49 protein-coding genes and 2 pseudogenes (2 of these 51 running past the window's edge) are annotated in these 57,671 nt (G+C 68.5%); 16 read left to right on the top strand and 35 right to left on the bottom strand.

All coding sequences use genetic code 11. From position 1 onward, the window contains the following. Positions 1–326 carry the 3' portion of a GntR family transcriptional regulator gene (locus tag ACGFI6_RS14525; protein WP_393118529.1) on the top strand. The gene continues 325 nt to the left of window position 1, outside the view, so the window shows 326 of its 651 coding nt (coding positions 326–651); its start codon lies off the left edge, out of view; it ends in the stop codon at positions 324–326. A 101-nt stretch (positions 327–427) separates the two neighbouring features. On the opposite strand, the gene ACGFI6_RS14520 is transcribed toward ACGFI6_RS14525, so the two are convergent. Continuing rightward, positions 428–1,900 (bottom strand): NAD-dependent succinate-semialdehyde dehydrogenase, encoded by a 1,473-nt coding sequence (locus ACGFI6_RS14520; RefSeq protein ID WP_393118527.1) that lies wholly within the window; start codon positions 1,898–1,900, stop codon positions 428–430. Between the two features lie 65 nt (positions 1,901–1,965). Between ACGFI6_RS14520 and ACGFI6_RS14515 the strand changes: the two genes are divergently transcribed. Beyond that, complete coding sequence (locus ACGFI6_RS14515) at positions 1,966–3,234, top strand: aspartate aminotransferase family protein (RefSeq protein ID WP_393118525.1); 1,269 nt, start codon at positions 1,966–1,968, stop codon at positions 3,232–3,234. Between the two features lie 96 nt (positions 3,235–3,330). Here ACGFI6_RS14515 and ACGFI6_RS14510 read toward each other — a convergent pair whose 3' ends face one another. Both ACGFI6_RS14510 and ACGFI6_RS14505 read right to left on the bottom strand, forming a co-directional pair. After that, entirely contained in the window at positions 3,331–4,797 is a 1,467-nt protein-coding gene (locus tag ACGFI6_RS14510; RefSeq protein WP_393118523.1) for an MFS transporter, read from the bottom strand. 197 nt (positions 4,798–4,994) lie between these two features. Further along, positions 4,995–5,705 (bottom strand): TetR/AcrR family transcriptional regulator, encoded by a 711-nt coding sequence (locus ACGFI6_RS14505; protein ID WP_393118521.1) that lies wholly within the window; start codon positions 5,703–5,705, stop codon positions 4,995–4,997. Between the two features lie 539 nt (positions 5,706–6,244). Between ACGFI6_RS14505 and ACGFI6_RS14500 the strand changes: the two genes are divergently transcribed. Continuing rightward, positions 6,245–7,696, top strand: coding sequence for a DHA2 family efflux MFS transporter permease subunit (locus tag ACGFI6_RS14500; protein WP_393118519.1), 1,452 nt, complete (start codon positions 6,245–6,247; stop codon positions 7,694–7,696). On the opposite strand, the gene ACGFI6_RS14495 is transcribed toward ACGFI6_RS14500, so the two are convergent. The 6 genes from ACGFI6_RS14495 to ACGFI6_RS14470 form a co-directional block, all read right to left on the bottom strand. Continuing rightward, the gene (locus ACGFI6_RS14495; RefSeq protein WP_393118517.1) at positions 7,683–8,654 is read right to left on the bottom strand and encodes a glycine betaine ABC transporter substrate-binding protein; all 972 of its coding nucleotides are present in this window, start codon (positions 8,652–8,654) and stop codon (positions 7,683–7,685) included. The two genes, ACGFI6_RS14500 and ACGFI6_RS14495, sit on opposite strands and share 14 nt — an antisense overlap. Further along, on the bottom strand, positions 8,651–9,475 hold the full coding sequence (locus ACGFI6_RS14490) for an ABC transporter permease (RefSeq protein ID WP_393118515.1): 825 nt from the start codon (positions 9,473–9,475) through the stop codon (positions 8,651–8,653). Before ACGFI6_RS14490 ends, ACGFI6_RS14495 begins: the two co-directional genes overlap by 4 nt. Next, a complete protein-coding gene (locus ACGFI6_RS14485) occupies positions 9,472–10,644 on the bottom strand; it encodes a betaine/proline/choline family ABC transporter ATP-binding protein (RefSeq protein ID WP_393118513.1) in 1,173 nt (390 codons plus the stop codon). The genes ACGFI6_RS14490 and ACGFI6_RS14485 overlap by 4 nt, the downstream gene beginning before the upstream one ends. Then, positions 10,637–11,200, bottom strand: a complete 564-nt coding sequence (locus tag ACGFI6_RS14480) for an ABC transporter permease (protein ID WP_393118511.1) — start codon at positions 11,198–11,200, stop codon at positions 10,637–10,639. The genes ACGFI6_RS14485 and ACGFI6_RS14480 overlap by 8 nt, the downstream gene beginning before the upstream one ends. Before the next feature lie 191 nt (positions 11,201–11,391). Next, the gene (locus tag ACGFI6_RS14475; RefSeq protein WP_393118509.1) at positions 11,392–11,757 is read right to left on the bottom strand and encodes a HesB/IscA family protein; all 366 of its coding nucleotides are present in this window, start codon (positions 11,755–11,757) and stop codon (positions 11,392–11,394) included. 185 nt (positions 11,758–11,942) lie between these two features. Beyond that, positions 11,943–13,103 (bottom strand): glycerate kinase, encoded by a 1,161-nt coding sequence (locus tag ACGFI6_RS14470; RefSeq protein WP_393118507.1) that lies wholly within the window; start codon positions 13,101–13,103, stop codon positions 11,943–11,945. Between the two features lie 168 nt (positions 13,104–13,271). Here ACGFI6_RS14470 and ACGFI6_RS14465 point away from each other — a divergent pair, with 168 nt between their 5' ends. From ACGFI6_RS14465 to ACGFI6_RS14455, 3 genes are read left to right on the top strand one after another with little or no spacing between them, the layout of a single operon-like run. Beyond that, positions 13,272–13,658 carry a VOC family protein gene (locus tag ACGFI6_RS14465; protein ID WP_393118505.1) on the top strand — a complete coding sequence of 129 codons (387 nt, stop codon included), beginning with the start codon at positions 13,272–13,274 and terminating at the stop codon, positions 13,656–13,658. Further along, positions 13,655–14,308, top strand: a complete 654-nt coding sequence (gene nfi, locus ACGFI6_RS14460) for a deoxyribonuclease V (RefSeq protein ID WP_393118503.1) — start codon at positions 13,655–13,657, stop codon at positions 14,306–14,308. The genes ACGFI6_RS14465 and nfi overlap by 4 nt, the downstream gene beginning before the upstream one ends. Next, entirely contained in the window at positions 14,301–14,822 is a 522-nt protein-coding gene (locus tag ACGFI6_RS14455; RefSeq protein ID WP_393118501.1) for an NUDIX domain-containing protein, read from the top strand. The genes nfi and ACGFI6_RS14455 overlap by 8 nt, the downstream gene beginning before the upstream one ends. Here ACGFI6_RS14455 and ACGFI6_RS14450 read toward each other — a convergent pair. The 8 genes and pseudogenes from ACGFI6_RS14450 to ACGFI6_RS14415 all read right to left on the bottom strand — a co-directional run bounded on the left by ACGFI6_RS14450 (position 14,787) and on the right by ACGFI6_RS14415 (position 23,714). Beyond that, positions 14,787–15,629, bottom strand: coding sequence for an SRPBCC family protein (locus ACGFI6_RS14450; RefSeq protein WP_393118499.1), 843 nt, complete (start codon positions 15,627–15,629; stop codon positions 14,787–14,789). The two genes, ACGFI6_RS14455 and ACGFI6_RS14450, sit on opposite strands and share 36 nt — an antisense overlap. Further along, positions 15,626–16,480, bottom strand: coding sequence for an FAD binding domain-containing protein (locus ACGFI6_RS14445; RefSeq protein WP_393118497.1), 855 nt, complete (start codon positions 16,478–16,480; stop codon positions 15,626–15,628). Before ACGFI6_RS14445 ends, ACGFI6_RS14450 begins: the two co-directional genes overlap by 4 nt. Beyond that, positions 16,477–18,894 (bottom strand): xanthine dehydrogenase family protein molybdopterin-binding subunit, encoded by a 2,418-nt coding sequence (locus ACGFI6_RS14440; protein WP_393118495.1) that lies wholly within the window; start codon positions 18,892–18,894, stop codon positions 16,477–16,479. Before ACGFI6_RS14440 ends, ACGFI6_RS14445 begins: the two co-directional genes overlap by 4 nt. Before the next feature lie 275 nt (positions 18,895–19,169). After that, positions 19,170–19,631, bottom strand: a pseudogene (locus tag ACGFI6_RS14435) ((2Fe-2S)-binding protein); the annotation flags it as partial. Positions 19,632–19,726: 95 nt separating this feature from the next. Next, positions 19,727–20,842, bottom strand: a complete 1,116-nt coding sequence (locus tag ACGFI6_RS14430) for an XdhC family protein (RefSeq protein WP_393118493.1) — start codon at positions 20,840–20,842, stop codon at positions 19,727–19,729. Next, entirely contained in the window at positions 20,835–21,866 is a 1,032-nt protein-coding gene (locus tag ACGFI6_RS14425; protein ID WP_393118491.1) for a VWA domain-containing protein, read from the bottom strand. Before ACGFI6_RS14425 ends, ACGFI6_RS14430 begins: the two co-directional genes overlap by 8 nt. 277 nt (positions 21,867–22,143) lie before the next feature. Further along, positions 22,144–23,019, bottom strand: coding sequence for an AAA family ATPase (locus ACGFI6_RS14420; protein WP_393118489.1), 876 nt, complete (start codon positions 23,017–23,019; stop codon positions 22,144–22,146). A gap of 83 nt (positions 23,020–23,102) precedes the next feature. Further along, the gene (locus ACGFI6_RS14415) at positions 23,103–23,714 is read right to left on the bottom strand and encodes an NTP transferase domain-containing protein (RefSeq protein ID WP_393118487.1); all 612 of its coding nucleotides are present in this window, start codon (positions 23,712–23,714) and stop codon (positions 23,103–23,105) included. A gap of 193 nt (positions 23,715–23,907) precedes the next feature. Between ACGFI6_RS14415 and nadA the strand changes: the two genes are divergently transcribed. Then, positions 23,908–25,089, top strand: coding sequence for a quinolinate synthase NadA (gene nadA, locus ACGFI6_RS14410; RefSeq protein ID WP_393118485.1), 1,182 nt, complete (start codon positions 23,908–23,910; stop codon positions 25,087–25,089). Here nadA and ACGFI6_RS14405 read toward each other — a convergent pair whose 3' ends face one another. Genes ACGFI6_RS14405 through ACGFI6_RS14375 form a run of 7 tightly spaced genes read right to left on the bottom strand, consistent with a single transcriptional unit; the run spans position 25,090 to position 30,468 of the window. Further along, positions 25,090–25,959, bottom strand: coding sequence for an alpha/beta fold hydrolase (locus ACGFI6_RS14405; RefSeq protein ID WP_393118483.1), 870 nt, complete (start codon positions 25,957–25,959; stop codon positions 25,090–25,092). Between the two features lie 27 nt (positions 25,960–25,986). Next, entirely contained in the window at positions 25,987–26,364 is a 378-nt protein-coding gene (locus ACGFI6_RS14400) for a VOC family protein (protein WP_393118481.1), read from the bottom strand. A 56-nt stretch (positions 26,365–26,420) separates the two neighbouring features. Continuing rightward, positions 26,421–27,611, bottom strand: coding sequence for a glycosyltransferase family 4 protein (locus ACGFI6_RS14395; RefSeq protein ID WP_393118479.1), 1,191 nt, complete (start codon positions 27,609–27,611; stop codon positions 26,421–26,423). After that, entirely contained in the window at positions 27,611–28,027 is a 417-nt protein-coding gene (locus tag ACGFI6_RS14390; RefSeq protein WP_393118477.1) for an adenylyltransferase/cytidyltransferase family protein, read from the bottom strand. The genes ACGFI6_RS14395 and ACGFI6_RS14390 overlap by 1 nt, the downstream gene beginning before the upstream one ends. Then, positions 28,024–28,749: a CDP-alcohol phosphatidyltransferase family protein gene (locus ACGFI6_RS14385; RefSeq protein ID WP_393118475.1), complete on the bottom strand. Its 726-nt coding sequence runs from the start codon at positions 28,747–28,749 to the stop codon at positions 28,024–28,026. Before ACGFI6_RS14385 ends, ACGFI6_RS14390 begins: the two co-directional genes overlap by 4 nt. Next, on the bottom strand, positions 28,746–29,189 hold the full coding sequence (locus tag ACGFI6_RS14380) for an adenylyltransferase/cytidyltransferase family protein (RefSeq protein WP_393118473.1): 444 nt from the start codon (positions 29,187–29,189) through the stop codon (positions 28,746–28,748). Before ACGFI6_RS14380 ends, ACGFI6_RS14385 begins: the two co-directional genes overlap by 4 nt. A gap of 55 nt (positions 29,190–29,244) precedes the next feature. Next, positions 29,245–30,468 carry a glycosyltransferase family 4 protein gene (locus ACGFI6_RS14375; protein ID WP_393118471.1) on the bottom strand — a complete coding sequence of 408 codons (1,224 nt, stop codon included), beginning with the start codon at positions 30,466–30,468 and terminating at the stop codon, positions 29,245–29,247. Positions 30,469–30,541: 73 nt separating this feature from the next. Here ACGFI6_RS14375 and ACGFI6_RS14370 point away from each other — a divergent pair, with 73 nt between their 5' ends. The 3 genes from ACGFI6_RS14370 (at position 30,542) to ACGFI6_RS14360 (ending at position 36,577) form a co-directional block, all read left to right on the top strand. After that, the gene (locus tag ACGFI6_RS14370; protein ID WP_393118469.1) at positions 30,542–32,257 is read left to right on the top strand and encodes a right-handed parallel beta-helix repeat-containing protein; all 1,716 of its coding nucleotides are present in this window, start codon (positions 30,542–30,544) and stop codon (positions 32,255–32,257) included. A 1,133-nt stretch (positions 32,258–33,390) separates the two neighbouring features. After that, complete coding sequence (locus tag ACGFI6_RS14365; protein ID WP_393118467.1) at positions 33,391–35,241, top strand: right-handed parallel beta-helix repeat-containing protein; 1,851 nt, start codon at positions 33,391–33,393, stop codon at positions 35,239–35,241. Positions 35,242–35,707: 466 nt separating this feature from the next. Beyond that, on the top strand, positions 35,708–36,577 hold the full coding sequence (locus ACGFI6_RS14360; RefSeq protein ID WP_393118466.1) for a phosphotransferase: 870 nt from the start codon (positions 35,708–35,710) through the stop codon (positions 36,575–36,577). 477 nt (positions 36,578–37,054) lie between these two features. Here ACGFI6_RS14360 and ACGFI6_RS14355 read toward each other — a convergent pair whose 3' ends face one another. The 6 genes from ACGFI6_RS14355 to ACGFI6_RS14330 form a co-directional block, all read right to left on the bottom strand. Continuing rightward, the gene (locus ACGFI6_RS14355; protein WP_393118464.1) at positions 37,055–38,431 is read right to left on the bottom strand and encodes a mannitol dehydrogenase family protein; all 1,377 of its coding nucleotides are present in this window, start codon (positions 38,429–38,431) and stop codon (positions 37,055–37,057) included. Positions 38,432–38,557: 126 nt separating this feature from the next. Further along, positions 38,558–39,391, bottom strand: a complete 834-nt coding sequence (locus tag ACGFI6_RS14350; RefSeq protein WP_393118462.1) for an ABC transporter permease — start codon at positions 39,389–39,391, stop codon at positions 38,558–38,560. An 8-nt stretch (positions 39,392–39,399) separates the two neighbouring features. Then, a complete protein-coding gene (locus ACGFI6_RS14345) occupies positions 39,400–40,377 on the bottom strand; it encodes an ABC transporter permease (RefSeq protein WP_393118460.1) in 978 nt (325 codons plus the stop codon). Further along, positions 40,374–41,420 (bottom strand): ABC transporter ATP-binding protein, encoded by a 1,047-nt coding sequence (locus tag ACGFI6_RS14340; RefSeq protein WP_393118458.1) that lies wholly within the window; start codon positions 41,418–41,420, stop codon positions 40,374–40,376. The genes ACGFI6_RS14345 and ACGFI6_RS14340 overlap by 4 nt, the downstream gene beginning before the upstream one ends. Before the next feature lie 235 nt (positions 41,421–41,655). Beyond that, positions 41,656–42,864, bottom strand: coding sequence for an ABC transporter substrate-binding protein (locus tag ACGFI6_RS14335; RefSeq protein WP_393118456.1), 1,209 nt, complete (start codon positions 42,862–42,864; stop codon positions 41,656–41,658). A 58-nt stretch (positions 42,865–42,922) separates the two neighbouring features. Then, on the bottom strand, positions 42,923–43,978 hold the full coding sequence (locus ACGFI6_RS14330; protein ID WP_393118455.1) for a LacI family DNA-binding transcriptional regulator: 1,056 nt from the start codon (positions 43,976–43,978) through the stop codon (positions 42,923–42,925). Positions 43,979–44,140: 162 nt separating this feature from the next. Between ACGFI6_RS14330 and uxaC the strand changes: the two genes are divergently transcribed. Together uxaC and ACGFI6_RS14320 are read left to right on the top strand one after the other, a co-directional pair. Continuing rightward, positions 44,141–45,553, top strand: a complete 1,413-nt coding sequence (gene uxaC / locus ACGFI6_RS14325) for a glucuronate isomerase (RefSeq protein ID WP_393118453.1) — start codon at positions 44,141–44,143, stop codon at positions 45,551–45,553. 43 nt (positions 45,554–45,596) lie between these two features. Then, on the top strand, positions 45,597–47,126 hold the full coding sequence (locus ACGFI6_RS14320; protein WP_393118451.1) for a right-handed parallel beta-helix repeat-containing protein: 1,530 nt from the start codon (positions 45,597–45,599) through the stop codon (positions 47,124–47,126). Here ACGFI6_RS14320 and ACGFI6_RS14315 read toward each other — a convergent pair. Next, positions 47,112–48,386, bottom strand: a complete 1,275-nt coding sequence (locus ACGFI6_RS14315; protein ID WP_393118450.1) for an O-antigen ligase family protein — start codon at positions 48,384–48,386, stop codon at positions 47,112–47,114. The two genes, ACGFI6_RS14320 and ACGFI6_RS14315, sit on opposite strands and share 15 nt — an antisense overlap. A gap of 3 nt (positions 48,387–48,389) precedes the next feature. Further along, positions 48,390–49,994 carry a Wzz/FepE/Etk N-terminal domain-containing protein gene (locus ACGFI6_RS14310; protein WP_393118448.1) on the bottom strand — a complete coding sequence of 535 codons (1,605 nt, stop codon included), beginning with the start codon at positions 49,992–49,994 and terminating at the stop codon, positions 48,390–48,392. 168 nt (positions 49,995–50,162) lie between these two features. On the opposite strand from ACGFI6_RS14310, the gene ACGFI6_RS14305 reads away from it, so the two are divergent. The 4 genes and pseudogenes from ACGFI6_RS14305 (at position 50,163) to ACGFI6_RS14290 (ending at position 55,098) form a co-directional block, all read left to right on the top strand. Further along, entirely contained in the window at positions 50,163–52,382 is a 2,220-nt protein-coding gene (locus ACGFI6_RS14305) for a LamG-like jellyroll fold domain-containing protein (RefSeq protein WP_393118446.1), read from the top strand. A 143-nt stretch (positions 52,383–52,525) separates the two neighbouring features. Beyond that, a complete protein-coding gene (locus ACGFI6_RS14300; protein ID WP_393118444.1) occupies positions 52,526–54,055 on the top strand; it encodes a fibronectin type III domain-containing protein in 1,530 nt (509 codons plus the stop codon). Between the two features lie 216 nt (positions 54,056–54,271). After that, a pseudogene (locus ACGFI6_RS14295) lies at positions 54,272–54,421 on the top strand (type IV toxin-antitoxin system AbiEi family antitoxin domain-containing protein); the annotation flags it as partial. Between the two features lie 368 nt (positions 54,422–54,789). After that, positions 54,790–55,098 carry a hypothetical protein gene (locus tag ACGFI6_RS14290; RefSeq protein WP_393119766.1) on the top strand — a complete coding sequence of 103 codons (309 nt, stop codon included), beginning with the start codon at positions 54,790–54,792 and terminating at the stop codon, positions 55,096–55,098. Between the two features lie 256 nt (positions 55,099–55,354). On the opposite strand, the gene ACGFI6_RS14285 is transcribed toward ACGFI6_RS14290, so the two are convergent. The 3 genes in view from ACGFI6_RS14285 to gmd are tightly spaced (at most 23 nt apart) and all read right to left on the bottom strand, a layout consistent with a single transcriptional unit that may run on beyond the window. Beyond that, complete coding sequence (locus tag ACGFI6_RS14285; protein WP_393118442.1) at positions 55,355–56,617, bottom strand: hypothetical protein; 1,263 nt, start codon at positions 56,615–56,617, stop codon at positions 55,355–55,357. 23 nt (positions 56,618–56,640) lie between these two features. Further along, the gene (locus ACGFI6_RS14280; protein WP_393118440.1) at positions 56,641–57,387 is read right to left on the bottom strand and encodes a WecB/TagA/CpsF family glycosyltransferase; all 747 of its coding nucleotides are present in this window, start codon (positions 57,385–57,387) and stop codon (positions 56,641–56,643) included. After that, a protein-coding gene (gene gmd / locus ACGFI6_RS14275; RefSeq protein ID WP_393118438.1) for a GDP-mannose 4,6-dehydratase crosses the window boundary here: on the bottom strand, positions 57,384–57,671 show its end. 699 nt of this gene lie beyond the right edge of the window; only the last 288 of its 987 coding nucleotides appear in the window; its start codon lies off the right edge, out of view; the stop codon is at positions 57,384–57,386. The genes ACGFI6_RS14280 and gmd overlap by 4 nt, the downstream gene beginning before the upstream one ends.

The raw sequence follows: 57,671 nt of genomic DNA, 5'->3' as shown, positions 1-57,671 counted from the left end.
CGGTCGGCGGCAAGTTGCTCAAGATCAGCGAGCGGATGCTGGAGGCCGACGGCAATCCGGCTGCGGTCGGCGAGCTCGACATCGAGTTCCACGAGACCCTCGTCCGGCTGGCCGGCAGCCCGCGGCTGTCGCGGATGCATCAGACGTACATCACCGAGACCCGGATGTGCATCCACGCTCTCGAGGAGACGTACGCAGCCACCGACGCACGCGCTCTCGAACACAATCGGCTCGCCGAGGCGATCCAGACCGGCGACGTCGAGCGCACCGACAGCCTCCTGATCGAGCACATGGACGACGCCGTCCAACGCCTCGTCAACCGCTGAACACCGCCCCACTCCTCCCATCAACCCACAGTCGGGCTCCAGCCGGCGTCTCTGCCGGCTGGTTGGTCGTTGGTTGCGATGGGGCCGCGTGTGTCGCGAGGTCAGTCGTTGACGGCTATGCCGATGTACTTGGTTTCGAGGAATTCTTCGATGCCGACGGCGCCGCCTTCGCGGCCGAGGCCGGACTGTTTGACGCCGCCGAACGGGGCGGCGGGGTTCGAGACGACGCCCTGGTTGAGGCCGACCATGCCGGTCTCGATCGACTCGGCCACACGCAGTGCCCGCCGCAGGTCGTTGGTGAACACATAGGCGACCAGACCGTACTCCGTATCGTTGGCCGCCCCCACCACCTCGTCCTCGGTACTGAACGGTGTCAGCGGCGCCACCGGCCCGAAGATCTCCTGGTCCGCCATCGCCGCATCACGCGGTACGCCCGTGAGCACCGTCGGCGGGTAGAAGTAGCCGTTGCCCGAAGCAACCTCTCCCCCGGTGAGTACGGTCGCGCCCCGGCCGACCGCGTCCGCCACCAGCGACCGCACCTTCTCCCGTCCGGCCTCGTCGATCAGCGGCCCGACCTGCACGTCCCGCGCCGTACCTCGGCCGACCTTGAGCGAGCTCATCCGCTCCGCGAGCCGCCGCCCGAACTCGTCGATTACCGCCTCGTGCACAAAGATCCGGTTGGCCGCCGTGCAGGCCTCGCCCATGTTCCGCATCTTCGCCGCGATCGCGCCGGTCACCGCCTCGTCCAGGTCGGCGTCCTCGAACACGATGAACGGCGCATTGCCGCCGAGCTCGAGCGACGTCCGCAGCACCTTCTCGGCGCACTGCTCGAGCAGGACCCGGCCCACGCGCGTCGACCCGGTGAACGACAGCTTTCGCGCCTGTCCGGACCGGATGAGCGGTTCCATCACACCGCCGGCATCCATTGCGGTGACGCAGTTGACGACTCCAGCCGGCACGCCGGCCTCGGCCAGGATGCCCATCAGGGCGAGCATCGACAGCGGCGTCTGGTGCGCGGGCTTGATGACGCTCGTACAGCCCGCCGCGATCGCCGGGCCGAGCTTGCGGGTGCCCATCGCCATCGGGAAGTTCCACGGCGTGATCAGCAGGCACGGGCCGACGGGCTGCTTGGTGATCAGGAACCGTGCGTTCCCGGCCGGGGCGGTCTGGTAGCCGCCGTCGATCCGCAGCGCCTCGCCGGAGAAGTGCCGGAAGAACTCGGCCGCGTACGCGATCTCGCCGCGGGCCTCCGGCAACGGCTTGCCCATCTCCAGCGTCATCAGCAACGCGAGCTCGTCGACCCGCTCCATCAACAGCCGGTACGCCGCCATCAGCATGTCGGATCGTTCGCGCGGCGACGTACGGGCGAAGTCTGCCTGTGCGGCGACGGCGGCCTCGAGCGCGGCGCGACCGTCCGCGGGTGAGGCGTCGGCGACCGCGCACAGCACCTCGCCGGTCGACGGATCCACGACGTCGAACGTCGAGCCTCGGGTCGCATCGACCCACTTCCCGTCGATGAACAGCCGCTTCTCGACGGCTTCGACCACCGCGGACTCCAGTGTGGACTTGTCCATCTGCACCCCTTCACCGGCCTCGACTGCTGAGATACGCTGATTGTCGACAATCTACCATTTCAAGTGTGGAGGGGAAGTCCGTGGCCGAGCTCTCGCAGATCCTCAAGCAGGCGACCGGTGTGGTCGCCGCCCGCGGTGAGGGCGTCCAACTGTTCGACGAGGACGACCGCCGGTACCTGGACTTCACGGCCGGCATCGGCGTGACGTCGACCGGGCACTGTCATCCGCGCGTCGTGGCGGCCGCACAGGAGCAGGTCGGCCGGATCATCCACGCGCAGTACACGACGGTCATGCACCGGCCGCTGCTGACGCTGGTCGACCGGCTCGGCGAGGTCCTCCCCGACAACCTCGACCGGATGTTCTTCGCGAACTCCGGCAGCGAGGCGATCGAGGCCGCGCTCCGGCTGACCCGCCAGGCGACTGGCCGGCCGAACGTGATCGTGTTCCACGGCGGCTTCCACGGCCGGACCGTGGCGGCTGCGTCGATGACCACCTCGGGGACCAAGTTCCGGTCCGGTTTCAGCCCGCTGATGGCCGGCGTACACGTGTCGCCGTTCCCGGACCCGGGCCACTTCGGCTGGCCGGTCGAGCAGGCGACCGACTTCGCGCTCAGCCAGCTCGACTACGTACTCCAGACACTGAGTACGCCGGCCGACACCGCCGCGTTCTTCGTCGAGCCGGTGCTCGGCGAGGGCGGGTACGTCCCCGCGAACGAACGGTTCTTCGCCGGACTGCGGGAGCGCGCCGACCAGCACGGGATCCTGCTCGTCGTGGACGAGGTACAGACCGGCTTCGGGCGGACCGGGAAGTTCTGGGGTGGCGACCACTTCGGTTCGCGGCCTGACGTCCTGGTCACCGCGAAGGGGCTGGCGTCCGGGTTCCCGCTGTCCGCGATCGCCGCGTCGTCGGAGCTGATGGAGAAGGCGTGGCCCGGTTCGCAAGGCGGCACGTACGGCGCGAACGCCGTCGCCTGCGCGGCCGCGCTCGCGACCCTCGACGTGATCAAGGACGAGGGACTCGTCCAGAACTCTGCCGACCGCGGTACGCAGCTCAAGCAGGCCCTGCAACTGGTCGCCGACAAGCACGACCAGATCACAGACGTCCGCGGGCTCGGGCTGATGATCGGCAACGAGTTCCGGGACGCGGACGGCAAGCCCGACCCCGCGACCGCCACCGCGGCCCAGCAGGAGGCGGCGCGCCGCGGTCTGCTGCTGCTCACCTGTGGCGCGTGGGGCCAGGTGGTCCGGTTCATCCCGGCCCTGGTCGTCTCCCCCGACGAGATCGACGAGGCCGCAGGCATCTGGTCCGAAGCCGTAGCCACCGTCCTGACCTGAGCCCCGGACCCCGGCCGACAAGCAACAGCCCGCCTTTTCGGAAACTATCTCGCGCTGGGTGGCGAAATGTTTCCGGAAAGGCGGGCCGTTCTGCTGTCAGGCCTTCGCGTGCGCCGGTTCGAGTGCCACCGGCGGCGGCGCCTCGTCGGTACCCGGGATCTCGGTGCCGTTGATCGGGCACCGCGACGTCTCGGGAACCTTGGCGAGCGCGATCGCACCCACCACACAGGCCGCCATCATGTAGTACGCCGGGACGAGTGAGTCACCCGTCTTCGCCGTCAGCCAGTCGTTGACCGCAGGCGCCGTACCGCCGAACAGCGACGTCGACACGTTGTACGCAATCGCGAAGCCGGCGTACCGCACATGGGTCGGGAACATCGCCGGGAACGTCGCGGAGATCGTCGCGAGCTGCGGCACGTACAGCAGGCCGAGCACCGCGAAGCCGACGATCGCGCCGAACAGGTTGGTCCCCATCAGCAGGAACATCGGTACGCCGAACACGAACAGCCCGGCCAGCGAGATCCACCACAGCGGTTTTCGCCCGACCCGATCCGACGCACGGCCGGCGAACGGGACGAAGATCATCATTGTCAACATTCCGATGATCGGCACGATCAGCGACTGGTCCGAACTCAGGCCGATCTGCTTCTCCAGGTACGTCGGCATGTACGTGAGCAGCGTGTAGTTCACGACGTTCAGCGCGATCACCATGCCGCCGAGCCGGAGGATCGGAGCCCAGTAGTGGGACAGCAGGTCCTTGAACTGGGTCGAGGTCTGCTCCTCCTTCTGGCCCTTCGCCTCGAGCTCCCGGAAGACCGGAGTGTCCTCGAGCCGGGATCGCAGGTAGACACCCACCAGGCCGAGGGGCGCAGCGACCAGGAACGGGAGGCGCCAGCCCCACGCATGCATCTGGTCGTCACCGAGCACCAGCGAGAAGAACAGCATCAGCAGCGCACCGAGCGAGAAGCCCGCCAGCGTGCCGAACTCCAGGAAGCTGCCCAGCATGCCGCGCTTGCGGCTCGGTGCGTACTCGGCCATGAAGGTCGCAGCACCGCCGTACTCACCACCGGTCGAGAAGCCCTGGATCATCCGCAGCAGCACCAGCAGCACCGGTGCCCAGTACCCGATCGTGTCGAACGACGGGACCAGTCCGGCGAACAGGGTCGCGCCGGACATCATCAGGATCGTGATCGCGAGGACGTGCTTGCGACCGAGCCGGTCGCCGAGCGGGCCCCAGACCAGACCGCCGAGCGGCCGGACCAGGAACGAGACGGCGAACGTCATCAGCGCCAGCAGCGTCTGGCTCTCGGTGTCGCCCGGGAAGATCGCGGCCGAGATGTAGGTGACGCCGTACGCGTAGATGCCGTAGTCGAACCACTCCGTGGCATTTCCGATCGCCGAGGCGGCGATCGCCTTCTTCAATACGTCGGGGGGCTGCTCCTGTTCGGTCGTCGGGGCGTTGGGGGTACCGGAGGTACCAGAGCTGTTGCCGGGCGTGCTCACGGGCGGACGGTCCTGGGGCCGCTGTTGCGGGTCTCCTGGCGGCGGGATCTCGGCGTCCACGATTTCCTCCTGTCGTCATACGGCCTCACCCGGGTGCCCACCCGCACGTAATTCACACGCGCCACGAGTCAGTTCGTAGTTTTGTTGACAATCCGAAGGTTAACCATGTGCATTCGTGAACTACAAGCGGTCGGACCCGGTTCGCTCGGGCAGGCGTAAGCGGGAGCACTCGGTAAGTGACCCGTACCCGACAGTGACTACTTCGTGGCGAGCGCCGCAAGCCCTGCCGTGATGACTGCCACACCGAACTCGAAGCGCTCGTCGAGGTCAGCGCCCGACGTCAGGGCTCCCGCGAGGGCGACAGTGAAGGGGAACCGGTCAGCTGGCAGCGCCGCGAAGAAGTCCCGCAACTCGCCGACGAACCGCTCGAGATCCTCGGGCGTCCACTGTGCGGACGCACTCTGCACGGTCTCCTCGAACGCCACCGCGGTCACATAGAGCGGAATCAGGTCGACCGCCCAGGCCGCCGCCTTGTCGGAGAGGCCGCCGGCTTTCAGAATTCCGAGCAGACATTCGGTGGTACGAAGCGCAGCGTCGCCCAGCGGGATCTCGCCGATCGCCGCGCGCGCCACACCGGGCATCGCCCGCATCGCCCGCAGGATCTCGCGCATCGCGTCCTTCAGCTGCTCCTGCCAGCGCTCCGGATCCGGAGGCGAGGGCAGCTTCATCGTCTCTGCGGCCCGGTCGACCAGGAGCTGGTCGAGCTCCTTCTTGTTCGCGACGTGGGCGTAGAGCGAGGCCGGGCCGGTCTCCAGTTCCTGGGCGACCTTGCGCATCGAGACCGCGTCGTACCCCTGCTCGATCATCATCCGCAGCGCGACGTCGACGATCCGCTCCCGGTTCAGCGGCTCCTTCGGAGTCCGCGCGGGCTTGGCGGGGCTGATCGGCTGCCACGGGGATTGGCTCATGCGAACCACTGTAGCGAACACCGTACTTGACGGAAACACCGTTCGAGCGTAGAACAGTGTTCGTGAACGAACACCGTTCGCATCAAGCAGGACGCCACCACCCACCGCCCAGCAGCACACCAACCGACATCCCACATCAACACGTCCCGTCACGTCGCGCCGACCAACCACGTCAACCAGCACGCAACACCGCAAATCAGCCAGCACCCCACGTCAGCCAGCACGACACGTCAGCTGCCGCGCGACGCCGGCCCGCACGTCCCGGCAGCCAGCACCGCACACCATCAGCACCCCAGGTCGGCCAGCACGTCCCGTCCATCAACACGCCACGTCGACCAGGACGTCGCGTCAGCCACCACTGCACATCAGCCAGCACCCCACGTCACCCAGCGCGACAGGTCGGCCAGCACCCGACGGCAGCTAGCACTGCACGTCGGCAGCACGTCCTGTCGGCCAGCACGTCCGGTCGGCCAGCACGTCCTGTCAAACAGCACTTCACGTCAGTACGTCATCACTCGCCCACACGCAAGGAGACTCCGATGAGCGCCACAGCCGTAGCGAACCAACCCGAAACCACGCCCACGCCCCGCGGCACCCCGTACCGCTGGCGCTGGATCGTGCTCGCGACGATCCTGATCGCCGAGATCATGGATCTTGTCGACGCGACGATTGTCAACATTGCGGCACCGTCGATCCGTGCCGAGCTCGGTGGGTCCGAGTCCGCGATGCAGTGGATGCTGGCCGGTTACACGCTGGCGTTCGCGATCGGCCTGATCACCTTCGGCCGGCTCGGTGACCTGGTCGGCCGCCGGCGGCTGTTCGTGATCGGCGCGGTCGGCTTCACGGTCGCGTCCGCGGTCTGTGGGCTCGCGACGAGCCCCGAACTGCTGATCGGCAGCCGGTTCGCACAGGGCCTGCTCGGCGCCGTGATGATCCCGCAGGGCTTCGCGATCCTGAAGTCGATCTTCCCGTCCGACGAGCTCGGCAAGGCGTTCGCGATGTTCGGCCCGGTGATGGGGCTGTCCGCGGTGGCCGGCCCGATCCTGGCCGGCGTACTCATCGACGCCAACTGGTTCGACGCCGGCTGGCGGACGATCTTCTTCATCAACGTCCCGATCGGGATCGCCGCGCTCGTCGGCGCCCTGCGGTTCATGCCCGAGGTCAAGACGCCCGGTGCCGTACGGCTCGATGCCGCCGGCGTACTCCTGGTCAGCCTCGCGTCCGGACTGCTGATCTACCCGCTCGTCCAGGGCCGCGAGCTCGACTGGCCGTTGTGGACAATCCTCATGTTGACCAGTTCGATTGTCGTCTTTGCACTCTTCGGCTGGCGCGAGCGCCGCTCCGGCAACCCGGTCATCGACCCGTCGCTGTTCCGCAACCGCGGCTACGTCGCCGGACTCGGCGTGATCACCACGTTCTTCCTCGGGATGAACGGCTTCATGCTGGTGTTCAACCTGTTCACCCAGCTCGGGCTGCACTACAGCCCACTGAAAGCCGGCCTCGCGATGGTCCCGTTCTCACTAGGGATCGCGATCGGCGCCCCACTGTCGGCCGGCCTGCTCGCCCCGAAGCTCGGTCGCACCGCATTGCAACTCGGCGTCGCCGTGATGACGGTCGCGATGGCCGGCGTCTGGTTCACCCTGCACACGCAGGGCGACGCGACCACCATCTGGAACCTGGTCCCGGCGACCTTGGCCACCGGGATCGGCGCCGGCATGGTGTTCGCGCCGCTGTTCGACATCATTCTGGCCTCGATCGACGACCAGGCCGCGGGGTCGGCGTCCGGCGTACTGACCGCGATGCAGCAGTACGGCGGGGCGATCGGCGTCGCGGTGATCGGGACGATCTTCTTCCAGCTGCTGCCGGCCCACGCGTTCCTGGGCGCGACCAAGACCTCGGTCCTGGTCGCGATCGGGTTATTCGTCGTCAGCCTCGCGGTGACGTTCCTCCTCCCGAAACGGGCCCGGGAGGAGAGCGTCAGTCACGGCTGACGAAACCCTCCTTCACCAACCAGTCCATGGCGACGTCGGCGGGCTCACGGCCGTCGACGTCGACCTGGGCGTTCAGGTCGATCAGCACCGGGTCGGTCAGCTTGTCCGACACCGGCTGCAGCAGGTCCCGCAGCTGCGGGTACTTGTCCAGCACCTTCTTGCTGATCACCGGCGCCACGTTGTAGGCCGGGAAGTACTTCTTGTCGTCCTCCAGCACCTGCAGGTCCAGCGACTTGATCCGGCCGTCGGTGGTGAAGATCTCGCCGAACCGGCAGTCCCCGTGACTGGTCGCGGCGTACACCGCACCGGTGTCCAGGGTCCGGATGTTGTCCCGCGGTACGCCGGAACCCAGCGGGATCCCGTAGTGCTTGAGCATCGGCTCGAAACCGTCGTTGCGGTTCGCGAACTCCGACTCGACGCAGAACGTCCGCTCCTTCACCGGCAACGATGCGACCTGAGACAGCTTGGTGATGTGCGTCTTCTCGGACTCCTTGCGCGTCATCGCGAAGCCGTAGCTGTTGTTCATCGGCGCAGGCTTCAGCCAGATCAGTCCGTACTTCTCCGCGTCCTCCTTGGCCACCGCGTCGTACTGCTTCTGCTTGTCCGGGATGCCGGTGTCGTGCCCGAGGTACGAGATCCACGCCGTGCCGGTGTACTCCCAGGCCATCTGGATCTGGCCCCCGATCATCGCCTGCCGGGACGTGTCACTGCCCGGCATATTGGTCAGGTCCTTGACATGCGCGCCGGCCGCGCTCATCAGGATCGCCGCGATCTTGCCGAGGATCAGTTGCTCCTGGAAGCTCTTCGACCCGATCCCGATCGTCAGGCCGTCGAGGCTCTTCACCGAACGCAACTCGCCCTGGAGCGCTCCGGACGGCACGAAGCCGCCGCTGGTGCCGAGGCCGCAACCGGACAGTACGAGGAGGAGTGCGGCGCCCGCCGCTACCAGCCGCTTCATCCGAGTCCTCTCGGTCGGGTGACTTCTTCCAGCACACGGCCCGCCCAGTCGATCAGCAGCGCGAGCGCGCCGACCAGGATCGCGCCGCTGATCAGCACCGGGTACCGCAGCAGGCGGATGCCGGTCGTGATCAGGCTGCCCAGTCCGCCGGCGTCGATGAACGTCGCGAGCGTCGCCGTACCGACGACGAGGACCAGCGCCGTACGGATGCCGGCCATGATCACCGGCACCGCGAGGGGCAGTTCGATGCGCCCCAGTACGGAGACGCTCGACATCCCCATGCCCCGCCCGGCCTCGACGAGCGTGCGGTCGACGCCCTGGAGGCCGACGATCGTGTTCCGCAGGACGGGCAGGATCGCGTACAGGCACAGGGCCACGATCGCGGTCCAGAAGCCGAAGCCGAGCCAGATCGCGAGCAGCACGATCAGGCCGATCACCGGCGCGGCCTGGCCGGCGTTGGCCACCGCGACAACAAGCGGCGCGGCCCGGCGGGCACGAGGCCGGGTCAGCATGATGCCGAGCGGTACGGCAATCAGCAGCACGATGATCGTTGCGACGGCGGTCAGCTTCAGGTGCTCGATCGTCAATTGGCCGACGAGCTTCCAGTCCAGCTGACGCTGCTCGATCGAGTCGAGCTCGGCCTGCGAACGCCAGATCGCCCAGGCGCCGACGACGATCGCAACGAACAGCGGCTGGCCGATCAGCGTCCCCCACGAGGGTCGCCGCGCCCGGCTGGTGGCGAGTCCGGCCGCGGTCGCCTTCGCGTCGGCCAGGTTCTCCTTCGAGGGCTGGAGGTCAGGTCCGGGATCGAGCGCGGTCACTGGGCGATCTCCTCCGGCTCCGACTGCGGCCCGTTCCCTTCCTGGATCCGGGCCAGTACGGACTGGAAGTCCACGACGCCGAGGTACTCGTCGCGGCGGCCGGTGACGACCGCGCTGCCGTGGCTGGACATCAGCATCGTGTCGAGCGCGTCGTTCAGCGTCGCGCGCCGGTCGATGGTGACCAGGTCGGTGTCCTCGTGCGGCGCCGGCACCTTCTCGACGTCCGACAGGTCGCTCGTCCACATCCAGTCCACCGGCCGCTTGCGCCGGTCCAGGACGACGACCGAGTCGTCGCCCGCCTGCTTCGCGGCCCGCAGTACGTCGGGGGCCGCGTCGCCGATCTCCGCAACCGTCGGCTGGTTCAGCTCGATCTCGCTGACCCGGCTGAGCGTCAGCTGCTTGAGCGCGGCGCCGGCGCCGACGAAGTCCGCGACGAACCGGTTGGCCGGGTTCGCCAGGATCGCCTCCGGGGTGTCGTACTGCGCGATCTGCGCGCCCTCGGTGAGGATCAGGATCCGGTCACCGAGCTTCACCGCCTCGTCGAAGTCGTGCGTGACGCAGACGATCGTCTTGCGCAGCTCCTCCTGGATGCTGAGCAGTTCGTCCTGCAGCCGCTGCCGGGTGATCGGGTCGACGGCGCCGAACGGCTCGTCCATCAGGATCACCGGCGGGTCCGCCGCGAGACCGCGAGCCACACCGACCCGCTGCTGCTGGCCGCCGGACAGCTCCCGCGGGTAGCGGTTGCGGTACCGGTCGGCGTCCAGCCCGACGAGCTCGAGCAGTTCGTCGACGCGTTCGGCCGTACGTTTGCGGTCCCAGCCGAGCAGGCCCGGGACCAGCGCGATGTTCTGCGTGACGGTCATGTGTGGGAACAGGCTGCCGCCCTGGATCACGTACCCGATCCGGCGCCGCAGGTCGTCGTCGTTCTGCTTGCTGATGTCCTCGCCGCCGATCCGGATGCTGCCGGACGTCGGCTCGATCAGCCGGTTGATCATCTTCAGCGAGGTGGTCTTGCCGCAGCCCGACGGGCCGACGAACATCACGATCTCGCCGGCCGGGATGTGCAGGGACAGCTCCTCGACCGCGGGTTTCTTCTGGCCCGGATACCGCTTGACGACATCGGTCAGTTCGATGTCGACTCCGCTGACTTCAGGTTCGGTTTCAGGCACGGATACCCCTCGAGGTGGTCAGGCGGCCGACGAGCAGCAGCATGGCGTCCAGAATCAGAGCAAGCAGGACAACGCCGATCGTGCCGACCAGCGCGGAGTTCAGAGCGTTCGCGCCACCGATCTGGGTCAGACCGGTGAAGATGAAACTGCCCAGGCCGGGGCCGAGGACGTACGCCGCGATCGCCGCGATGCCCATCGACATCTGGGCCGAGACGCGGACGCCGGCCAGGATCACCGGCCAGGCCAGTGGCAGCTCGATCCGGAGCAGCGTCCGGACCGCACCCATCCCCATCCCGCGCGCCGACTCGATCAGCGTCGAGTCGACGCCGGCCAGGCCGACGACGGCGTTCCGCAGGATCGGCAGGCAGGCGTAGAAGGTGACCGCGATCACCGAGGTCGCGGTACCGATGCCGGCCAACGGGATCATCAGGCCGAGCAGCGCGAACGACGGGATCGTCAGGCCGACGGCACTCACCGCGCCGGCCAACGACGCGATCCGCTGGTTTCGGTGCACGAAAACTGCCAGGCCGACCGCGATGACGGTGGCCAGCAGCACGCACTGTATGACCAGGCTCAGATGCTGGTAGCTCTGATAGAGCAATTGTGATTGACGCTCAGTTATGTAGTCCCACACGCGGTAGCCGGTACCCAAAGGTGAAAAACTCACACATTGGCACGATCGCTTCCGAAGTGCGGACATGCCAAAGCCCCTGGTCACCGAAGTGCCAGGGGCTTTGAACTCTCAGCTCAGTTGAACGAGTCGCCGCAGGCGCAGGACCCGGTCGCGTTCGGGTTGTCGATCGTGAAGCCCTGCTTCTCGATGGTGTCGACGAAGTCGATCGACGCACCCTTCAGGTACGGCGCGCTCATCCGGTCGGTGACGACGCTCACGCCACCGAAGTCGGCCACCACGTCGCCGTCGAGCTGACGCTCGTCGAAGAACAGCTGGTACCGCAGCCCGGAGCACCCGCCCGGCTGGACGGCGACCCGCAGCGCGAGGTCGTCGCGGCCTTCCTGGTCGAGCAGCGCCTTCACCTTGGCGGCGGCTCCGTCGGAGAGGAGAACACCAGTGGCTGTTGCCTGCCCAGCCTGCTCGGTCTGCGCTTCAGTCATCCCTGACTCCAGTCATCTACTCAAGTGCCTGCGCAGTCGCTCCGCCGGCACGGAAGTCTCTTGTCAACACAGACCAACATCGACCGGTCCGCGCTCATTCCCATGGTCGCACACCAATTTCGCAGATCAACTATCCCGGTCACAGGCTGATCAGTTGCCACGGTCACACCCCGCCAGTACGTGTCTCAGCGTGCCCACGTACGCGCAACCCGCTCCGCGACCGTGGCCAGCGATCCGTGCGGGTCGGCGAAGGCCTGGTCCTCACCGACGGTGTCGACCAGTGCGTACGCCGACTCGACGCCCATCGAGCGCATCTCGCGGGACCCGATCAGGACCTTCCCGGCGAGTACGACGCACGGGCGCATCGCGTCGTTCGCGACCTTGGCGACGCCCGCGATCACCTTGCCGTCGCGGGACTGGAAGTCGAATGCGCCCTCACCGCTGATCACCAGGTCGACCTGGGCCGCCTTCTGCTTCAGACCGGTCAGCTCGGCGACCAGGTCGATGCCGGAGACCCGCTCGGCGCCGAGCAGCAGCAGTGCGTACCCGAGCCCGCCCGCGGCACCCGCGCCCTTCTGGTCCGCGGTCTTCCGGTCCGCCAGTTCGGCGAAGTGCGTCAGCCAGCCGTCGACCGCCGGCTTGCGGTCGTCGGTGATGCCTTTCTGGGCGCCGAAGATGTTCGTCGCTCCGCGCAGCCCGAGCATCGGGTTCTCCACGTCGCTGGCCGCGACGAACTCGATGCCGGCCACCCGCTCCCGAGCGGCCGTCAAGTCAACCGAGGCGAGCCCGGCGAGCCCGGCAGCCCCCGCATCCAGCCGTCCGACGCCCGCCGCCTCCGCACCTCCGGTCGGTGACGCCGCGCCTCCGGTCGTTGACGCCTCGGCTGCGGTCGTTGCCGTGGCGCCGAGGGCGGCAAGCAGGCCGGCGCCCGCGTCGTTCGTACCGGATCCACCGAGCCCCAGGATGATCCGCCGCGCACCAGCGTCGACGGCCGCAGTGATCAGTTGCCCCACGCCGTACGTCGTCGCGTCTTCCGGCCGCCTGCTCTTCGGTTCCACCAGGTGCAACCCACACGCCTGCGCGGTCTCGATGTACGCGGTCTCGCCGGCGAGCAACACCGTCGCGGGTGTCTCCTCGCCAAGCGGTCCACGGACTGTCACCGACAACAGCTTCCCGTCGACGACCGCGGACAGTACGTCGATGAACCCCGGCCCGCCGTCCGCCATCGGCGCCACCAGCACCTCGGCCCCCGGGTCGCGCCGCCGCCACCCCTCCTCGATCGCAGCCGCAGCCTCCACAGCCGTCAACGTCCCCGCGAACTTGTCCGGCGCAATCAGAATCCGCATGCGCCACATCCTCCCCTACCCGACCGCCCGCGCCCCGCGATGGTCACCCTAAGGACAGGACGTACTCATATACGCATACGCCGCCGCACGCCTGAACCCGACCGCGGACCTGCCCCGATCCCCCACTACCTCCTGTCGTTAGGCCACTCACGCGGTTAGATCGGTGGCATGAAATCGATCCTGTTCGCGCTGCGGGTGAGCGACCTGGACCGCTCGCTCGCCTTCTACACCAAGGTCGGGTACGTCGATCTCGGCAAGATCCCGTTCGACGACGGCTCCAGCCTGGTCTGGCTCCGTCTTCCCGACGAGCCGTCGGTCTCCCTCGAACTCGTGCATCGTCCCGCCGACGGACCGGTCGTGGTGGGCGGGTTCCAGCACTTCGCGATCGAGGTCGAGTCGCTGGCCGCTACCGTCGCCCAACTGACCGAAGCGGGTCTGGAGCCCGGCCCGGTCGAGCACCCAGGTGGATTGGACGGCCCGAAGACGGCGTGGCTCACCGATCCCGACGGCTACCGGTTCGAGTTGGTCGAGTGGCCGCCCGGCGGCGCCGCGTGACAGTCCTGCCTTCCTCAGCTGCCGAGGCCATCGCAGTCCAGGAGGAGCTGCGCGAGCTGGTCGAGATCGCGGACGTCGGCGAGCCACCGCAGTACGTCGCCGGGTTGGACGTCGCGTACGACGGCGACCGGCTGGCGGCAGCGGTTGTCGTGCTGGACGTGGACACGCTCAGCGAGGTGGATCGCGCCGTCGTCCATGGGGAGACGACCTTTCCCTATATACCCGGGCTGTTCGCGTTCCGGGAGGTGCCGGCGTTGCTCGCGGCGCTGGAGCAGCTCCGGACCACGCCGGATCTGCTGGTGTGCGACGGGCAGGGTCTCGCACATACACGACGCTTCGGGCTCGCGTGTCATCTCGGCGTACTCACCGGACTCCCCTCGATCGGCGTCGCCAAGACGACGTTCGTCGGGACGCACGGCGAACTCGGTCCGGATCGCGGTACGACTGCGGATCTGATGGACGGTGACCAGGTCGTCGGTGCCGCGCTCCGGACGCAGGACGGGGTGAAGCCGGTGTACGTCTCGATCGGCCACAAGATCACGCTGACAACGGCCGTCGCGCAAGTGCTGCGCTTGTCGCCGAGATACCGCCTCCCGGAGACAACCCGCCTCGCCGACCAAGCCTGCCGAAAGGCGCTGCACAATGGTTGATGAGACCCCGCGAGTACCTGGGTATACGCGGCACGAGTACGGCAACCGGATCGGCGCAACCGCCCGCCTCCGGGTAGGCGCAGCCGCGGCGGTCATGGACGGCGAACGGTTGTTGCTGACGCGGCGTACCGACAACGGCGAGTGGTGCCTGCCGGGTGGCGCCATCGAACCCGGCGAACGCCCCGCGGAGGCGGCGGAGCGGGAGACGTTCGAGGAGACCGGGCTCGTCGTACGGGTGACCGGGCTGGCCGGCGTGTACTCGAACCCGGATGTGGTCGTGGTCTACCCGGACGGCAACCGGGTGCAGATCGTCGGAATGGCGTTCTACGCGGAGGCAGTCAGCGGCAAGGCGGGATCCTCGGCCGAGGTGAGCGAGAGCCGATGGTGTACGTCGGCGGAGGCAGCCGAGCTGACTGTGATCGCCGGTCATCGGGCGCTTGTTCCCACGATCTTCGCGGGTGAGCTGTACTTCGACGCGTCAGCGACGGAACAGCCGGCGCAGGACGAGGGCTAGTACAGCGCCGATCAGGTATGGCGCCGCACGTTTGGCAAGCATCGGAAGCAACGTACTACCGAGATCGAGCGCAACCGCCTCCGCCTCGGCAGACTCCTCCCGCCCGGTCCTACCCGACTCCCGCCCAGTCCCGCCCGACTCCTCGCGCACAGTTCCAGCCGACTCCTCGGGCGCACTTCCAGCCGACTCGTCGCCCACTGCCCCAACTGGGTTCTCGCGCTCCGTCTTGGCCGGCTCCCCGTGCGCCGTCCCAGCCGAGTTCTCCCGCGCTGTCCCGGCCGAGTTCTCACGCGCTGTCCCGGCCGACTGTCCGCCCACCGTGCCGGCCGAGTCGTCGTGCTCTGCCTTCGCTTCGGTTGGGGGTTGGTTCAGTTTCGATTTGAGGCAGGTGGTGAATTGGTCGAGGAGCTTGTTCGAGACGTCCTGGATCAGGCCGCGGCCGAACTGTGCCGGCCGGCCGGTGATGGTCAGGTCCGTGTCGACGGTGACTTCGGTGGAGCCGTCCGAGCTGCCGGCGAGTCGAGCGGTGACCCGCGCCGTCGCCGTGCCGTTCCCCCGCCGGTCCTTCCCCCTCGCCTCGATGACAGCGTGATGATCGGACTCGTCCCGCTCCACGAAGCTGCCGGTGCCCGAGTACTGCAGAGACACCGGCCCGAGCTTCACCTTGCACGACCCGGTGAAGTCGTCGCCCTCGTACCCCGTCAGGGTGGCGCCGGGAAAACACGGCACCACCCGTTCGAGATCGTTGAACGCGGCCCACGTCTGCTCAACGGGAGCCGGTACGACGAACTTGTGCTCGAGCTTCACGCCGTACCTGCCGCAGCCAGGACCGCCCGCCGGGTAAGCACCGTCGCAAGATGCCGCCGGTACTCCCCGTCGCCGTTGATGTCACTCACCGGAGACGTCCCGTCCGCCGCCCGTGCGGCAGCTTCCCGTACGGCGTCGGCAGTCGCGGGCTGCCCCACCAGAGCCGCCTCGACCGCGGTCGCCCGCACCGGCGTCGCGCCCATGTTGCCGAGCCCGACCCGAGCCTCCGCGATCGAGCCGCCCTCCAGTCGTACCGCGGCCGCGACCGACACTATCGACCAGCCCTGCGCGACCCGGTTGAACTTCTCGTAGTGCGCGCCCCACCCGGTGTACTTCGGAACCCGCACCTCCACGAGCAACTCGTCCTCCCCCAGCGCCGTACTGAACACGCCCTGGAAGAACTCCGCCGCCGGCACGGTCCGCCGGCCGTCGGCGCCCGCGATCACGAACTCCGCATCGAGCGCGACCGCGACCGCGGGCAGATCGGCCGCCGGATCCGCGTGGGCCAGCGAACCGCCGAACGTGCCACGGTGCCGGATCTGTGGATCGCCGACCGTTGCCGTCGCCAACGCGATCAGCTTGGCGTGCTCGCCCACCAACGGATCCGACTGCACCGTGCTGTGCGGCGTCATCGCGCCGATCACGAGCGCGTCGCCGTCGTCCCGTACTCCCTGTAGATCGTCGATCTTCCGAATGTCCACAATCACCTCGGGCGCCGCGAGCCGTAGCCGCAGTGCGGGCATCAGGCTCTGCCCGCCCGCGAGCACCTTCGCGTCGTCGTGCTCGCGGAGCAGCCCGAGCGCTTCGTCGACCGTCGCGGGAGCGAAGTACTCGAACGCCACCGGAATCATGACTGACCGCCCTTCTCCTGGCCGGCTTGTTGGATTGCCTTCCAGACGCGGTACGGGGTGCAGGGCATCTGCACGTCCGTGACGCCGAGCGGTCGCAGACTGTCGACAATCGCATTGACGACAGCCGGCGTGGAGGCGATGGTGCCTGCCTCGCCGACGCCCTTCACACCCAGTGCGTTCGTGGTCGCGGGCGTCTCGGTGCGGGCCGTCTCGAAGGCCGGCAAGTCAGGGGCCCCAGGCAACAAGTACTGGTCGAACGACCCGGTGACGAGCGTCCCGGAGTCGTCGTGCACAGCTTCCTCGTAGAGCGCCTGCGCGATGCCCTGCGCGAGTCCGCCGTGTACCTGACCCTCGACGATCAGCGGGTTGACCACCACGCCGACATCGTCGACACACACGTACGACCGCATCTTGGTCGCGCCGGTCTCGGTGTCGACCTCGACCGCACACAGATGAGTGCCGTGCGGGAACGAGAAGTCCTCCGGGTCGAGCGTCGCGTCCGCATCCAGCGAACCGTCGCCGACCCCGTCGAGCTTGTGCCCCTGGAACACCGCGAACGCCAGCTCCGCCATCGTCATCCCGGCATCCGTTCCGCGGACGCCGAACCGCCCGGCCGAGAAGTCCAGGTCGTCCGCGTTCGCCTCCAGCAACTGCGCAGCGACCGGTTTCGCCTTCTCGATCACCTTGTCCGCAGCGGCGAGCACGGCCATCCCGCCGACCGCGAGCGACCGCGACCCGTACGTATCGAGGCCACGCACTGCTACCTGCGTGTCACCATGCAGCACCTCGACGTCTTCGAACGCGACGCCCAGCCGATCCGCGACGATCTGGCTCCACGCGGTCTCGTGCCCCTGACCGTGCGGGCTGGTACCGGTGACCACCTCGACCTTGCCGGTCGGCAGCATCCGGATCGACGCGTGCTCCCAGCCGCCGCCGACGTACCCCATCGAACCGAGCCAGCGCGACGGCGCCAGCCCGCACATCTCGGTGAACGTCGAGATGCCGATCCCGAGCTGGACCGGATCGTTGGACGCACGGCGCTGTTCCTGCTCCTTGCGCAGGTCGTCGTAGCCGAACAGCTCGCGCGCCTTCGCCGTCGCGGCCTCGTAGTTGCCGGAGTCGTACCGCAGTCCCGACACCGTCGAGAACGGGAACTCCTCGTGCCTGATCCAGTTCCGTTCGCGGATCTCCAGCGCGTCGACGCCGACGCGGGCGGCGAGCTCGTCCATCAGGCGCTCGATCGCGTACGTCGCCTCGGGGCGGCCGGCCCCGCGGTACGCGTCGGTCCACGTCTTGTTCGTGAACACGTTGGTGATGCCGAGGTGGTACGCGGGGAACTTGTAGATGCCGTTGTACATGAACGCGCCGAGCAGCGGGATCGCCGAGGTGACGAGGCCGAGGTACGCGCCCATGTCTGCGGTCAGCTCGACCTTCAGCCCGGTGACCGTGCCGTCGGCGTTCGCGGCGAGCGTGAGTTGTTGCCACTGATCACGACCGTGGTGGGCAGCCATCAAGGACTCGGACCGGGACTCGGTGTACTTACAGGGCTTGCCGGTACGCCTGGCCGCGAGGACTGTGAGTACTTCCTCCGGGGTGAACTGCAGCTTGCCGCCGAATCCGCCGCCGACGTCCGGCGCGATCACCCGGATCTTGCTCTCCGGGATGCCGAGCACGAGCGCGATGAAGATCTTCACGAAGTGCGGTACCTGCGTCGACGACCAGACGGTCATTTGTTCAGTTGTCGGATCGACGACAATCGACCGTGGCTCCATGAACGCGGGGATCAGCCGCTGCTGACGGAACTCCTGCTCGATCACGATCCCGCCATCGCGGGCGGCCGCGATCGCCGCCTCCACGTCACCGCCGGTGCCGGCCTCGGCCGAGTCGTACGACCAGACCGCGGACACGTTCGTCCCGAGATCCGGGTGGGCGAGTACCTCGTCGCGGGCCGCGGCCTTCAGTTCGAGCGCGGGTTCGAGCTCCTCGTACTCGACGTCCACGAGGTCCGCGGCGTCGTTCGCCTCGGCGGGGGTCCGGCCCACGACGAGCGCGACGATCTCACCGGCGAACGCGACGCGGTCGACCGCCATCGACGGGTGCGCGGGGGCTTTCTGGTCGGGGACGACCGCCCACGCGTTCGGCAATGCGCCTTGTTCGTCGGCGATGTCGGCGCCGACGATCACTGCGACAACCCCGGATGCAGCCTTCGCCGCCTCGGTGTCGATCGAGGTGATGCGGGCATGCGCGAACGGGCTACGGACCATCGCGAGATGCTGCATGCCGGGCAGCACGATGTTGTCGGTCCAGCGCGTGCGGCCGGTGATCAGCCGAGCGTCCTCCTTACGGCGACGCGCCTTACCGACCTCAGCAACAGGACGTTCCTCAGTAGCAGGACGTTCCTCAGTAGCAGTCACCGCACACCTCCGACCGCACTCGGCCCACCCACAGCAGCCGGCTCACCTACACCACCCGCTTCGGCACCCGCCCCACCCACAGCAGCCGACTCACCTACACCACCCGCTTCGGCACCCGCCCCACCCACAGCAGCCGACTCACCTACACCACCCGCTTCGGCACTCGCCCCACCCACAGCAGCCGACTCACCTACACCACCCGCTTCGGCACTCACCCCACCTACTGCGGCCGGCTCGTCTGTGGCGGTCGGCTCCCCTACCGCAGTCGGTTGACCGGAGGCGTTGGCTGTGTAGGCGCGTACCGCTTTGACGATGTTCTGGTAGCCGGTGCAGCGGCAGAGGTTGCCTTCGAGGCCGAGCCTGATCTCGTCGTCGTCGGCATTCGGATTGTCGGCAATCAGATCGAGGGATTGCATGATCATCCCTGGCGTGCAGTAGCCGCACTGCAGGGCGTGGTTCTCGTGGAAGGCCTGCTGCATCGGGTGCAGCTGACCGTTGGTCGCGAGTCCTTCGATCGTGGTGATCTCGTGACCGTCGGCCTGGACCGCGAGCAGCGAGCAGGACTTCACGCTCCGCCCGTCCAGGTGCACCGTGCAGGCGCCGCAGTTGCTGGTGTCGCAACCGACCACGGTGCCCGTCTTCCCCAGTTGCTCGCGCAGATAATGCACGAGCAGCGTGCGCGGCTCCACTTCGTCCGTGAAGCTGCTTCCGTCGACCTTCACCGTGATCCGGGCCATGGCCCCGCCTCCAGATGTCAGTACTCGCCGTAGGTTCGATCCTGCTCCTGTTCGGTTCCTGCCCACAAGGTTCAGTTGCTGAGTTCGGCGACGGATCAGTGGTGAATCGGCCCCGCCGCCGAAGAAAGTCGTTGCCCCGCGCCACCCCAGCGCTGCGCGATGATCTCCGCCGCGATGCTCACTGCGGTCTCCTCCGGGGTGCGCGCACCGAGGTCGAGCCCGATCGGGCTGGCCAGCCGCGCGACCTCGTCCGCGCTCAAACCCGCCTCCCGCAAGCGTTTCAGGCGATCGTCGTGCGTGCGCCGGGAACCCATCGCGCCGATGTACGCGACCTGCGGCAGCCGTAGCGCGACCTCCAGCAGCGGCACGTCGAACTTCGGATCGTGCGTCAGCACGCAGATCACCGTGCGGTCGTCGATCCGCCCGGCCGCGGCCTCGCCGGCCAGATACCGGTGCGGCCAGTCGACAATCACATCGTCGGCAGAGGGGAACCGGGACGCGGTCGCGAACACAGCACGCGCATCGCAGACCGTCACCCGATAGCCGAGGAACGCGCCGAGTCGCGCGACCGCAGCTGCGAAGTCAATCGCGCCAAACACCAGCAAACGCGGCACAGGAGCGTATGAAGAGACGAAAACGCGCATGCCCTCGCCGCGTCGTTGTCCGTCCGGTCCGTACTCCAGCGTCTCGGTCCGCCCGTTCGCCAACAGGCCGCGCGAATCGTCGACAATCGCATCGTCGGCACGCTCCGAGCCGATGCTGCCGTCGTGCCCGCCGGGCCGCACGATCAGCCGCTTCCCGAGCCGGGCCGGATCCGGATGCGCGACCACCGTCGCGACCGCGACCGGTCGGCCTTCGGCGATGTCGGTCGCGACCTCCCCCAGTTCGGGAAACGACGTACGGTCGACCTTCTCGACGAACACGTCCAGGATCCCGCCGCAGGTCAGTCCGACCGCGAACGCCGACTCGTCGCTGACGCCGTACCGCTGCAGCACCGGATCGCCCGACTCCAGGATCTCCTCGCCGAGCTGGTACACGGCGCCCTCGACGCAGCCACCCGACACGCTGCCGACAGCCTCGAGCCCGGGACCGACCAGCATCACCGCGCCAGGCGGCCGGGGCGCCGACTGGAACGTGGCCACAACGGTGCCGACGGCAACCGATTCGCCGGCCTCCCACCACGCCAGCAACCGGTCGAGCACGTCACGCATCGGCCACCACCTCCAGAAGTTCGGCAAAGCTTGCCAGGCTGTGCCCGGCGACGAGATCGTCCAGGTGCGGCAGGACCGCGACGATCCCGGCCTGCACCGGTTCGTACCCGCGCTTGCCGCGATGCGGATTCAGCCAGACCACCCTGTGCGCGAGACTCGCCAGCCGCTGCAACTGCGCACCGAGCAACGCGGCGTCCCCGCGTTCCCAGCCGTCGCTGCACACCACGACGACTGCGCGCCTCGCCGTACCACGCTGGCCCCAGCGGTCGAGGAAGACCTTCAGCACCTCGCCCAGTCGGGTCCCGCCCGACCAGTCCGGTACGACATCACCCGCCGACCGCAGCGCGAACTCGGGATCGCGATGGCGCAGCGCCGGGGTGACGCGGGTGAGCCGGGTGCCGATTGTAAACACTTCGATTGTCCGCGGCGCCTGCTGAACCATCGTGTGCGCGAGCCGCAGCAGACTGTCGGCGTACGGGCGCATGGAGCCGGAGACGTCGATCAGTACGACGACACGGCGCGGACGCACACCGCGGCGGCGGTAGTGGACGCGGGCAGGTTCGCCGACCTGGCGGAGTTGGGCGCGGAGCGTGCGGCGCGGGTCGATGTCGCCGCGGTGGGACGGGCGGCGGCGATTCGCGCGACGGAGCGGGACCCGTGGATTGAGGGTGCCGAAGAGACGAGTGAGTTCGGCGCGGTCGATTGCCGACAATTCTGCGACGTCGCGGTGCCGCAGGAGTTCCGTCGTACTCGCGGATACGTTGAGGGTGCGGTCGCTGTCGGCTCCCTCGCCGCCGTCACCGAGCGCGGCCTGGACGGAACGTTGCGGTGTACGACTCGGCAGCACGCCGCCGCGGCCTGTGCGCTCGCCCGTGAACCAGGCGGCGAACACCTCGTCGTACCTGGCGGTGTCCTCGGGGCCGCTGCAGAGAGCGGCTCGGCCGGCCCAGTACACGTCGGCGGTCAGGGCGGCGTCGAGAGTCGCGACTGCCTCGAAGAAGAGGTGCACCCGGTCCGCCGTCACCGCCAGGCCCGCCTGCCGAAGAGCAGCCCCAAACCCAGCCAGCGCAAGATCCGCAGCTGCCGACGCGTGATCCAAAGGGCCCCGCGCGAGCTCCACGGCGGACCCGCGGTCCGGACGGGTGGGCGCGCGGTCCAGGGCGGCGGGAGCGCGGTCCAGGTGGGTGGGCGCGCGGTCCGGAGCAGCGGGAGCGCGGTCCGGGGCGGCGGACGCCTGATCCGGAGGGGTTGGGGCGGGGTTTGGGGTGGGTGGGGTTGGTTGGTGGGGGTTTGTCATGGGGTCAGCTCGCCAGGAGGCGGTCGAGGGATTCGCGGACGCGGTCGGTGTCCTCGCGGTACTTGAGGACGGCGCCGAGCGTCGCGGCGGCGGTCTCGACGTCGAGTACGTCGGTGCCGAGCGCGTCCAGAGCACGCGCCCAGTCGAGGGTCTCGGCGACACCGGGCGGCTTGAGCAGGTCGAGGTCACGCATTCGCTGGACGGAGCGCGTGACCTGCTCGGCGAGCCGCGCGGACACCTTGGGCAGCCGCGTACGGACGATCTCGATCTCGCGGGCCAGACCGGGATGATCGATCCAGTGGTAGAGACAGCGGCGCTTGAGGGCGTCGTGCACCTCGCGCGTACGGTTCGAGGTGAGTACGACGATCGGCGGCACCTTCGCGGCGATCGTGCCGAGTTCGGGAATCGTCACCTCGTACGTCGACAGCACCTCGAGCAGGAACGCCTCGAACTCGTCGTCCGCGCGATCGATCTCGTCGACGAGCAGTACGGCGGGACTCTCGCGGAGCGCTCGCAGTACCGGCCGGGACAGCAGGAAGCGTTCGTCGAACAGGCTCTTCTCGACCTCTTCCGCGGCCGCCTCGGAGGTCGTCGCCTCGACAGTGCGCAGGTGCAGGATCTGGCGCGGGAAGTCCCAGTCGTACAGGGCCTGCGAGGCGTCGATGCCCTCGTAGCACTGCAGCCGGATCAGCTCCACGTCGAGTGCCTCGGCGAGCGCGCCGGCCAGCGAGGTCTTCCCGGTGCCGGGCTCGCCTTCCAGGAGCAGCGGGCGGTGTAATGCGAGCGCGAGATATCCGACCGTGGCCAAGCCCTCGCCGGCTAGATACCCGGTCGCCCGCAAACACTCGGCAAGTTCTCCTGCCGAGCCGACGGCACTCACTCCTTCAGCATTCACCTACTTCCGGGTATTGCCAACCCTCTCCTTCGCCACCTCTCCGGAAACTATTCGTCGCGTGGTGGCAATTAAGTTCCGGAAAGCGGGTCCTGGGGTGGTGTGTGGCCCGGTGGGAGGTCCTCGACCGTGTCGGCGTCGGTCCCGTTGGCGATGTCCCCGCATTCGACTTTGCCGGCACGGTGCTCGCGCAGGTACGTACGCGCGCCTTCGTCACCGTGCGCCGAGGCGATCACCCCAGCCCAGTGCGCGCGGCCGATGAGCACCGGGTGCCCTGGTTTGCCTTCGTACGTCGCGCGTACAAGCGCCTCCGCGCCCGCCTCCCGCATCACTCGCACAACAGCGCCCTCGGTCAGGCCAGGCACATCAACCGGCACCACGACAACCGCCCCCAGGTCGGACGGAGCATCGGGTTTGCTGAGGGTGGTGAGGCCGGTTCGGAGGGAGGCGGACATGCCCTCCGGCCAGTTGGTGGCTTCGACGGTCTCCACGGGCTCGGTGTCCAACTCGGCCCGCACCTCGTCGGCTGCTGCGCCGACGACCACGACCACGGGCGAGCACCCGGCGGCGGTGAGAAGTCGTGCGGCTCGGACCACCCACGGGATACCAGCCGGATCGCGGACGAGCGCCTTCGGCGAGCCGAGCCGCCGCCCAGCACCAGCAGCCAGCACCAACCCAGCCACCCGAACACGATCCACCCGACCGTCCCCGTGCACACCAGGATCCGACTGCACACCAGGCGGCGCGTCGGGCTCCGGCTCTGGCGCCACGCCTCGTACGGGTTGGGGGTTCACACTGGGAGGGTACTGATTTCACAGTTCGGGCAGTGACGCGTACCACGCGGTCCACGATGATCGGCGTGCGACGATATCTGCCGTGACGACGATCGCAGACGGCTCTAAGTCCCTTCCGTTGCTGTTCCTGGGGCAGAACACCGACCCGCATTCCGAGCGTGGCGTCGAGTGCCCGGGCGCGCTGCCGCCGGCCTCCGACCCGGACCTCGTCGAGCGGGCGCTGAAGGCGAAGGCGGCGCTCGGCGACCAGGTGTTCGTCCTCGGGCATCACTACCAGCGCGACGAGGTGATCCGGTTCGCGGACGTCACCGGCGACTCGTTCAAGCTCGCGCGGGACGCCGCCGCGCGCCCGGACGCGCCGTACATCGTGTTCTGCGGCGTGCACTTCATGGCGGAGTCCGCGGACATCCTCACCAACGACCATCAGACCGTGATTCTCCCGGACCTCGCGGCCGGCTGCTCGATGGCCGACATGGCGCGCATCCAGCAGGTCGAGGCGGCCTGGGACGCGCTCGCCGATGCCGGCGTCGCGGACGTGACGGTGCCGGTCACGTACATGAACTCGAGCGCGGACATCAAGGCGTTCTGCGGTCGCCACGGCGGCGTCGTCTGTACGTCGAGCAACGCCGAGACCGCTCTGAACTGGGCGTTCGAACAGGGCGAGAAGGTGCTGTTCCTCCCCGACCAGCACCTCGGCCGCAACACCGCCGTACTGCAACTCGGCCTGTCCCTCGAGGACTGCGTCGTGTATGACCCACACAAGCCGGGCGGCGGGCTGACCAAGGAGCAACTCCCGGCCGCGAAGATGATCCTGTGGCGCGGGCACTGCTCGGTGCACGGGCGGTTCACCCCGGAGTCGGTCGACGACGTGCGCTCCCGAGTCCCGGGCGTGAACGTGATCGTGCACCCCGAGTGCCGGCACGACGTCGTGACGAAGGCCGATCAGGTGGGCTCCACGGAGTACATCATCCAGGCTCTCGAGGACGCCGAGCCCGGTACGTCGTGGGCGGTCGGTACCGAGCTCAACCTGGTGCAGCGGCTCGCGAAGCAGCACACCGACAAGAACATCGTCTTCCTCGACAAGACGGTCTGCTACTGCGCGACGATGAACCGCATCGACCTCCCGCACTTCGTCTGGGCGCTGGAGAACCTGGTCGCCGGCCACGTCGTCAACCCGATCAAGGTGGACGCCGGCACGGAGCACTACGCGAAGGTCGCCCTCGACCAGATGCTCGCCCTCCCGGGCAAGACCGCGAAGGACTGATCAGAGGAAGGCCCGCAGAGCTCGAACCAGGTCTTCCGGGTTACGTTCGGCGATGTGGTGCGTGGACTTGATGCCGCGCCCCTCGACCTGGCGGCACCACGGCCGCCAGACCGCGACCACATCGCCGTAGAGCTGCTCCATGTCGTCGTCAGTCGACCAGAGCGCCAGCGTCGGGCACTCGATCCGGCGGCCCGCGGCCCGGTCTGCTTCGTCGTTGCGCCGGTCAACGGTGAGGCCGGCGCGGTAGTCCTCCAGCATCGCGTGGACCGTGGCGGGGTTGCGGATCGCTGACAGGAAATCGGCGTGGTTCTCAGGGCCGAGCGCCTGCGGCGAGTTCGTGGTCCACGCGTTGTACCAGGTTTCGGGATCCGCACAGATCACCCGCTCGGCAGGCTTTTCCTGCTGTGCGAAGAACCACCAGTGCCACCACGCCGCGGCGAACTCTGCCCTGCAGCGCTCCAGCGCCTCGACGATCGGCACGCTGTCCATCACGACGAGCTTGCTGACCCGCTCCGGATGGTCGAGCGCGGTGCGGTAGGCGACGTACGAACCGCGATCGTGCCCGGCGACGGCGAACCGCTCGTGCCCGAGCGAGGTCATCAGCCGTACGACGTCCCCGGCCAACTCCCGTTTCGAGTACGGTGCGTGGCCCGCGTCCGTTGCAGGCTTGCCCGACTGCCCGTAGCCGCGCAGGTCCGGACACACCACGGTGTACCCGGCCGCGACGAGCCGAGGCGCCACGGCGTACCAGGTGGTATGGGTGCGCGGATGCCCGTGCAGCAGTACGACGGCAGGTCCGCTGCCGCCGTGCCGCACCCGGATCCGCTGTCCCTCGAGGTCGGCGTCGTCCAGCACAAATCCTTCGAACACGGCCGGCCGGTACCCAGTCCGAGCAGCTCAGAAGCCTGGCAGGAACAGGCAGAACAGGTGGCCGTCCGGGTCGCGCATGACCCGCACTCCGTCCGGCTGCGGCTGATGTTCCTCGACGGTGCCGCCCAGACTCACCGCATGTTCCACCTCGCGGTCGAGGTCGTCGACCTCGATGTCCAGGTGGGCCTGCATCTGCTGGGTGTCCGGCCGTTGCGGCCAGGTCGGCGGAACGTGGTCCTTCTCGAGCTGAAAACTCAGGCCAGGCCGCTCGAGTTCGGGGTGGCGGAGCCGGACCCAGTCCGGGCTGCTGCTCACCACCGTCCAGCCCATCAACTCCCGGTAGAAATCGGCCAGCCGCGGCGGGTCGGGTGTTCCCAGGACGGTTGCAGCGAGATTCGCGGACATGGCGGCCTTTCGGTGATCGGAGGCATCCTGTGCCAGCCGGTACCCCGCCTCAACCGTCAGTCGGCAGCGACGCGGGCGGAGCTGTACCAGCTGGCGAGGAGGTCGGGGAGACGGTCCGGACCCCAGCGGTCGACCGGTGTGATCCGGCCGTGCAACGTTGCGAGTCCACGCGCCAGTCCGCCGACGACGTCGCCCTGCCACGGGACGGTGACGCCTTCGTCGGGGCCGACGATCACCGCCGGTCCACCGCGATCCACGCACACGACCGGGCATCCGGAGGCGAGCGCTTCGGTCACGGCCCAGCCGGCGGCTTCTCGGAAGGCGGGAGCGAGCAGGGCGTCCGCGCGGAACATCGCGGCCAGTACGTCCTCGCGCGGCAAGGCGCCCATGAACTCGACACGGTCGCGGACACCCAACTGCCAGGCGAGGCTCTCGGCGCGTCCCCAGTCCGGGCCGTCGCCGATGATGCGCAGCTCCCAGTTGGCCGCCTCCGGGCGGGCGAGGGCGCTGATCGCCAGCAGTACGCCCTTCCACGGGATCAATCGCCCCACGAACAGGGCCGTCTTCACCCCGGGCGCGCCGAACGGCTCGTACGGCCCGGACGCCGTGAAGCGCCGGATCGCGACGTTCGGCTGAACGACGATCTGCTGTACGTACGGCGCGAATGCCTCGGCAACGTCGTTGTTCTGGGCAACCATCAGGTCGGCGGTCTGCGCCATCCGGCGCCCCGTGAGACGGCGCCGTACGCCGGTGTACGCACGACGTACCAGCTCCCCCACGACGCCGCGCATCCCGAGCCAGTGCGCCATCGACAGCGGCGCGGTCGTCGATCCGCCGACCGGTCCCCAGATCACCTTGGCGGACGATTCCTCGACCACCCCGGCGCCCATCCAGTCCACCGCGAAGGTCAGATGATGGATCACGTCGAACGAGTGCACGGCATGCAACTCGCGCGCCGTACGACGGGCCAGACCCTGCCACAGCGGGTAGTACCAGTACACGTCCGAGGGCCGTCGGCGCAGCCGGAGGATCCAGCGCGGCATCTCCAGCGGTACGACGGTCAGCCCCGGCACCGGCCGGGCCGCGAGCTCCTCGTGGATCTCGTGGACGAACTTGCCACGGGTCAGCAGCCACACGTCGTGGTCGCGCGCCGCGGCCTTCGCCCACGCCCACCCGGCGCCCGGCTCGGACCCGCCCGACGGCCGGCAGGCGTACGCACTGAGCAGCACCTTCGGGCGGTCGGGCATCAGCTCATCCCCTCCAGGAGTCTGCGCAGGTCCGTGCTCGAGGTGGAGGCCGTGTACGGAAAGTAGTGCACCTGTGCGCCGACCTCACCCAGCAGCCGTTCCAGTCTGGTCCCCTTCTCCGTTCCCTTCCAGTCGTCGCCCTTGAAGAGAACGTCGTACCGCAACTGCTGCCACATCTCGAACTTGTCGCTGGACCAGTCGCCGACCACCTCGTCGACGAGATCGAGCGCTCGAATCACGTCCATCCGCTCCTGGTGCGGAACCACTGGCGGACGACCCTTGATCCGCGCCACCACGTCGTCCTCGACGACGCCCGCGATCAGGTGATCGCAGTGCTCGCGGGCGCGCCGAAGGATGTTCAGGTGGCCGATGTGGAACATGTCGTACACCCCGGGCGCATAGCCGACGACCGTCATGCGGGCACCCCCAGCAGGGCCATTTCGCGGTACCACTTGCCGACCGCGGCCGCGAGAAACAGCAGGTTCAGCACGAGCAGCGCGCCGTACAGTACGAGGAACAGCGTCGGCGTACCGAAGGCGAGGAAGACCAGGCAGAGGACGCCGTAGTCGGTCGGTGCGATGAGCAACGACTTGAGTACGGAATCCCCACGCTCGTTGGGCTTCCCGGCCGGGCCGTGCCGCCGGCGCAGCTGGTCGATCAGGATCAGTCCGAAGAACAGCACCGACGACATGCAGACGTACGCGAGCGGGACGAGCAGCACCCACTCGTTGCTAAAGGCATCGAACCGGTAGAACGAGATCAGTACGGCGCTGTGGAGCAGCACGATCTTCACCGCGTCGATCATGTGGTCGAGCCATTCGCCCAACGGCGAGCCGCCGCCGCGCAACCGGGCCAACTGCCCGTCCGCGGAGTCCAGCCCGTAGCCGAGGACGAGCAGCGCGGTCACCAGTATGGCCAGACCGAGCGACGGACGGACGGTTGCCAGCAGCACGATCCCGACCAGCGAGCAGAACCCGGAGGCGAGGCTGACCTGGTTCGGCGTCCGGCGAGCCAGGAACGCCGCGGCCGCGAACACCCGGCCGATCCGGCGGTTCACGAATCGCGAGTACGCGGGCGTACCGGCCGAGGGCTTCTGCGCCTGGGACAGTTGGGCGACTGTCTGTCGCAGCCCACTCATGCGACGTTCGTGCTGCGCGACTGCCGCTGGTCGATCGCGGCACGCAGGATCGGGCTGCGGGATGCCCGGCCGGCGGGCAGGACGGTGATCAGCCGGGCCGGAATCCCGTCCAGCTCGGCCACGCCCAGTACGCCGTCGGTGGCACTCGCAGCGAACACGGTCTGTGCTCCGACGGCATCGGTCAGCCAGTCGGAACGTACGTCGTCCACGGCAACGACCTCGTCGACGCAGCGCAGGTGTTCGATGATCTGGGCCCGCTCGAGCAGCGGCACGAACGGCCGCGCGCCCCAGGCGTCCAGCGCCCAGTCGTCGGACAGCACGCCGACGACCAGCCGATCACACTGCCGCCGGGCCCGTTCCAGCACGTCGACGTGCCCGACGTGGAACAGGTCGAAGACCCCGGCGACACATCCGATGCGCGGCAAAGTACGTTCCCCCAACACGAACTCCTGAATTCCCTCCGGCGTGACGCCGCCCCCTGCGTCAGCCGCGACTTTATACCCGCCGGGCACGACCTGCCCAACGTCTCGTGTGCGACCGGCCGCGGGCGGCGTGCCGGGCGATCGCATCGGTGTAGATCCTTTCGGTGGCCTCCAGGTCACGCTCCGGGGTGAAGCGCTTCAGGTAGACCTCACGAGCTCGTTCGCCGCAGGCTATCGAAGTCACGGGATCAGCCAGCACCCCGATCGCCTTCCGCAGCGATTCCGGATCGCCGGGCTCGGCCAGTACGCCGGTCTCGGCGTCATCGACGAGCTCGGCCAGCGCGCCGAGCCGGGATGCGACCACCGGCACGCCGTGCGCGAACGCCTCCACCACCACAAGACCGAAGCTCTCATACGAACGCGCCGGGACGACGGCGGCGCGCGCGGAGCGCAGCACATCCATGCCGTCTTCCCACGGTAGTTGACCAAGCACCTGAACAGACAGGTCTTTCCGGGCCCGTTCGTCGGCCGCTTCGCGCAACGGACCGTCGCCCACGACAACCAGTTTGCCGAGCGTCGAATCCCACGCCTGCAGGAGATCCGCGAATCCTTTGTCCTCGCTCAATCGGCCGAGGAACACCACCGCGTCCCCGGCGCCGGTCCGGATCGCGCCCTCGTGCGGTACGGCATGTGGCTTCACGACGAAGCGCTCCGCGTCGAAGCCGGCCGCCACGTACCGATCGCGGACGAACCCGGACGGCACGACGAACGTGTCGACGTACCGCTGCCAGGTGTGCAAGGTGTTGTGGACGCCGATGCTCGTCGCCAGCGGCAACGTCTGCACCCGCGATTCCCGGTAGCAACCGTGCCGGACCGCGGCCAGCGGCAATTTGCCGATGCACGACTCGCACGGGCGGCCGTCGCGCTGCAGGACCGCGTTCGCGCAGAGGAGGCGGAAGTTGTGCAGCGTCGAGACCACGGGCAGGTCCAGACGGTACGCAGCGCGCAGAACGGAGGCGCTGAAGAGCGGGAAAGTGTTGTGCACGTGCACCACATCGGGCCGCTGCGCCTGCAATAGCTGTGTTAAATCGTGTTCCGCCGAAAATGACCAGACGGAGCGGAACGGTAACAGTGCGCGATCTTTTCGGCCCAGTTCGGCGATATCGTCGCTGTTCCGGGCGTACAGGTCGATCTCATGTCCTGAGTTACGCAACAAATCAATCGTTTGCGCGACAACCGTGTTCTCACCACTGGGTTGACCGGTCCGGTAACGGTTGTGCAACATGGCGACCCGCATGGCACTACCTTAAGTCCCGCAGCAGTCGCATTTGGCTACACCTGGTCTCTCGCCCGTTCCCAGGAGAACTGTTTTGAGGAAGTTGTGGTTCGTAGCGCTGATCGCCGCGGCGCTGGCCGTCGTCACGATCGCGGTGCCGGTGATCGCCAACGAGAACAAGGCAACGACGACTGCGGCACGGTTCCAGGAGTCGGAGCGGGCGGCGTCACGGGTACTGCCCTCGCATCGTCCCGGCAAGTCGGCCACCACCGCGCCGAAGTCCGGCACGACCGGGCCCAGGTCCACGGCGACCCCCAAGCCGTCGACGCCGCCCCGGACGACCGCGAACCCGACCAAGAAGCCGACGGCGACGACGAGCACGCCGGACGAGCCCGAGCTCCCGAAGCCGCCCGTGATCGTGTCCGACAAGGCCGGTCCCGCGGTCGCCGGATCGTGCAGCGGCGTGGTGATCGAGCCCGGGCAGAACGCGCAGTCGATCGTCAGCTCGAAGCCGGCCGGTACGACATTCTGCTTCGCGGCCGGTGTGCACCGGATCAGCAGCACGATCCGGCCGAAGGCGAACCAGGTGCTCGCCAGTGCGCAGCGTGCCGTACTGACCGGGTCCGTTCCGCTCACCGGGTGGGCTCGCTCCGGGTCCGCGTGGGTTGTGCGGGGGGCGCTGCCGGCGGCGTACGGGAAGAGTGGTGAGTGTGAGGACAACAAGGCGAACATCTGTTACCTGCGGGAGCAGCTGTTCCTGGACGGCACTCATCTGACACGGGTCGCGAGCGTCTCGAAGGTAGGCGCCGGGGCGTTCTACGCCGACTACGCGGCCAACGCGATCTACCTCGGCAGCAACCCCACCGGGCACAAGGTCGAGATGTCCAAGACGGCGACGGCGATCGAGTCGAACGCGACCGGCGTCGTCGTACGCGGCCTGACCGTCGAGCACTTCGCCAGCGCACCGCAGGCCGGCGCAGTCGTGGCCGGGCCGAGCTGGAAGGTGACGGCGAACGACGTCTCCTGGAACCACGCGGTCGGCGTGATGCTCGTCGATGCCGACAAGACGATTGTTGACAAAAACCTGATCCACAACAACGGCCAGCTCGGCCTCGGCCAGTACAGCTCGGCCGCGGCGTCCGTCACCCGCAACGTGATCAGCTCGAACAACACCGACGGCTTCTGGGTCGCCGACTGGGAATCCGGTGGCATCAAGTCCACCCGTTCCTCGGGCACGGTGAGCGGCAACGTGATCAAGGCCAACCGTGGCATCGGGATGTGGGCCGACGTCGCCGACGACGGCCGGTCGATCGTCGGCAACCAGATTGTCGGCAATGCGGCGGACGGCATCCGGTACGAGATCAGCCGCAACGGCACCATCGAGAACAACACGATCACCGGCAACGGCTTCGGCACCGGCCGCGGCTCCGGTACGTCGCTGTGGGACGGCGGTGGGATCAACGTCAACACCTCGACCGGCGTGACGATCAAGGGCAACCGCGTCTCGGGCAACGTCAACGGCGTCACGATCCAGTCCCGCACCCGCGGCAGCGGCCCGTGGGGCACCTACCTGCTGCGCGACGTCCAGGTCAGCGGCAACACCATCGAGATGACCGGCGGCACCCAGGCCACCGGCATGGTCCAGAACTCGGGCGCCGAAGTACCCACCGGCGAAGTCGTCTTCAGCGGCAACAAGTACGTCCTCGACAGCCTCGGCACCCAGCGCTTCGCCCGCTTCGGCACCAAACTGACCGCCGCCGGCTGGCGCCAAGCCGGCCTAGACAAAATAGGCAGCTTCCTCGCCAACTAGGCCCGCACTCCCCACTCCCTCCCGCAGCACTCCCCAGTCCCTCCCGCAGCACTCCCCACTCCCTCCCGCAGTGCTCCCCACGCTCGGCCCTCCCCCAATAGCACCCCCGCGGCAGCCCTGAGCGCGCCCCTCCGACGCTCGCCCCCTCACCACGCCCACAGCTGTGCTCCCGCTGCCGCCCCAGCGCACCCGCGCTCGAGGCCCTCCACGCTCGACGGCTCCACGGTCCACCGCTCCCTCCCTCTCCAAGTCCACCTGCGGCCGCCCCGAGCCTCACCGCCTGTCCGGCGCACCTCGCCCGCTCCCCACCACGCAACGCGCCCGCACCCCCACCTCACGCTCCACAGTCCCCCGCCGTCACACCGTCCCCACGCCCTCAGCCCGCGCTCCAGTCCCGCGCTGACGTCTACGACCACGCACCCGAGGCGCAACCGCTCTCGGCCCTGATCGACCGTCTCCGCCTTGACCAAGACAGCCACCAGACCAGCCCAGTCCCGGCGACCCACCGACCCAGCGATGCACACGACCGCCCGACCCGGTCTACGGCTCGACGGCTCGACGGCTCGACGGCTCGACGGCTCGACGGTCCACTCAACCTTCCCGCCGCCGTCCTTGTGCACGCACCGCTCATTCTCGGCGAGCAGAAACGGTTGACCGGTGCACAAGGTGCTCCCCCCTCGAACCGCAGTCGCCAACCTGAGCACCGTGCTGACGCCTGTCCACAAGTCACAAGCCGAGCCGCCCAGCCAGATACGAGCCGCCTGCATCCGCACTTGCCCGTCATCGGATGCGGTCGATGCGGCGCTACCGCGGTCTGGCCCGGTGCGGCTGCCGGCAGCGCCATGCGGTTAGCGCCGTGCAGCGAGGCCGGAATGTGGCTGACGCCGTGTGGTTGGCGTTCGCGAGCATGTGGTTGGCGTTCGCGGGTGTGTGGTTGGCGTTCGCGGGCGTGCGGTTGGCGTTGGCGGCGTGTGGTTGGCTCCGTGGGGTGGTTGTCAGGGGACCGCTTGCCTTTCGCAACATGTTTGTGCGCTACGTATTGCCATGACTACGTGACGTAGGGGTAACCTGCGTAGCGAAGCCGCGCCATGGGGGGTGCGCTCAGGGCTACCTGTGCCACGGGAGGCTCCGCTATGAGAACAGCGTTTTTGGCAGTAGTTGTCACCGGCACCAGCCTGGTTGCCGTGGGCCCCCTGCCTGCGAACAGTGCGCCGATCGTCGACAATCCAACTGTCGGCAGCCGGGCCGATCAGATGGGCCCGACAACCGAGACAGGCCTAGCTGGTGAGACGGGTCTGGCTGGTGAGACAGCCCGCACGGACGAGACGAGCCTGACAGGTCAGGCAAGTGAAGCAGGCCGCGCGAGCGAGACGGGCGGCGTCAGCGAGCCGGGCCTCATTGGTGAGACGAGCGGCGCGAGCCAGCCGGGCGTCGTCAGCCAGGCGGGCGGCGCGAGCGAGCCGGGCCTCGTTGGTGAGACGAGCGGCGCGAGCGAGCCGGGCGGGGCGAGCGAGGGTGTGGGTACGCCGCCGGCTGATGGGTCGTTCCGGACTGGGCCGGCTCTTGCTCCGGGCTGTAGCGGTGTGACGATCAAGACCACCGACGATGCTGCGTCGATTGTCGACCAGTCGCCGGCCGGCACCACCTTCTGCTTCGCGCCTGGTCTGCACCGCATCGCGAAGACGATCCACCCGAAGGCGAACCAGGTGCTCGCCAGCGACGACGGCGCCGTACTGACCGGCTCCGTCCGGCTCGCGAAGTGGTCCGCGTCGAACACTGCCTGGGTCACCACGGGCGTACTGCCTCCGGCGTACTCACAGACCGGACAGTGCGAGGACAACCGGACGAACATCTGCTACCTGGGAGAGCAGGTGTTCCGCGACGGCAAGCACCTGACCCGCGTTTCATCCCGCGACAAGGTTGCCCCAGGCACCTTCTACGCCGACTACGCCGCGAACGCGGTCTACCTCGGCGACAATCCGTCTGGCCACGCGATCGAAATGTCGAGCACTCCGACCGCGATCGAACCCGGTGGCAACAACGTGACCGTCCGCGGGCTGACGATCGAGCATTTCGCCAGTCGGCCGCAGGACGCCGCGGTGGTGCTCGGACTCGGCTGGCACGTGTACGCGAACGACATTCGCTGGAACCACGCGCTCGGCGCCATGCTGCGAAACGCCGACAGCGCCGTACTCGAGAAGAACAAGATCCACGACAACGGCCAGCTCGGCGTCGGGCAGTACAGCACGCTGAAGGGGACGATCGCCGCCAACGAGGTGCGGGGCAACAACACCGACGGTTTCTGGATCGCGGACTGGGAGTCCGGCGGGATCAAGACCACCTGGTCGACCGGCGGCACGGTGATCGGCAATCTGATTGCAGACAATCGGGGAATCGGATTGTGGAGCGACGCGTACGACGACAGCCGGACGTTCAGCAACAATCAGATCGTCGACAATGCTGCTGACGGCATCCGGTACGAGATCGGCCGCAACGGAGTGATCGAGGACAACGTGATCAGCGGCAACGGGTTCGGTACCGGTCGCGGTTCTGGTACGTCGCTGTGGGACGGCGGCGGGATCAACGTCAACACGTCATCGAACGTCCAGGTCCGGAACAACGTGGTTGCGAACAACGTGAACGGCATCGCGATCCAGTCCCGTACGCGCGGCTCCGGTCCGTGGGGTACCAACCTGCTTCGCGACATCGTTGTCTCCGGCAACAAGGTCACGATGCGCGGCGGCACCACCGCGACCGGCATGGTGCAGAACTCCGGCGCCGCGATCCCGGCGGGCGAGGTCACGCTGAACGGCAACGTGTACATTCTCGACAGCCTCACGGCGGAACGCTTCCAGAAGACCGGCCAGTGGTACACCGCCAAACAGTGGCAAGGCGCCGGCCAGGACACCACCAGCGCCTTCACCCTCGGCAAAGCAGTTCTCGACGCGACCGGCATCCTGACAATCGTCCCCCTCCCCCGCTGAACCTCACCGCCACACCAAGTCGCGAGGCGCCGGCCGTCCAACAGGTTTCTCCTGCCCGACGCGTGCATGGTGTGAAAGCTGCTGCCCGTCTACGGCGAGATCCTCGCCGAGCACGATCCAGCACCCCACCACTCCCACCTCACTAGCCCAGACCAGTCGAGTAGGGCGCCGGTAGGTGGTGGGGTGAGCGTCGGGTGGATTGATGGACGGCACCTGATGGTGAGGGCCGTGTGCGTTGGGGCGATTAATGGACGGCCGCCTGGTTGCGAGGGATTGGGCGTTGCGGCAGATAGACGGCCGCCTGGTTGCGAGGGATTGGGCGTTGCGGCAGATAGACGGCCGCCTGGTTGCGAGGCTTTGGGCGTTGGGGCGATTGATAGACGGCGCCAGGTTGTGAGGGTCGTGGGCGTTGGGGCGGGGTTAAATGCCAGGAGGTGAGTGGGGCGCGCGTGTAGCTTGGGCGGTCATGGAGACGTCCGAGGTGACGCGTGCGATAGGGGCCGCCAGTTCGATTGCTGCTTCGCTTGGTCTTGCGGCGGACGACGCGGTCGTGCTGCACAACTCGAACAAGCTGGCGCTGCGGTTGACGCCTTGCGAGGTGTTTGCGCGGGTTGCGCCTGTGGGGCAAGAGGTTGCGCAGCTCGAGGTCGAACTCGCTCAACGGTTGGCTCAGGTCGGATCTCCGGTGTGTAAGTTGGAGCCTCGGGTGGATCCGTTGGTGTACACGCGTGACGGCTTCGCGGTGACGTTCTGGAGCTATCACGAGCCGCTGGAGCCTCACGTCTCAGCGGTCGAGTATGCGGAGGCGTTGGAGCGGCTGCACGCCGGGATGCGCAAGGTTGATGACGTGGCGGTGCCGCGGTTCACGGATCGGATCACGGAGGCGCAGGGGATCGTCGCCGATCCGGCGCTCTCGCCGGAGCTCGGGGAGGTGGATCGCGGGTTCCTCGGCGGCAGGCTGGATGACGTACGGCGTGCGATCGAGGGTCGTGGTGCTCCGGAGCAGTTGTTGCACGGTGAGCCGCATCCGGGGAATGTGCTCAGTACCAAGTACGGCGCGCTGTTCATTGATTTCGAGACTTGTTGCCGGGGGCCGGTCGAGTTCGATCTTGCTCATGTGCCTGAGGGGGTTTCTGAGCAGTATCCGAACGTGGATCTGGGGCTGCTGGACGAGTGTCGGCAACTGGTGCTCGCGATGGTTGCGGCGTGGCGCTGGGATGTTGGCGATCAGTTTCCGAACGGGCGATGGTTCGGTGAGGAGTTTCTGCGGACGCTGCGCGCGGGGCCGCCGTGGCCGACGCTCGACGCTGTCAACAGTCGGATGAACGATCTGTAGGCGTCGCCGCGATCCCCGGAACTCGGAGGCCGACCTCTCGGCTGGTGGGTTGACCGCTGACATGACGGTGGACGAACCCTCCAGCTCAGAGGTTGACCGCTGAGCTGGAGGGTTTGCGGGTTGCGGGGCGCGGGTTTTTGGGTTTGCGGGTTTGCGGGGCGGGGGTTTGCGGGGGGCGGGTTTCCGGGGCGGGGCCACGCGACCGGTCGGACCCGAGGGGCGGCACGAGCCGGTCCCTCGCGGGAGGACGGGTGGTCCTCGCGGTGAAGGCGACTCCGTGCCTCGCACGAGGACGGATCGCTCCTCGCGGTGAAGGGCCGTTCCGTCCCTCGCGCGAAGACGGGTCGGTCCCGCGGTGAAGTCGGCTCCGTGTCCCGCGGTGAAGTCGGCTCGGTGTCTCGCGGTGGAGTCGGGTGGGCCCTCGCGGTCGGTGGGTCGATAGGTCGGGATGAGGTGCTGGTGGGTGGGTGGGGTTGGTTAGGTGGTGAGGGTGGCGATGTGGGTGGTCAGTAGGGCTCGGAAGGTCGTCGAGTCTTGGAGGTCGGGGGTGAAGATGGTGTCTACGGCCAGGAGGGCGTCTGCGAGTTTGGCGGGGTCTGTGATGCCGGCTACTGCGGCTTTCAGGCGCGGGGCTTGGGGGTCGTCGAGGTCGGGGGTGCGGAGGACGTAGACCATCCAGGCGGCGACGGCGAGTGAGATTGTGTGCGGTTCGGCGCCGGCGGCCAGGCGGTCGCGTACGGTGCCGAGCATGCGGACGGGGAGCTTGACCGAGCCGTCCATCGCGACCTGGCGGGTGCGGTGCTTCAGGGCCGGGTTCTCGAAGCGCTCCAGTACGGTCGCGCCGTAGGCTGCGAGGTCCAGGCCGTCGGGTGGGGTCAGGGTCGGTACGACGTCGTCCGTCATCAACTGCCGGGCCAGTCCGCCGAGTTCTTCGTCGCGGACCGCCTCGGCGATGGTCTCGTAGCCGCGCAGGGCGCCGAGGTACGCGAGCATCGAGTGGGTGGCGTTGAGCATCCTGAGTTTCGCCTGCTCCCACGGGGCGACGTCGCCGGTGAGGACCGCGCCGCCGCGCTCCCAAGCGGGACGAGCGCCGGCGAAGTCGTCCTCGATCACCCATTGCAGGAACGGTTCCGCGACCACGACGGCTTCGTCGCGAACGCCGAGCATCCGGGCCGCGTCGTCGCGGTCCGCGTCGGTGGTGGCCGGGACGATGCGGTCGACCATGCTCGCCGGGAACCTGGTCGACTCGAACGTCGGCGGGACCTTGCCGAGCGCCTCGAAGTAGTCGGCCACCAGTTTGCGCAGGAACGGGCCGTTCGCAACCAGATTGTCGCAAGAGAGGATTGTCAACGATTCTTCCCGGCGGGCGATCGCTGCGGCCAACTGGCCGATGACGGTGCGCGGCGGGCGGCCGGTCAGGTCGGCCTTGATCTCGGGGTCGTTCAGGTTGAGTCCGTCGCCGGACGCGCGGTAGCCCTTCTCCGTGACGGTCAGCGTCACCACCGAGACGCCCGGGTCCGCGATCCGCTCGACCACGGCCTCCGGGTCCTCGGGTGCGGTGAGTACGTCGCGGATGCTGCCGATCACCTGGATCGACGGATCGCCCAGTCCGCGCTCGAGAACGGAGTACAGGCCGTCCTGGGGCGCCAACTGGTCCCGGACCGTGGTGGAACGCTGGCTCACGCCGGCGATCCCCCAGCGGGTCTCGCCGGTTTCGGCCGCCGCGCGTTCGGTGACGACGGCCTGGTGGGCGCGGTGGAACGCGCCGATCCCGAGGTGGACGATGCCGACCGACAACGCCTTCGGGTCGACCACCGGGGCGGCGGGGAGGTTGGTGAGACTCAGCCTGGTCAAGCGACAACACCTTTCCATCGAACGAACGCAGCTGGACGGACGAGCCCTTCGGGCCGACTCTCATCGCAGCCGACGCTTCGGACCTGCTCGTCGGGTCGGCTCTTCGGGGCCAGCTCTTCGGGTCGGCTAGTCGGAGGGTTCTTCTTTTACTCGGGCGACGAGTTGGGTCGGGTTGACGAAGCGCAGCGCCACCACGAGCAGTACCAGCATCATCGCTGTGTACATGATGGCCATCGCGTCGACCGACTGCTGGGCACGGATGCCTGCGGCCGACATCGAGTAGTACAGCGCAACCACGAGCGTCTGCGAGTCGGGGCCGGCGGTGAGGAACGTCAGCTCGAACATCCCGACCGTGCGAACCAGCACCAGGATCCCGGAGGCAAGCAGCCCGGGGACGAGCAGCGGCGCGAGGATCTTCAGGAAGACCGAACGAGTGCCCGCGCCGAGCATCCGGGCCGCGTCCTCGATCCGCGGGTCGACCTGTTCGATGAACGGCGTCATCGTGAGGATCACGAACGGCACCGACGGCACCAGGTTCGCCAGCACGACCCCGGACAGATGCCCCGCGAACCCGAACTTGTAGAGCACGGTCGCGAGCGGGATGCCGTACGTGATCGGCGGCATCAGGATCGGCAGCAGGAACGTCAGGTACACGATCCGCTTGCCGGGAAAGTTCTTCCGGGCCAGCACGTACGCGGCGGGCGCGCCGACGAGTACGGACAGTACGACGACCAGTGCGGACACGAGCAGCGTGACGACGATGACGTGGAACAACGTGAACTCGTGCCACGCGTCGCCGTACCACTTGGTGGTGAATCCGCTCGGGAACCAGGTGTCGAACCACTTCTGGCCGAACGAGCTGACCAGCACCGACAGTACGACGCCGGCCAGGTTGACGAAGAAGAACGCCACGACGGCCCAGATCACCCAGCCGAGTGGAGTGGCGCGAACTGACCTCATGCCGGACCTCATCCCTTGCCTCCCGTGGATCCGGTGTAGAGCCGGGACCGCCAGATCAGCACGATCGCGACCACGATCAGCTCGACCGCGCCCATCACCATCGCGATCGCCGACGCATACGAGTAGTCGTACTGCTCGTACGCCGCCTGGTACGCGGCCAGCGAGATCACGCGCGTAGAGCCGGCCGGGTTGCCGACAAGGACCGCGGACGGGAACACCGAGAACGCCAGTACGAATGTCAACAAAAAGGTTGTCGCCAATCCCGGTGCCAACAACGGCAGCGTGATCCGGCGGAAACGCTGCGCCTTGGACGCTCCCAGCGTGGCCGCGGCCCGTTCCAGGGTCGGATCGATACCGGACAGGTACGACAGCACCAGCAGGAACGCGAACGGGAACCCGGTGATGACGAGCGAGAAGAACACGCCCCAGTAGTTGTTCGTCAGGCGGATCGGATTGTCAACAATGTGCAGGGCCATCAGCAGCCGGTTGAACCAGCCGGTCGGGCCGAGGTAGTTCAGCAGGCCCTGCGCGGTCAGTACGGTGCCGAGCGTGATCGGTACGACGAGGATGGTCGTCAGCAGCCGCTTGCCGCGGAACCGGCCGCGCAGCCGGAACGCGATCGGCACCGCGGCCAGTACGTTCAGCAACGCCGCGGGCAGCGCGATCTTCAGCGTGGTTGCGATGGTGTCGCGCTGGTACGCGTCGCTGAAGAACTTGGAGTAGTTGGCCAGCACCCCGCCGCCCTTCATCGGCTGGAACGACAGGCTGAGGCCGTACAGGAACGGGTAGACGAACAGCAGCAGCACGAAGATCGTGGCCGGAAGCAACAACCACAGCCGCCGATCCACACCACGCTCGGCCAGCCGATGCTGCCACGCCCGCCCGCCACTCCCCTGCCCGCCGTGCGGCCGGCCAGCCGGCTCGCCGCCCGATCCACTGCCCGGTCCGCTGCCTCGCCTGTCGCCGGCGTCGGTCACCGCGCTCATGACGGGTACACCAGGAGCCGTCCGGGGGTGACGGCCAGGGCGACCTGGTCCCCCGGCTCGACCCGCTGCTCGCTGCGAATGTGCATCTTGAGGTCGCCGTCCAGCACGACCTCGATCGCCCGCTCACGGCCCTGGTACTCGACGACCTCGACGAGACCCTTCACGCCTTCGTCGGCGATCTTCACGTCCTCCGGCCGTACCGCCGCGATCACGTCGTCGCCCTTGGCAACAGGTCCTTGTGCCGCGCCGCGGATCGCCGTACCGCCGAGGTCGACCGTGACCTGGTCGCCGTTCAGCTGGGAGACCTTCACCGGCAGCAGGTTGCGGTACCCCATGAAGTCCGCGACGTGCCAGGTCGCCGGCTTGGTGTGGACCTCCTCGGGCGTACCGATCTGCTGGACCTTGCCCTGGCGCATGACGACCAGGCGGTCGGCCATGCTGAGCGCCTCCTCCTGGTCGTGCGTCACGTACACCGTGGTCAGGCCGAGCGACTGGTGCAGCCGGCGGATCTCGGTACGCATCTCCAGGCGGAGCTTCGCGTCCAGGTTGCTGAGCGGCTCGTCCATCAGGACCAGCGACGGTTCGAGTACGGTCGCGCGGGCGATCGCCACCCGCTGCTGCTGACCGCCGGACAGCTGACCGGGCAGCTTGCTCACGTGCTCGGTCAGCTGCACCATCTCGATCGCCTCGGCGGTACGCCGCTGGACGTCACCCTTCGGCAGGCCGCGCATCCGCAGCCCGAAGGCGATGTTGTCCCGGACCGTCAGGTGCGGGAACAGGGCGTAGTTCTGGAACACCATCCCGAAGCCGCGCTTCTCCGGCGGCAGCGTGTCGATCCGGGTCTCGTCCTGCCAGATCGAACCGTCCGTCAGCGGGAGCAGCCCGGCGAGGCAGTTCAGCGCTGTCGACTTTCCACAACCGGACGGCCCGAGCAGGGCGATGAACTCGCCCCGCTCGATGGTCAGATCGAGCCCGGACAGCGCATCCGCCGTACCGAACCTCCGGGTGACGCCGTCGAGCCGCAGTTGGGTGAACTCGGTCATGGGGCCTCCCGGTCCGGACTGAGGAGCGGAGGGAGCCCGGTCCTGGGGCCTCCCGTTCTGGACTGAGGAGCGGAGGGAGCGAAGCGACTGGAGCGACGAGGGAAGAACGGGAGTGACAGCCCCAGGACCTGCCGCGACGGAGTCGCGGCGTTCAGTCCAGCGACCGGAGCGACGAGGGAAGACCGGGAGGTTGAGCCCCATGACCCGCCGCGACGGAGTCGTGGCATCAGCACTGTCACGAGCCCTTCACCTTGCTGCCGCCTACCTCGCGGTCCCACTTGTCGAAGGCAGCCACCAGCGCCTTCGCGTCCAGCGGTACCTCCGTAGGATTGTCAGCAATCAGTTTGTCGTATTCCGGACGACCGAACTGGTTGATCGCGTCCTGGCTCTCCTGCGGCGCCTGCGACAGCTCGACACCCTTGATCGCCGGACCCGGGTAGAAGTAGCCCTTGTCGTACGCCTTCGCCTGCTGCTCCGGCGTCAGCATGAACTGCAGCAGCTGAAGGATCGCGGCCTGCTTGTCGGTCGAAACACCCTTCGGTACGACGGCGTAGTGCGCGTCGGTCACCCAGTGGAAGCCCTGGATCGGCGTGATCGCAGCCTCCTTCGGCACCGTGCCGAGAACCCGCGGGTTGATGTCCCAACCGGTCGTCGAAGCGATGATGTTGGCCGAACCGTTGGCCAGCGCCTTCATCGTGTCCGCGGTACCGGACGGGTAGAAGTCGACGTACTGGTTGAGCTCCTTGAGGTACGCCCAGGTCTTGTCCCAGCCGTTCACCGGGTCCTTCGGGTCCTTGTCCCCGAGGATGTACGGCAGGCCCATCAGGAAGGTCCGGCCGGGGCCGGAGTTCGCCGGGCGGGCGTACATGACCTTGCCCTTGTTGGCCTTCGCGTAGGCGAGCAGGTCTTCCGCGGTCTTCGGCGGGGACGGCACCTTCGACGGCATGTACTCGAGCAGCGGGCCGGACGGGTAGTACGTGACCGTCACGCCCTCCTTGCCGGCCAGCTCCTGCATCTTCTGCGCGGGCGGCAGATAGTCCTTCATGCCGGGCAGCCGGTCGGAGTACTTGGTCAGCAGGTCGGTCCACAGGCCCTGCTCGTGGCCGGCCGACAGTCCGTCGGTGCCGGTCAGCACCAGGTCGATGTCGACCCGGTTCGCGGCCTGCTGGGCCTTGATCTTGCCGGCCAGCTCGGGTGCCGGCCCCTTCGAGTACGTGACCTTCGAGATCACGTCCGAGTGCTGCTTGACGAAGTCGTCGATCATGCCCTGCGTCAGCTGCAGGTTGCCGGCCACGTCCAGGATGTTCAGACTCACCGCCTTGGAGGGCTTGTCCGGTACGTCGCCACCGCTGTCGGCGGCGGGTTTGTTCGGCGTCGGAGCGCCGCATCCGACCAGCACGGCCAGCAGGCCGGTAGCCGCGATCAACTTCCGCTGCAGGTGCATCGGGTATCTCCTCGGGATCAAGGCGGTCCCGGAACGGCGCGAACGCCGGCCGGTTCGATCACTTCTGTGGTGCGGGTCCGGTGGACTCCCGGACGATCAGCTCCCCGTGCAAATCCCCGTGATTCGCGGCGGTGCCCGGCCAGCCGGGCAGGCCTGGCCGGCCCTGGTCCCCGCCCAGGTCGCGGCCCAGGTCCCGGCCCCGATCCGGGTCGTCGAGCATCGCGAGCAGCAGCTCGACGGCGAGCCGCCCGGCCTCCTGTTTCGGCAGCCGGACGGTGGTCAGCGCCGGCCGCGCCATCCGGGACATCGCGATGTCGTCGACGCCGACCACGCTCAGCTCGGCCGGGACCGAGATGCCGCGGCTGTGCAGCCGGGCGAGCAGCCCGATCGCGACCAGGTCGTTGTACGCGACCACCGCGGACGCACCGGTCGCGACGACCTGGTCTGCGGCCGCCATCCCGCCCTCGTACGTCGGGGCGAAGTTGCCGACCGGCGCCAGCTCCGCGCCGAGTGCGGCGGCCGCGTTGGCCAGGCCCAGACCACGGTGCTGCGTCGACCAGGACGAAGCCGGTCCACCGACCCAGGCGATCCGGCGGTGGCCGAGGGCAACGAGGTGGGCGACGGCCTGCCGCATCCCGTCCTCGTTGTCGTAGTTGACGCCGGGCAGCCCTTCGGCCGCCCGGTTCACCAGGACGACCGTGGTGTCCTGGGCGATCGCTGCGAGCTCCTCGTCGCTCGCGCGGGGCGAGCACAGCACGACGCCGTCGACCTGCTTGGACAATGCCCGTACGAGCCCGGCCTCGGCGGCCGGATCCTCGTCGGTGTCGGCGACGAAGACCGCGACGTCGTGATGCCGGGCGCGCGCCTGGATGCCTTTGGTGACGCTGGCGAAGAACGGGTTCGCCAGGTCGGGCACGACCAGGCCGATGGTGCCGGTCCGGCCGGTGATCAGGCCGCGGGCGGCCCGGTTCGGCTCGTACCCGAGCTGCTCGACGGCGGCCGCGACACGGGCCCGGGTGGCGGCGTTCACCATCTCGGGCAGCGAGAGCGCACGCGAGACGGTGGACGGCGATACGCCGGCCAGCCGCGCCACGTCCCGGATCGTCGCCGCCACGCCGGTCTCCTCGGGGTTCGTCTCGTCAGGGGGTCGGGGTTGAGTCTGCAATCGGTTGCAGCTTGTGTCAAGGATCCGTCCCCCGGACCGTCCCTTGTGCTGACAAGTAGCTCCTGCAATCCTTTGCAGGACTCGTTTCACGTTCCGCTCAACGGAGGACCCATGCCGAAGGCCTTGCAGCCCCATCCGGACCGAGCACTGCCGGCCGGCCCCGCGCGTGACGTCGCGCGCCGGATCCATGCCTCGACGAAGGACCTGCCGCTGCTCTGCCTGCACGGGCACGTCGACATCGGGCTGTTCGCGACCGACGCGCCGTTCGGCGACCCGGCCGAGCTGCTGGTCGTCCCGGACCACTACGTGACCCGGATGCTGGTCTCCCAGGGCGTCTCGCCGGACAAGCTCGGCCTCCCCCGCCGCGACGGCAAGCAGAGCGCCGAGCCGCGCGAGATCTGGCGCGAGTTCTGCGCGAACTGGCACCTCTTCCTCGGCACCCCCAGCCGGTACTGGCTGGAGCACGAGTTCGCCGAGGTCCTCGGCCTCGACGTGCACCCGTCCGCGGAGACCGCCGACGAGCTGTACGACCAGATCATGGCGCGGATCGCGGAGCCGGAGTTCCGGCCGCGCGCGCTGCTCGACCGCTTCAACATCGAGCTGATCTCCACCACCGACGCAGCCTCCGACGACCTCGCCCAGCACGCGAAGCTCGCCGCCGACCTGCCCGGTCGCGTGGTCCCGACGTTCCGCCCGGACGCCGCCGCGCACGTCGACCGCGACGGCTGGCCGGACCTGATCACCAAGCTCGGCCAGGTGGCCGACACCGATACCTCGACGTACGACGGGTTCCTGCAGGCGCTACGGCAGCGGCGGCAGGCGTTCATCGCGGCAGGTGCACGGGCAACCGACCACGGGCATCTCAGCGCCGCCGCCGTACCGCTCAGCGACGCGGAGGCAGCACGTATCTACGCCGGCGCCTTGAAGGGTGACGTGACGGCGGAGGACTCCGCCGCGTTCGCGGGGCACATGCTGTTCCAGTTCGCGGTGATGTCGGCCGAGGACGGGCTGGTCATGCAGCTGCACCCGGGCGTACTGCGTGACCACGACCCAGCGATCCTCGCGACGTACGGGCCGGACCAGGGGCACGACATCCCGGTCGCAACCGAGTTCACGCGGTCGCTGCAGCCGCTGCTGGAGCGGTTCGGGCACGCGGACGGGTTCCGGCTGGTGCTGTTCACCGTCGACGAAACCGTGTACTCGCGGGAGCTCGCTCCGCTGGCCGGTGTGTACCCGGCGGTGCGGCTGGGTGCGCCGTGGTGGTTCCTGGACAGCCCTGACGGCATGCGGCGGTTCCGGGAGCTCGTCACCGAGACAGCCGGCTTCTACAACATGTCAGGCTTCGTCGACGACACCCGTGCGTACCTGTCCATCCCGGCGCGGCACGACCTGGCACGCCGGATCGACGCCGGGTACCTGGCGAATCTGGTCGTACAGCACCGGCTGGACGAGGACGACGCTCTGCAGGTCGCCAAGGCGCTCGCGTACGACCTCGCCAAGGACACGTACCTCTCCAACAGGTAGTCTCACGCAATCTTGTTCACCGGGGGCGGTTGAAGGGATTGCGATGAGGCGTGGGGCCGTCGCGGCTGCTGGTGCCGCGGTGCTGCTGGTGTCGGGCTGTTCGGCGGACCCGGGGAAGGCTCCCGCGCCGACCAGCGGCCCGACGGTAACGGTGACCGTCCCTACCGCTCCCCCGGCCGCTGCAGCCGCCGTACTCGGACCGACCGGCCCGGGTACGGCGAAGCCCTGCAGCGGCACCGCGATCCCGGTCGGCACCGACCCGCAGCCGATCATCGACGCCGCGCCCGAGGCGACCACGTTCTGTTTCGCGAAGGGCGTGCACCGCATCACCCGCGCAATCCAGCCCCGTGAAGGCGACACGTTGGCCGGCAACGAGGGCTCCGTACTGAGTGGCGCCGTCCGCCTCACCGGCTGGAAGCGCACCGGGACGACCTGGGCGGTACAGGGCGTCCTGCCGCCGGCGTACCCGCTCAAGGGGCAGTGTGAGGACAACAAGACCAACCCTTGCCAGCGGGGCGAGCAGCTGTACGTCGACGGCAAGCACCTGACGCGCGTGATGAGCCTGCCCCAGGTGAAGCCCGGCACCTTCTACGGGGACTACAAAACCAACACGGTGTACGTCGGCGACGCCCCGGACGGCCACGTACTGGAGATGTCCCGCACGCCCACGGCAATCGACAAGTCCGCGGACAACGTGACGGTCACCGGTCTGACCATCGAGCACTTCGCGAGCCGCCCGCAGGCCGGCGCAGTGCAGGCCGGTCCCGGCTGGAAGGTCACCGCGAACGAGGTCCGCTGGAACCATGCGGTCGGGATCATGGTGATCGAGGGCGACAAGGCCGAGGTCACGCGGAACACGGTCGCCGACAACGGACAGCTCGGCATCGGGCAGTACAAGTCGGCCGGGGTCCGGATCAGCGCGAACCTCGTCACCCGGAACAACACCGACGGGTTCTGGATCGCGGACTGGGAGTCCGGCGGGATCAAGTCCACCCGGTCGTCCGGCGACATCAGCGGCAACGACATCGTCGGGAACCGCGGCATCGGGATGTGGAGCGACATCGCGGAGTACGACCGCCGGATCACCGGGAACCGGATCCGGGACAACGCCGCGGACGGCATCCGGTACGAGATCAGCTACGCCGGCGTGATCGACCAGAACGTTGTCGAGCACAACGGGTTCGGCACCGGGCGTGGGTCCGGCGGGACGCTCTGGGACGGCGGCGGCATCAACGTCAACACGTCGTCCGACGTCCAGGTCCGCGGCAACCTGATCCAGGACAACCGGAACGCGCTGTCGATCCAGTCCCGGACCCGTGGCGACGGGCCGCGCGGCAAGTACGTCCTGCGCAACGTGCTCGTCGAGGGCAACCTGGTCGTGATGACGGATCCGTCCTCGACGCTCGGCGTGGTGGAGAACAAGAAGTCACCGACGGGTCCCGGCGCGATCACGTTCCGCCGCAACAGCTACCGGGTCGAGGGCGGGCAGGACAGGTTCTCGTACCACGGCAAGACGTTGACCTGGTCGCAGTGGCAGGAGTCCGGCTTCGACAAGGACTCAGTGAGCAGCTGACAAACGTTTTCGATGTCGTAGCCGGTCTGCGTCGCAGATCGCGGCGGCCACGAGCAGGTGCACCGTCATCGAGGACAGGTCGGACAGGCCGCTCTCGTTGAGCGACGCGGTGGTCACGTACCCGAGCAGCAGGGCGCCGCAGGCCTTGACGTACGGCGTGGGCGCGCGGAGGACCGCCACCCACGCCATGATCAGCGCGAGCGCGACGATCGCGACGGCGAGCAGCCCGGTCTCCCAGTACAGGCCGAGCCAGCTGTTGTCGATCGCCATCACGTCGATGTCGCCCTCGCCGCGTCGCAGCAGGACCCGCTTGTTGCCGAGCCCGTGGCCGATGATCGCGGTCTGCGTCGACACCTTCTCGTCCAGGACCGCCTGCCAACTCGTCGTCCGGCCGCTCAGCGAGGTGATCTGCTGCGTACCCTGACCGCGCAGCAGCCAGGTGTGCAGCGATCCGATGGTCAGGAACGCGATCCCGAGTAACCCCGGTACGACGAGACACAGGATCCGCCCGCCCCAGGTCTTGCGGGTGATGATCAGCGCGATCACCAGCCCGAACGCGACCGCGGCGGCCGACGTGCGTGTCCGGCTGGCCGCGATCAGTACGCCGCCGAGGACGATCAACGCCACCGCGGGCAGCGTGGACAGCTTGCGGCAGATCAGCCCGATCAGGGCCAGCCCGAGCACGATCGCGCCGACCTCACCGACCCGCGGCGGCAGCATCGGGATGATCACACCCTGCAGGCGGTACCCGGCGCCGAGCGAGTTCAGCGGGCGCCACGCCTCCGACGGCGCGTACGCCAGACTCAGCACAACGGTTGCCGCCAGCAACAGATGTGCCCAGAGAGTCGCGCGGACCAGCCGCTCCGGTACCTGGATCAGCGGCCGCCAGAGCAGGAAGACCAGCACGAGCCCGATCAGGAACCGGGCCAGCCGGGTCAGCGGCCCCAGCGGCTCGGCCAGCAGGAACGCGGTGGCGCAGGCGAACAGCACGTACATGACGTACAGCCAGCTGGCCGGATTCACCCTGGTCCGGAAGCCTGGCTTGGTGGCCGCGAGCGCCACCAGGAACACCGCACCGAGCAGCAGGCCCTTGGCGATGCTGTTCGTGGACCCAGTCGTACCTTGCGGGGCCGCGACCCGCGACGACCACGGCTGCACGCCGAGGACGAACAGGCACCACAGCATCAGCCAGAACCAGGCCGGTCGCTCGTCCGCCTGCTCGACCGTGCCCGGGACAGGTGCCGCCAGGGTCGTCTGCACGCCCTAGTCCAGCGGCTTGTAGTTCAGGGGGATGCCGAGGGTCTCGTCCTGGGTCGCGGTGCCGATCAGCACGATGCCGAGCACCGGTGCGCCCGCGAACTGCAGCGCCCCGGTCAGCCGCGCGACGTCCATCTCCTTGTCGAGGCCGACCTGGACCACCAGCACGGACGCGTCGACCGCGGCGGCGAGCGGCGAGATCCCGTGCCGTCCGACGGAGGCCGGGCCGTGGATCACCACGGAGTACCCCGGCGGGAGGTCGGCGACGATGCCGGGCACCAGCGACGGGCCGACCGCCTCGGCGGTCTCCTCGTGGTTCAGGCCGGGCGGCAGTACGTACAGGTCGGCGACCGTACCGGGGCGGAACAGCTTGCGGGCGCGGATCGCCCTGGTCGCGGCCGGCTCGTTGACGAGGTCGGTGAGTCCCTCGTGGCCGGTGAGGTGCGGGAGGACCGGCGTACCTTCGATGTCGGCCAGGACGAGCAGGGTCTCGCGGCCGTCACGCGCATTCGCCTCCGCCATCGCCAGGGCGATGCCTGCCGAGTTCGGGGTCGGGGAGGCCGACACCACGAGCAGCGCGCCAGGGCTGCCGCCGGCGAGGGCGCGCGGGTTCAGCTCGCGCCGCGCCAATGCGCCGCTCGCCTCGGCGCCGAGGGCCGTTATCTCGTACTGCGGGAGCTCCGGGGCCGACCGCTGCCAGAACCGGCGGCGATGCCCCTCGGACGCGGCCATCACGGGCGCGCTGGCCGCGCGCGCCGCCTGGTCACGAGTCAGGATGTACGGCGTCAGGTGCGACCGCAGCAGCGCCAGGCCGAAGCCGAGCACCAGGCCGAGGATGCCGCCGACGAGGATGTCGCGGGCAACCATCGGCGACGAGCTCGCAGTATCGGTCGTGGCGGGTGTGACCAGCTGGCTGCCGGCGCCGACGGTCGACAGTGCCTTCACCATCGCTGCCGCGTCGTCGGTGGCCTGCCGGGCCTCGGTGGCCAGCGTGACCCGCTGGTCCCGGAACGCCGCCGCGGTCTGGTTGTCGCCGCGCTGAACCGCCTCGTCGATCTGGCTCGCCAGGCCCCGGGACTGCTGGGCCGCGGTCTTCGCCCGGGCCTGTGCCTGCTCGGCAAGGTTCGTGAGCAGGGCCTTGGCCTCGTCGTTGCGCTGCTTCAGGTAGATCGCGGAGATCGCGTTCGCCCGGTCGACCGCCTTCTGCGCGGTCGGGCCGTCGGTGGTGACCAGGTAGGCGTTGTCGGTGACCGCCTTCACCCGAGTCACCGAGGCCAGCTGCTGGATGGTCTTGTCGTCGGTGGGCATCCCGAGCTGCTTCACCACGGCGGCCAGCAGCGTCGGGCTGGCCATCACACGGGCCTGGGTCTCGGCAGGCAGGTCCATGCCCAGCGGGCCGCTCTTGTCAGCGCCGTCCGACAGCTTCCCGACCAGGGCCGGTGGCACGGCCGGGCCGATCACGAGCTGGCTCGAGGCCGTCCAGCGGGTGGTCTGGGAGAGCGCGAACACCGAGGCGCCGAGCAGTCCGAGCAGCACGCAGCCCAGGATCAGCCATTTCTGCCGCAGCAGTGACTGGGCGGTCTCCCGCCAGACCACGGTGCCCGGTTCCATTCAGTGACCTCACTCGCTTCGTTCCCACGCCGGCGACCCAGGATATCCACAGGGGCGGGCGGCCTGCGTACGCGATCTCGCTCCGGTGCCCTACTCTCTGTCTGGGGGAGCTTCAAGAGAACGGTGTACGGCGTCGTGAGGCGGCGCCGGATTTGTCCTAGGGGGGACATGACGCAAAGACGGCTGTTCACGCGCCTGGGGATCACCAGCGCCTTGCTGGCGATCGCAGGAACGCTGCTCATCGCTCCAACCGCACACAGTGTGGAGGCTTCACTCGCCGCGACCGCCAGTTCGAGCTGGCAGACCAACGCCAGCGTCCAGGGCATCGCGGTCGCCGACGGCAAGGCGTACGCCGGGGGCCGCTTCACCAGCGTCCGCCCGCCGGGCGCCGCGGCCGGGACCGGCGAGGTCGGCCAGGCCTACCTGGCCGCCTTCGACGCGAGCACCGGCGCACTGGTCAGTACGTTCAATCCGGTGCTGAACGGCCAGGTCTACGCCGTGGCCGCGTCCGCGGACGGGTCCCGGATCTTCGTCGGCGGTGACTTCACCACCGTCAACGGCCAGACCCGGAACCGGATCGCCGCCTTCGACACCGCCACCGGTGCCCTGGTCACGAACTGGAAGCCCTCGGTCTCGTACCGCGTGAAGACCATCGCCGTCTCCGGGACGACGGTGTACTTCGGCGGCTCGTTCGGCCTGGTGAACAACCTGACCCGCAACCGGCTGGCCGCGGTCAGCACCGACACCGGTGCACTGTTGCCGTGGGCCCCGTCGGTCAACGGTGACGTGTACGCGGTGGACGCTGCCGACGACGCGTCGAAGGTGTACGCGGGTGGTCAGTTCACCAGCGTCAACGGCACCAACCAGAACACCGTGACCAGTCTGGACCCAGTGTCCGGCGCCGTGCTGCCCTTCCCGGGCGCATCGGCCGTACCGCCGCCCAACGGGTCCTGCCTGACCCGGGTGAAGGCCATCGACGCCAGCGGCGGCACCGTGTACTTCGGCAACGGCGGTGACGGCGGCGGGTGCTTCGACGGCACCTGGGCGGTCGACATCGCGACCAACACGCTGAAGTGGAAGAACCAGTGCCTCGGTGCGACCGAGGCGGTCAAGGTCGTGAACGGCTGGCTGTACAAGGGCTCGCACGCGCACGACTGCGCCAACCAGGGCGCGGGCGGCTTCCCGCAGGGCTTCGGCTACCGCTTCCTGCTCACCGAGAAGCTCACCGACGGCACGCTCGGGCCGTGGTTCCCGAACACCGACGCCGATCCGAACAGTGCGACCAACGTCGGTCCGCTGGCGTTCGCGACCGGCGGCAACGACCTGTGGGTCGGTGGGGACTTCCTGCACGTGAACGGCGCCGGCCAGCAGGGCCTGACGCACTTCACCAACGCCACACCCGGTGCGGCCCCGGCCAAGCCGGCCAAGCTGCTGCCGTACAGCGTCCAGCCTGGGGTCGTACAGATCCACTTCCCCACCGTCGTCGACAACGACGACAGCACGCTGACGTACCGGCTGCTCAAGGGGTTCAGCAACACCACGATCGCGACCTGGACCGCCAAGTCCACGCCGTGGGACCGGCCGTGGCTGAGCTACACCGACACGTCGTCGGCGCCGGGCGAGGAGACGAACTACCGCGTCGAGGTGACCGACGGCAGTACGACGATCCGCGGCAACTACTCCGACCCGATCACGGTCGCCTCGGCCGCATCGACGGCGTACGACCAGATCGTCAACGCGGACGGGCCGCAGGCGTACTGGCGGCTCGGTGAGCCGGCCGGTACGACGACCTCGGTGGACTCGTCGGGGCAGAGCAACAACGGGCCGTTCAGCGGTGTCACGCTGGGCGCCGCTGGTGCGATCGCCGGGAACACGTCGATGACAATCAGCTCGAGCAGCGGGCGGATGGTCGGCGAGAAGGCGTACAGCATGCCGCAGCAGTTCACGGTCGAGGCGTGGGTCAAGCAGAGCGGGTTCAACCGTGGCGGCCGGATCATCGGCTTCGGCAACTCCAAGACCACCAACAGCGGCGGCGGTGGCGACCGGATGCTGTACATGCGGACCAACGGGGCAGTCGTGTTCGGCGTCAACGACGGCGCGCAGCGCACATTGACCAGCCCGTCCGGCAAGAACGACGGCACCTGGCACCACGTCGTCGGTACCTACGACAGCGGAAACATGAAGCTGTACGTCGACGGCGTGCTCAGCGGCAGCGCTGCCGTGGGCTCCGCGTCGGTGTACTACGGCTGGTGGCGGGTCGGGTACGACCTCACGAACTCGTGGCCCGGCGGCGGTGCGACACAGACCGGGATGGGCATCGACGAGGCCGCCGTCTACCCGTACGCGCTGACAGCGGCGCAGGTCCAGTCGCACTACGCAGCAAGGTGAAAAAGCGTCTCTCTGCAAGTTCTGGCACAAAGTTGTAACGCAGATGGGAGGCTCGCTTCCGGTGGGCCTCCCACAGCGGTAATGTCCGCCGCTGGTGCGTGATGAGGCACGCGCTGTTCGACCCCGCCTGTTGAAGGACACAAATGAAGAAGTTAGTGCTGGCCGTTGTCACCGCCGCGGCTGTTCTGGCCGCTGCGCTGATCCCCTCGGGACCGCCGGTGGAGGCGGCGACACCGGGCTTCGCGTCCGCTGTTTCCGCGATCAAGCAGCCCTCGTGGCAGACCAACAACAGCGTCAACGCGCTGGCAATCTCCGGGAACACGGTGTTCGCGGGCGGCCTGTTCACCAGGCTCCGGCAGCCGGGGAAGGCGTCCGGCCAGGCGCCGGAGACGGTCCGTACGTACCTCGCCGCGTTCAACCGCACCACCGGGGCCCCGACCGCGTTCGCGCCGACCCTCAACGGGCCCGTCTACAGCATCGCCACGAGCCCGGACGGCAAGTGGGTCGTCGTCGGCGGTGACTTCACGATGGTCAACGGCATCCGGCGCAGCAAGATCGCGATGTTCAGCGTGGTCACCGGCAAGCTCGTCGCGGCCTGGGACCCGGTCGTCGCGGCCCGCGTCAAGGCACTGGCGATCTCCGGCAGCACCGTCTACATCGGCGGCGCCTTCGGCAAGATCGACGGCGTGGCCCGCAACCGGCTCGGCGCCGTCCGGCTGCTCCAGGGCGACCTGCTGCCGTGGAACCCGAACGCGAACGCCGATGTGTACGCGGTCGACGTCTCCGACAACGGCAGCCGGGTCTTCGTCGGCGGACCGTTCAGCACCATCGGCGGCAAGGACCACTACTCGCTGGCGATGCTGAACACCACGACCGGCGCGGCCTACAGCTTCCCGGCCGCGGCGGCCATCCCGAAGCCGACCGCGACCTGCACCACGCGTGTGAAGGACATCGACACCCTCGGCGACAACGTGTACGTGTCCAACGGCGGCGACGGGTCCGGCTGCTACGACGGCGTACTCGCCGCGCAGGTGTCGACCGGCAAACTGCTGTGGCAGAACAAGTGCCTGGGCGCGACCGAGGCGATCAAGGCGATCGGCAACTGGGTCTACAAGGGCTCGCACGCGCACGACTGCACCGCGTCCCCGAACGGATTCCCGAACGGCACCGGCACCCACTACCTGCTCGTCGAGAGCGCGATCAACGGCAACATCGGGCCGTGGTTCCCGAACACCGACGCGAACCCGAAGAGCACCACGAAGGTCGGCCCGCTGGCGATGGCCGGCACCGCGACGGACCTGTGGGTCGGCGGCGACTTCCTGCACGTGAACGGTGCGATCCAGGTAGGCATCGCCCGGTTCACCAACGCCCCCGGTGGCGCCGCACCCCGCGTTCCGCCGCGGCCGACCGTGGTCGCGACGACCGCCGGCCGCGCGTACGTCACCTACCCGGACTCGTACGACCTGGACAACCTGACGCTCACGTACAACGTGTTCCGCGGCGCGCTGAACATCGGCTCGAACAAGTACACGTCGTACTTCTGGCAGACCCGCAAGAAGTACCAGGTCATCGACCGCGGCCTCAAGCGCGGCTCGACGTACTCGTACCACCTCGAGGTCCACGACGGCCGCAACATCATGAAGGGCGCCACCGCCACCGTCAAGGTCCCCTAACCAGCAACCCACCGCCGCCCCGTAGCCAGCAACCCGCCGCCGTCCCCCTGACCAGCGAACCCACCAGCTGAGAGGTTGACCTCTGAGCTGGTGGGTTCGGCCTGTCCATACCAACGGGCCAACCCACCAGCTCGGCGGTCAACCTCTCAGCTGGTGAAGTGCTTCGGCGCGGTTATCCACAGGGTGTCGGCATCACGTTGGCGCCGGGCTGTGGTGATGACCGATCCTTGGCGCGTGAATCGCATGCTGGCGGCCGTCGCCGAGAGTCAAGGTGGCGTGTTCAGCCGTGCCCAGGCCCTGGACTGCGGATACACGGCCCAGGGAATCCGCGACCGGATCCGCAGCGGTCGTTGGGAGCGGGTGCGGTACGGCCAGTACGCCGAAGCGTTGGACGTGAGCGTACTCGCCCCGTGGGACCGCGAACTCGCGGTATACCGCCGCTCGGCCTTCGCCGCACTGAACGCGATGCGACCGGGATCTGTTGCCCTCAGCCACCAATCGGCGTTGGTACTACATGGTCTGCCGGTCTGGGGCCTCGACCTCTCGAAGGTGCACCTCACGCACCTGAACGAACGCAGGCACGGCGGTGGCGTCGCCGGTGTCAAGTACCACCGCGGCCGGCTGGCGTCCGGCGACCTGACCGAACTCGACGGCAAGCTCGTGACCGCGGTTCCCAGAGCAGTCGTCGAAACTGCTTGTACGGCGTCGTTCGAGGCCGGCGTAGTGAGTCGCGGATGCGGGTACTCATCCACGACTTCGGCCTGCCGACCCCGGACCTGCAAGTTGAGTACTACGACGATGACGGCTTCATCGCCCGCGTCGACTTCGACTTCCCCGGACGCGATGCGATCGCTGAATTCGACGGCCGGATCAAGTACGCCGGTGCAACCGCCGATACCTTCGTCGCCGAGAAGACTCGCGAGAACCGGCTGCGGGGCATCGGTCTCGCGGTCTACCGGGCTGACTGGACCGACCTCAACCACCCGCACCGCACCGCCGCCCGCCTGACCCGCGTCCTGACTCCAAACCGCCGCGCCGCCTGACCCACCCCCAAACGCCCCGCCAACCCACCCGCGGGCACACCGGCGGGCACACCGCTCCACGCACCCGCCGTTGCACCCCGCATGTTCGGCGCCTGACACCGCCTGCCCCGCGCTCACCATGTCAGCGATGGCGCGGAGGTGACGTGGCCCGGGCCGACGGGCGGCGGGGCGGGCGCTGCGGCAGCCCGCGGACAGGGCAGGTGCTGCGGGAGCCCACGGACGGGCCGGTGCTGCGGAAGCCCACGGAGGGCGGCCGTTAGTGGGTTTGGCGGTGGGCGGCGATGGCTCGGTGGGCTTCGTTCCACCAGAGGAGCAGGGTGGCTGAGGAGGCGCCGGCCAGACCCCAGGCGGCGCCTCTGGGGCCCCAGAGGTAGGCGCCGGTCACTCCGCAGGTGATCAGGATGACCGAGGAGATCAGCCGGACGCGGAGCCCGCGGGTGGCTGCGGTGAGAGCGCGGAGGATCGCGAAGGCACCGGCGTTCGAGGCGCCGAGGGCCTGCAGCAGGATGACCGGGACCAGTACGCCGTGCGCCTGAGTCCAAACGCCCGGTCCGAGCAGTTGACGCCCGACAACCGCGGGGAGCAGGAGGAAGACCGCGCCCCAGGCCAGGGCGCCCGCGCCGACGCCGAACGAGATCGCCAGGCCGACGAGCCACAGCCGCCGGTACGAGTGCTTCAAAGCCCGGGCCGCCTCCGGCACCGAGATCATCCGGATGCCCTGGTTGAGCACGTTCACCGGGCCGAGTAGGACCTGCGCGCCGCGAATTCCCGCGGTGGCGACCAGGCCCGCGGCCGCGGTGATGCCGAGCATGTACACCTGGATGGTGCCGGAGACCGCGAGCATCTCACCGACGTACTTCGGGCTCAGGTCCCAGTTCCGGCGGATCCACTCCCGGATAAGCTGCCGGCGTGGCGCCACTCCGGCCTGGAAGCGCCCCGCGATCGCGGCGATCACGGCACCGAGTCCCCACCCGAACGTCAGCGAGAACGCGGACGTCGTACCGGTCAGGTAGAGGCCGCCGAAGATCGCGAGCATGGCGACCAGCCAGATCAGGTCGTTGACGAACGCCTTCTGGCCTTCGCCGACGACGAAAAACGCCCAGCGCCAGGCATCCTGCAGCAGTAGTCCGGGCATCGTGATCGCGAACGCGAGCAGCACGCCCCGCGACGGAACACCAGGAAACGCGGCGATCGCGAGCCCGACCAGCAAGGCGAGCAGACCGCACAGGATGGCGGTCGCGGTGCTCGCGCGGACCGCTCTCTCCCAGTCAGGCGTGCGGTCGCCGGAATGCCTGACTGCGAGCGGCTCGGTGGAGACCGCACGGGAGACGTTGAGCGCGATCGTGTAGCCGCCGAACGCCAGCGCGTACACGCCGAAGTCCGCCACCGTACTCGAGCGCGCCACGACCACCCCGACGGCAAGATTGCTCAAGCTGGACAGCGCCTGGTCGGCCAGACCCCAGGTCGCGCGGCCGGCCGGACCGGCCAGCCGACGTAGCTTCGGCCGCCGGATCTTCACCGCCCCAACCTAGACGACACAGGCTAGATAGGCCGGGGCGGATGGCGGAGGACGCCCAGGAGAAAGCGTGGAATGCCCAGCACGTAACGCTTCCAGAGCCGGCGGGGCTCCTTGTAGAGCCGGTAGCTCCACTCGAGCCCGGCGCGCTGCATCCAGCGTGGCGCGCGGTCGAGCCGGCCGGTGTGGAAGTCGAACGCCGCACCGACGCCGATCAGGATCGTCGCGTTCAGCCGATCGCGGTGGTCGGCCATCCAGCGTTCCTGCTTCGGCGCGCCGAGCCCGACCCAGATGATGTCCGGTCGCGCCTCGTTCATCCGGGCGACCGTCTGCGCGTCCTCCGCGTCGGTCGGGGCGCGGTACGGCGGGCACTCGACGCCGACGACCTTCAACGCCGGATGCCGGTCCTGGAACCGCTCGCGCAGCTCCTCCGCCACACCCTCGGCGCCGCCGTAGAAGTACTGCGTCCAGCCACGGTCGGACGACTCTGCGAGCACCCGCTCGAGCAGATCCGGCCCGGCGACCCGGTCCATCTCCTCGAACCCGGCCTTCTTGCCGGCCCACACGAGCGGCATCCCGTCCGGGACGGTCAGGCCGGACGTGTTGTAGACCTCGGTCAGCCGGGCGTCCGCGCGGGCGTGCAGCAGTGCGTTCATGTCAGACACGCAGACCAGCTGCCGTTCGCCGTCGTCGATCCAGCGCGCGAACGTCTCCACCGTACGGTCCAGATTCGTCACGCTGACGTGGATCCCGAGCACGTCCACCCGGCTCATGCGTCCTCCCCCGTCAGCTCGGCGAGGTCGGCGTCGACCATGATGCGGACGAGCTCGGGCACGTGCACCTGGGCCTTCCAGCCGAGGTCGCTCGCGGCCTTCGAGGCGTCACCGATCAGCGAGTCGACCTCGGTCGGACGCTCGTAGCGCTTGTCGTAGTCGACGTACCGCTCCCAGTCCAGGCCGACGTGCTCGAACGCCAGCGCGACGAAGTCCCGTACGGAGTACGACGTACCGGTCGCGATCACGTAGTCGGCGGGAGTGTCGTGCTGCAGCATCCGCCA

This window comes from Kribbella sp. NPDC048928 (genome assembly GCF_043197975.1).
Lineage (GTDB): Bacteria > Actinomycetota > Actinomycetes > Propionibacteriales > Kribbellaceae > Kribbella.
This window is presented reverse-complemented; position numbering and strand designations above follow the sequence as displayed.

What these genes read in the sequence shown, in the direction of transcription:
- ACGFI6_RS14520 (WP_393118527.1), bottom strand. Translation starts at nt 1,900, where the DNA reads ATGGACAAGTCCACACTGGAGTCCGCGGTGGTCGAAGCCGTCGAGAAG.
- ACGFI6_RS14505 (WP_393118521.1), bottom strand. Translation starts at nt 5,705, where the DNA reads ATGAGCCAATCCCCGTGGCAGCCGATCAGCCCCGCCAAGCCCGCGCGG.
- ACGFI6_RS14500 (WP_393118519.1), top strand. Translation starts at nt 6,245, where the DNA reads ATGAGCGCCACAGCCGTAGCGAACCAACCCGAAACCACGCCCACGCCC.
- ACGFI6_RS14495 (WP_393118517.1), bottom strand. Translation starts at nt 8,654, where the DNA reads ATGAAGCGGCTGGTAGCGGCGGGCGCCGCACTCCTCCTCGTACTGTCC.
- ACGFI6_RS14475 (WP_393118509.1), bottom strand. Translation starts at nt 11,757, where the DNA reads ATGACTGAAGCGCAGACCGAGCAGGCTGGGCAGGCAACAGCCACTGGT.
- ACGFI6_RS14470 (WP_393118507.1), bottom strand. Translation starts at nt 13,103, where the DNA reads ATGCGGATTCTGATTGCGCCGGACAAGTTCGCGGGGACGTTGACGGCT.
- ACGFI6_RS14465 (WP_393118505.1), top strand. Translation starts at nt 13,272, where the DNA reads ATGAAATCGATCCTGTTCGCGCTGCGGGTGAGCGACCTGGACCGCTCG.
- ACGFI6_RS14455 (WP_393118501.1), top strand. Translation starts at nt 14,301, where the DNA reads ATGGTTGATGAGACCCCGCGAGTACCTGGGTATACGCGGCACGAGTAC.
- ACGFI6_RS14445 (WP_393118497.1), bottom strand. Translation starts at nt 16,480, where the DNA reads ATGATTCCGGTGGCGTTCGAGTACTTCGCTCCCGCGACGGTCGACGAA.
- ACGFI6_RS14430 (WP_393118493.1), bottom strand. Translation starts at nt 20,842, where the DNA reads ATGCGTGACGTGCTCGACCGGTTGCTGGCGTGGTGGGAGGCCGGCGAA.
- ACGFI6_RS14400 (WP_393118481.1), bottom strand. Translation starts at nt 26,364, where the DNA reads ATGTCCGCGAATCTCGCTGCAACCGTCCTGGGAACACCCGACCCGCCG.
- ACGFI6_RS14395 (WP_393118479.1), bottom strand. Translation starts at nt 27,611, where the DNA reads ATGCCCGACCGCCCGAAGGTGCTGCTCAGTGCGTACGCCTGCCGGCCG.
- ACGFI6_RS14390 (WP_393118477.1), bottom strand. Translation starts at nt 28,027, where the DNA reads ATGACGGTCGTCGGCTATGCGCCCGGGGTGTACGACATGTTCCACATC.
- ACGFI6_RS14385 (WP_393118475.1), bottom strand. Translation starts at nt 28,749, where the DNA reads ATGAGTGGGCTGCGACAGACAGTCGCCCAACTGTCCCAGGCGCAGAAG.
- ACGFI6_RS14375 (WP_393118471.1), bottom strand. Translation starts at nt 30,468, where the DNA reads ATGCGGGTCGCCATGTTGCACAACCGTTACCGGACCGGTCAACCCAGT.
- ACGFI6_RS14365 (WP_393118467.1), top strand. Translation starts at nt 33,391, where the DNA reads ATGAGAACAGCGTTTTTGGCAGTAGTTGTCACCGGCACCAGCCTGGTT.
- ACGFI6_RS14360 (WP_393118466.1), top strand. Translation starts at nt 35,708, where the DNA reads ATGGAGACGTCCGAGGTGACGCGTGCGATAGGGGCCGCCAGTTCGATT.
- ACGFI6_RS14350 (WP_393118462.1), bottom strand. Translation starts at nt 39,391, where the DNA reads ATGAGGTCAGTTCGCGCCACTCCACTCGGCTGGGTGATCTGGGCCGTC.
- ACGFI6_RS14345 (WP_393118460.1), bottom strand. Translation starts at nt 40,377, where the DNA reads ATGAGCGCGGTGACCGACGCCGGCGACAGGCGAGGCAGCGGACCGGGC.
- ACGFI6_RS14340 (WP_393118458.1), bottom strand. Translation starts at nt 41,420, where the DNA reads ATGACCGAGTTCACCCAACTGCGGCTCGACGGCGTCACCCGGAGGTTC.
- ACGFI6_RS14335 (WP_393118456.1), bottom strand. Translation starts at nt 42,864, where the DNA reads ATGCACCTGCAGCGGAAGTTGATCGCGGCTACCGGCCTGCTGGCCGTG.
- uxaC (WP_393118453.1), top strand. Translation starts at nt 44,141, where the DNA reads ATGCCGAAGGCCTTGCAGCCCCATCCGGACCGAGCACTGCCGGCCGGC.
- ACGFI6_RS14320 (WP_393118451.1), top strand. Translation starts at nt 45,597, where the DNA reads ATGAGGCGTGGGGCCGTCGCGGCTGCTGGTGCCGCGGTGCTGCTGGTG.
- ACGFI6_RS14310 (WP_393118448.1), bottom strand. Translation starts at nt 49,994, where the DNA reads ATGGAACCGGGCACCGTGGTCTGGCGGGAGACCGCCCAGTCACTGCTG.
- ACGFI6_RS14305 (WP_393118446.1), top strand. Translation starts at nt 50,163, where the DNA reads ATGACGCAAAGACGGCTGTTCACGCGCCTGGGGATCACCAGCGCCTTG.
- ACGFI6_RS14300 (WP_393118444.1), top strand. Translation starts at nt 52,526, where the DNA reads ATGAAGAAGTTAGTGCTGGCCGTTGTCACCGCCGCGGCTGTTCTGGCC.
- ACGFI6_RS14290 (WP_393119766.1), top strand. Translation starts at nt 54,790, where the DNA reads ATGCGGGTACTCATCCACGACTTCGGCCTGCCGACCCCGGACCTGCAA.
- ACGFI6_RS14280 (WP_393118440.1), bottom strand. Translation starts at nt 57,387, where the DNA reads ATGAGCCGGGTGGACGTGCTCGGGATCCACGTCAGCGTGACGAATCTG.